The following is a 55,529-nucleotide window of genomic DNA, read 5'->3' on the forward strand; positions in this document are numbered from 1 at the left end:
CGCCGAAGGCACCGACAACGTCCTCTACCCGATGAAGGACGCCCTCAAGGCCCGCGCCACCGTCGGCGAGGTCTGCAACGCCCTGCGCGAGGTGTGGGGCACCTACGTCCCCACCGACGCCTTCTGAGCCGTCCCGTGTGACGAAACGCGAAGGCGGAGTGTCGTACCCACGTGCGACACTCCGTCCCATGCTGGGTGTCACCGATCTGCCGACCTATCTCGCCGGCCTCGTCCTGATCATTCTGCTGCCGGGGCCGAACTCGCTGTACGTGCTGTCCGTCGCCGCCCGGCGCGGCATACGGGCCGGGTACGTCGCCGCCTCCGGCGTGTGGTGCGGCGACACGGTGCTGATGACGCTGTCGGCGGCCGGTGTCGCCTCCCTGCTCCAGGCGAACGCGCTGCTCTTCGGCATCGTGAAGTTCGCCGGCGCCGGCTATCTGACGTGGCTGGCCGTCGGCATGCTGCGGGCCGCCTGGGCGATGTGGCGGACCCGGCGGGAGCGGGTCGCAGAGGAACTCGGCGGCGCCGCGCCGGCGCCCGCCTCGGAGCGGCCGTTCCGGCGTGCCTTCGTGATCAGCCTGCTGAACCCGAAGGCGATCCTGTTCTTCATCGCCTTCTTCGTCCAGTTCGTGGACCCGGCGTACCAGTACCCGGCGCTGTCGTTCGTGGTGCTCGGCTCGCTCGCGCAGGTGGCGAGCGTTCTGTACCTCACCCTGCTGATATTCACCGGCACCCACCTGGCCGCCGCCTTCCGCCGCCGCAAGCGGCTGTCCGCCACCGCCACGTCGGCGGCGGGGGCGCTGTTCCTCGGGTTCGCGGTGAAGCTGTCGCTCAGCAGCACGGCGTGACGGCCCGGTGGGCTTGACCCTGACACCGTGTGAGGCCGTGTCGTAGGAGGCGTCATGTTCACCATCGGAGACTTCGCCAGGCACGGCCGGGTGTCGGTCCGGATGCTGCGCCACTACGACGCGATCGGACTTCTGCGCCCCGCCCATGTCGACCCGTACAGCGGCTACCGCTTCTACGAAGCCGGTCAGCTCGCCCGGCTCAACCGCGTCATCGCGCTCAAGGACCTCGGCTTCACGCTCGACCAGGTGCGGTCGATCCTCGACGAGGAGGTCGGGGCCGAGGAGCTGCGCGGGATGCTGCGGCTGCGGCGGGCCGAGCTGGAATCGGCCATGAGTGAGGCGGCCGCGCGGCTGGCGCAGGTCGGGGCGAGGCTCCGAGCCATCGAGAGCGAGGGACACATGTCCGCGCAGGACGTCGTCGTCAAGAGCGTTCCGGCCACCCGGATCGCCGAGCTGACCGGCATCGCGGCGGGCTTCGGCCCGGGCGAGATCGGCCCCGTCATCGGCCCCCTGTACCAGGAGCTGTGCGCCCGGCTGGAGGCCGCCGGGGTCACCGGCTGCGGCCCCGGCATCGCCCACTACGAGGACGCCCCGGCGGGCGACGGCTCGATCGTCGTCCACGCGGGGATGATCGTCCCCGCCGGTGTCGCCGTGCCGGACGTGGACGTCGTCGACCTGCCCGCCCTGGAGCAGGCGGCGACCGTCGTCCACCGGGGCCCCATGGACGACCTGCTGCCCACCATCCAGACCCTGGCCGCCTGGATCGACACCAACGGCTACCGGTCGGCGGGCTACTCGCGCGAGCTGTACCTGGAGTGCCCGGAGGACCCGGCGCGGTGGGTGACGGAGATCCAGGAGCCGGTCGTCAGGACGCCCTGACGAGCGCGCGCCGCAGGCGGCGCACCCGGCGCGCCAGGCGGCGGACCAGGGCGTGGCGGGGGACCGGCAGGCCGCCCGGCAGGCCGAGCACGGTGAGCCGGCGGAGCTTGAAGTAGCGGCGGGAGCGGGCGTCCGGGTGGGCGGAGAGGTACCGCTCCGCCGCCGGGCGGAGGTCCGGGCGGACCTGCGGCTGCATGGCGAACCCCACGGCGTGCAGGAGGCCCGTCAGGTCGCCGGCGTCGTGGCACTCGCCGGTCTCCAGGTCCGGGAGCAGCGCGTCGGCGAGCGTCACCGGCACCCGGTTGCTGTTCTGGTACGGGGAGAGCCGGTCCAGCAGCGGCCCGGTGCCCAGGCGGGCGGCCGGGATGCCGTAGAACCGGGACGCCGTGAACAGCCCCGTGGAGAAGCAGGCCACCACCAGCGAGGGCCGCAGCCGCCGGAACAGCACCTCCGCGAGGACGGGCCGGCCGGCCACGGTCAGCTCGGCGCCCAGCCCGGCCGCCTCCCGCTCCAGGGTCCGCGACCAGGACGCGGGCGCCACCGGGTGCGGCTTGAAGACCACCCGGCGGTGCCCGCGTGCCACGGCACCGCGCACCATCCGTACGTGCAGCTCCTCCTCCTCGGCGGGGGAGAGGATGCCCAGCGCGGACAGGTACTGGCCGAGGACCAGGGCGGGGCCCTCCCCGTCCGCCCCGCACGGCTCGTCCTCCGCCAGCTCGTCCACCACCTTCGTGAACGCCTCCTCCGGGACCGCCTCCACCACCGCCCCGAACTCCGCCAGCAGCAGCGGCCGCAGCCCCGGCACCAGGTCCAGGTGCAGCAGCCGCCGCACCCGCTCGCCGACCAGCGGGTCCAGCCTGACGCGCGTCGGGCCGTAACTCATCAGCCCGTCGGCGTAGACGTCGATCGGGGCGTCCGGGAAGAGCTGGGCGAGGGTGAGCGCGGGCGGCACCTGGAGGGACTCGAGGACCAGCTCGACCGGCCCGTCCCCGCCCAGTCCCCACAGCAGCCGCAGGTACCGCTCCCACAGGGGCACGTCGTCCGGCCGGGGCGTCCAGTTGCCGGGGTGGAACGGCGCGATGGTGTCGTTCCACGACAGCACCGCGTCGAAGCGGCCGCGCAGCCGCTCGAACCCGGGCATCCGGTCCAGGGGGACGGCCGTCTCCGGGACGGCCGCGTTGTTCGCGACCAGCAGCAGCCGCCGCTCGGCGGGCGGGAAGCGGCCGCTGTCCAGGGCGGCGGCGAGGGTCGCGGCGCCGTAGAGGGTGGAGGCACAGAAGAGCTGCGTGGTCATGCGGTGGCCTCCAGAGGGGCGGAAACCGGGACCGGACGGCGGCGCAGCCTGCGCAGCCGGGCCGCCCGCTCGGAGTCCATGGTGTCGAGGGCCTCGTGCAGTATCCGCTGCGGCATGCGTTTCAGCGCCGCCGCGCTCCGGGCGCGCAATTTCCTCGCGACCGGCGCCTCGAACCGGTCCACCGATGCCAGGTGGTGCGCGATGATCGCGCAGTACGTGCGTACCGCTTTCGGCAGCAGCTTTTCCGCGTCCGGGTCGTCCGCCGTTTCCGAGAGAACCTGGTCGAAAGCGCGGATGAAATCGAGCTGTCGAATGTCGCCGATTTGTGTGAGGGAAGAGGACACCCCGCGCCGGTAGAAGATCCCGAGCGTACTGACGGCCGCGAAGGAATTTGCCTCGCGGTGCAGCCGCCATATCCACGGCCGGTCCTCCGCGGTGCGCAGGCCGTCGGTGAAACGCAGCAGCCCCCGGTCGGCCAGCCGCCGGTGGTACATCCCGGCCCAGGCGTACGGATAGTCCACCGAGGTGGACCGCTCGGCCGGCAGGATCGCGTCGCGCGGCCGCAGCACCTCCCCGCGCCGGCCCACCGGAACCCGGTGCACGGTACGGGACTTCGCCGTGCACCGGACGTGGTCCGTGCGGACGAAGTCGCAGTTCAGGCCCTCGATGGCGGCCAGTACCCGGGCGAGGTGGCCGGGCGCCAGCCAGTCGTCGCCGTCGAGGAAGGCCAGGTACTCGCCCCGGGCCGCGTCGATGCCGGTGTTGCGGGCGGTGGCCAGCCCGGCGTTGCGCGCGTGGGTGAGCAGCACCGCCCCCGGCAGTTCGCGCGCCGCACGTGCGAGGAGTTCGCTCGTCCCGTCCGTCGAACAGTCGTCGACGAGCAGGAATTCAAAGTCCTCGCGGGCGTTCGCACGCAGGCTTGTCAGGGTGTCCGGGGCGTATGTCTGCACGTTGTAGAACGGCACGACGACGGAGAGCTTGACCACTCGCGAGACGCTAGGCGGACCGGCCGTCATCCGTCCTGACCGGGAAAGGGATGCGCGGTGAACACTGCGCGGCGCGCCCCTTAACCGGATTGCCGCCAGACGCTGTTCACCGTTTGTTGCGGCCGAGTTGGGCCGGGCGGGCATGCGTCTTCCTAACGTCCTCGGCGTGCCATCACGCAACCGTGAAGCGGTGCGGGTCGCGGTACTCGCGGACTCCGACACCCGATGGAAATGGGGCGCCCTGACGGCGCGCCGCATCAGTCCGCCCGGCAGCCCGGTGACCGGCTTCGTGCTGCGCGGCCGGGCCACCCCGACCACGCGCCAGCTCGCCGAGGTCGGCGCGGACGTGGCCGCGCCCCGGGAGGTGACCGGGGCGGAGTTCCTCCACGCGGTGCTGCAGGACGCGTACGACGTGGTCGTCCTCGCGCTCGTCGGCGGCACCGTCCAGGCCCTGCTGCACGGGCTGGCCGGGATGGCGCCGCCGCGCCGCCCGGTCGTCGTCACCGGCTACGTCGGCGTCGTGTACGAGAAGCTCGCCGACGGGCTGCTGCTGCGGCACGGCGCCGATGTCGTCCTCGCCAACTCCCGGCACGACGCCCGGCGGTTCCGCGCGGTGTACGAGGGCGTCGGCGCCGACGCGTCGGCGGTGGTGGAGGCGGCGCTGCCGTTCCTGGGCGGGGCGCGGTACGCGCCGGCCCCGGACCGCGACACGGTCGTCTTCGCCGCCCAGCCGTCCGTGCCGGCGCCCCGGGCCGACCGCGCCTACCTGCTGCGCCGGCTGGTCGAGCACGCCCGGCTGCACCCGCACCGCGAGGTGCTGCTGAAGCTGCGCTCCAGGCCGGGCGAGCACACCACGCACGTGGAGGAGCACCCGTACCAGAAGCTGGCGCGCGGGCCGCTGCCGCCGAACCTCCGGCTGGTCCACGGCCACATGGGCGAGGTGCTCGACCGCACCGACCTGCTGGTCACCGTCTCCTCCACGGCCGCCCTGGAGGCCCTGCACCGGGGCGTACCGACGGCGGTCCTGACCGACCTGGGTGTCCGTGAGGCGCTCGGCAACCACCACTTCCTCGGGTCCGGACTGCTGACCTCCTGGGACCGGCTGGACGGCGGCCACCGCCCCCGCCCGGACGCCCGGTGGCTCGCCGACCAGGGCGTGGCGGCGGACGGCTCGTACGCCACCGCCTTCGACGCGGCCCGCGCCCGGGTGCTCGACCTGCTGGCCGCGCCCGCGCTGCCGCCGATCGCCCCGTACTACACGCCCGCGACCGCCCCGGGGTACCTCCCCGGCGTGCTGGGCCGCCACCGCCTGGACGCCGGCGAGCCGCCCGCCACGAGCCCGGTACGGCGCGTCCTGCGCGACGCGGCGCGCGGCGTCTACCGCCACGGGGTGCAGCGCGTGGCCCCGGTGATCCGCCGCCTGGGGGAGCTGTGACCGGCCGCACCGTCCTCGCCGTCGTCCCCGCCCGGGGCGGCTCCAAGGGCGTACCCGCCAAGAACCTCGCGCCCGTCGGCGGCGTGCCCCTGGTCGCCCGGGCCGTGCGCGCCTGCCTGGGCGCCCGGCACGTGACGGACGTGGTGGTGTCCACGGACGACCCCGCCATCGCCGGCACCGCCCGCGCGGCCGGCGCCGAGGCGGTGCACCGGCCGGCCGGCCTCTCCGGCGACACGGCGACCAGCGAGTCGGCCGTCCTGCACGCCATGGACGCCTTCGAGGCGCTGCACGCCCGGCCGGTGGACGCCGTCCTGCTCGTCCAGTGCACCAGCCCGTTCCTGACGGCCGCGGACGTCGACGGCGTGGCCGCCCAGGTCCTGGAGCACGGCGCCGACACGGCCCTGACGGTCGCCCCGTCCCACGGCTTCCTGTGGCGGCGGGAGGCGGACGGGCACGGGGTCAACCACGACAAGGCCCACCGCCCGCGGCGCCAGGAGCGCGAGCCCGAGTACCTGGAGACGGGCGCCGTGTACGGCATGGACGCGCGGGGCTTCCGTACCCACCGGCACCGCTTCTTCGGCCGCACCGCGCTCGTCGTCACCGACCCCGCCCGCACCCTGGAGATCGACGACCCGCACGACCTCGCCCGGGCCCGCGCCCTCGCGCCCCTGCTCGACGAGCCGGTCACGCCCACCGCCGCCGACGTGGACGCCGTCGTCCTGGACTTCGACGGCACCCAGACCGACGACCGGGTGCTGGTCGACTCCGAGGGACGCGAACTCGTCGCCGTCCACCGCGGCGACGGCCTCGGCGTCGCCGCCCTGCGCCGCGCCGGGCTCCGGCTGCTGATCCTGTCCACCGAGACCAACCCCGTCGTCGCCGCCCGCGCCCGCAAGCTCGCCGTCCCGGTCCTGCACGGCGTCGACCGCAAGGACCTGGCGCTCAAGCAGTGGTGCGACGACCACGCCATCGACCCCCAGCGGGTGCTCTTCGTCGGCAACGACGTCAACGACCTTCCCTGCTTCGGGCTCGTCGGCTGGCCCGTCGCCGTCGCCGACGCCCACGCACCCGTGCGGGCCGCCGCCCGCGCCGTCACCACCACCCCCGGTGGTGCCGGGGCGGTCCGCGAGATCGCGGCCTGGCTCCTCGGCCCCACCCTGCGACACACCCCCGCTACGTAAGGACGCACCATGGACCCCCGCCTCCGCACCCTCGGCACCAGGACCGCCGGCCCCGGCCGGCCCGTCTACATCACCGGCGAGATCGGCATCAACCACAACGGCGACCTGGACAAGGCCATCGCGCTCGTCGACGCCGCCGCCGACGCGGGCTGCGACGCCGTGAAGTTCCAGAAGCGCACCCCCGAGATCTGCACCCCGCGCGACCAGTGGGACGTCGAGCGCGACACGCCCTGGGGCCGGATGACGTACATCGCCTACCGCCACCGGGTGGAGTTCGGCGAGGACGAGTACCGCGCCATCGACGAGCACTGCCGCGAGCGCGGCATCGCCTGGTTCGCCTCCCCGTGGGACACCGAGGCCGTGGCGTTCCTGGAGAAGTTCGACCTCCCGGCCCACAAGGTCGCCTCCGCGTCCCTCACCGACGACGCACTGCTGCGCGCCCTGCGCGCCACCGGCCGCACGGTCGTCCTCTCCACCGGCATGTCGACCCCGAAGCAGATCCGGCACGCCGTGGAGGTCCTGGGCAGCGACAACATCCTGCTGTGCCACGCCACCTCCACGTACCCGGCCAGGGCCGAGGAGCTGAACCTGCGCGTGATCCAGTCCCTGATGCGGGACTACCCGAACATCCCCATCGGCTACAGCGGCCACGAGACCGGTCTCCAGACCACCCTGGCCGCTGTCGCGCTCGGCGCGTGCTTCGTCGAGCGCCACATCACCCTCGACCGCGCCATGTGGGGCTCCGACCAGGCCGCCTCCGTCGAACCGGGCGGCCTCGCACGCCTCGTGCGCGACATCCGCACCATCGAGACCGCGCTCGGCGACGGCGTCAAGAAGGTGTACGAGTCGGAGCTCGGCCCCATGAAGAAGCTCCGCCGCGTCCCGGCCACGGTATGACGTCCGCGCCCCCGGCCACGCCGTCGCACCTCGCCTTCGTCGAGAGCCCCGTCCAGCTCCTGAACGTCCTGGAGTGGGCCTGCCACGCCGGCCGGCCGGACCTCCTCGTCGTCGTCCTGTCGCCCACCGACCCGATGTCGCGGGGCCAGCTCCGCCGCATGGCCCGGCTCGCCCGCGACGAGGGGTACGCGGTCCGCTGGCAGGAGGCGCGCGGCGGCCGGGGCGCGCTGCCCAGGGCGCTGCGGGACCTGGCGCCCGCGCTGCTGCGCGCCGAGCGGGTGGTCGTCGGCGACCCGTTCTCCCGGTACGTGCAGCTCCTGCTGACGCTGTTCGGGCCGCGTGCCGTCACGGTCGTCGACGACGGCACGGCCACCATGGAGTTCGCCGCCCAGCTCACCCGGGGCGAGCGGCTGGTGCGCTGGCACCGGCGCGGCCGGGCGCGCGATGCGCGCGAGCTGGCCCTGGCGCCCGTCACGGCCCTGGCCCGGCGCCGGCTGGCCCCGGGGCGGGGCCGGGCGGTGGAGATCTTCACCGCCCTGCCGGTCGAGGCGCCCGAGGGCGCCACGGTGACCGCCAACCGCTTCGCGTGGACCCGCGCCCGGTTCGGCCCGCCCCGCCTGACCTGGGGGGCGGACCTGGTGGGCACCTCGCTGGTGGAGACGGGCGTGGTGGACCCCGACCGGTACACCGGGGCCGTCGCCGCGCTGGCCGCCGCCCACGGCGCCACGCGCTACTTCGCGCACCGCCGTGAGAGCGTGGAGAAGCTGCACCGGATAGCGGTGGAGACGGGTCTGGAGATCGTCCGGCCGGACCTGCCGCTGGAGCTGATCGCCCGGCGCGGCCCCATCGGGCGTACGGTGCTGAGCTTCCCGTCGACGGTCGTGCACACCCTTCCGGCGGCCCTGGCGGGCACGGGCGTCACGATCACGGTGTGCCGGATAGCGCCGGAGTGGCTGCGAGAGACCGCCTCGCCGCGCGCCCAGGGCTTCCTGGCGGGGGTGGCGGAGTCGGCACGGTCGGCGCACGGCCTGTCACTGACCGCAGCGTGAGCCTCCGCCTTCCGGAGCGGGGGCGTCCGCTCCCGGCGCCCCGATCACGAGTGCGAACACCCGATCGGAAGCCGACCGAGAAAGATCGACAAAAGGCCGAAAACGCGTGAGCTTACCCACTTGGCTCGGCCCTCAAGCCCGCTGTCCAGGGTTTCTTTCCCCTATCGGGCTGAAGTTTTATAGATCACACGTTAGTTGAGGGCGAAACGCGCCTACCCTGTCATGGGTGAACAAGGTGATGTCCCGCGACCCCGAAACAGACGTTCCCGGCGATACGCCCCTGCTCGGCGCGCTCCCCGAGAGCCTGCGCGCCGAGTTGATCGCGTTCCGCCGGGATGTGCACATGCACCCCGAGCTGGGCTTCCAGGAGTTCCGCACCACCGCGGCGATCAAGACGCGCCTCGAAGCGGCCGGGCTCAGCCCCCGGGTACTCCCGGGCGGCACGGGGCTGACGTGCGACATCGGTACGTGGGACGGCGTGCGCCCCATGCTGGCGATCCGCGCCGACATCGACGCGCTGCCCATCCCGGACACGAAGACGGACGTCCCGTACCGCTCCACCGTGCCGGACCGGGCCCACGCCTGCGGCCACGACGTGCACACCACCGTCGTCCTCGGAGCCGGTCTGGTCCTCGCCGACCTGGCCCGCCGGGGCCTGCTGCCGAACGCCGTGCGCCTGATCTTCCAGCCCGCCGAGGAGGTCATGCCGGGCGGCGCGATCACCGCCATCGACGCCGGCGTCCTGGACGGCGTCGGCCGGATCGTCGCCGTCCACTGCGACCCCCGCGTCGACGTGGGCCGCATCGGGCTGCGCACCGGGGCGATCACCTCCGCCTGCGACCGCCTGGAGGTCACCCTCGACGGGCCCGGCGGCCACACCGCGCGCCCGCACCTGACGACCGACATGGTCACCGCCGCCGCCCGGGTCGCCGTCGACGCGCCCGCGCTGCTGTCCCGGCGGATCGACGCCCGTTCCGGGCTGGTCCTGACGTGGGGCCGCATCGAGGCGGGGCACGCCCCCAACGTCATCCCGCAGCGCGCCGAGCTGGGCGGCACGGTCCGCTGCCTGGACCTGGACGCCTGGCGGCACGCCCCCGACCAGGTGTACGCGGCGATCGACGAGGTCGCCACGATGCACGGCGCCAAGTGCCAGATCGAGTACGTCAGGGGCGTCCCGCCGGTCGTCAACGACGCCGCGGTGGCGCAGTTGCTGCACGACGCGATGGAGTCCCGGCGCGGCGCGTACGCGATCGAGGACACCGAGCAGAGCCTCGGCGGCGAGGACTTCTCCTGGTACATGGAGCACGTCCCCGGCGCGATGGCCCGCCTGGGCGTCCGCCGCCCGGGTGATACGGCGCGGCTCGACCTCCACCGGGGCAACTTCGACGTGGACGAGCGGGCCATCGAGGTGGGCGTCGAACTGTTCACCGCAGCCGCCCTCCTCGACGGCGGCCTCTGACGCCTCAGGCGCCCGGTCCGGCCCGTCCGTTGGGGGTGGGCCGGACCAGCCATTTCCGGTCACCTGAAGGCAGTGCACCACTACGCCTCGTGGCGGTGGCGAAAACGACAAGCACTGTTCGCGTCGATCTGATAACGGCTACCGAACAGGCCTTTACCTGACATCTACGCGCGTTACGATCGCCGCGAAACCAGCGCCGAGAAGAGGCGCTTAGGTCAGGTCGAAGGAGCCTCCCTTGCGCCGGATCACCAGGATCGCAACCGTGGGCGTCGCGTCCGCGGCACTCGCACTCAGCGCCACCGCGTGTGGCGGAAAGTCGTCGGACAGCGCGTCCGACGGCGAAGCCAAGGCCGCCATCGCGTACGACATCGGTGGCCGCGGCGACCAGTCGTTCAACGACGCCGCGTACGCCGGCCTGGAGAAGGCCGAGAAGGAACTCGGCATCAAGGGCACCGAGGCCGAGCCCACCGAGGGTGAGGGCGACCCGGACAAGGTCCAGCGCCTGACCGAGCTGGCCCGCTCCGGCAACAACCCCGTCATCGGCGTCGGCTTCGCGTACGCGCCCGCCATCGCCGAGGTCGCGCCGAAGTTCCCGAAGACCACCTTCGGCCTGATCGACGACACCTCCAAGACCGGCAAGAACATCGCCAACCTGGTCTTCAACGAGGAGCAGGGCTCCTACCTGGCCGGCGTCGCCGCCGCCAAGGTGACCAAGTCCAACACGGTCGGCTTCATCGGCGGTGTCGAGACCCCGCTGATCAAGAAGTTCGAGGCGGGCTTCGTCCAGGGCGTGAAGGACACCAACAAGGGCGTCAACGTCAAGGTCCAGTACCTGACGCAGCCGCCGGACTTCGGTGGCTTCGCCAAGCCGGACCTGGGCAAGGCCGCCGCCGAGGGCCAGCTCGACGCGGGCGCCGACGTGATCTACGCCGCCGCCGGTCTGGCCGGCTCGGGCTCGATCGAGGCCGCCGCCAAGGCCAAGAAGTGGGCCATCGGCGTCGACTCCGACCAGTACAACCAGAAGGGCCTCGCGGCCTACAAGGAGTACATCCTCACCTCGGTGACCAAGGACGTCTCCGACTCCGTCTACAACCTGATCAAGTCGGTCAAGGACGGCAAGCCGCAGTCCGGTGAGGTCCGTTACGGCCTCGACAAGGACGGCGTGGGCCTGGCCACCTCCAACCCGGCCTACACCAAGCTGACCGACGTGACCGCCGCGGTGGAGAAGGCCAAGGCCGACATCATCGCCGGCAAGATCAAGGTCAAGACCGCTCCGTAACCGCGCGGCCGGGACCTGGTCCGCGGGTCCGGAGGGGTGGCGAAGGCCGCCCCTCCGGACCCGGACCATGTTTCCGCGGGTTTTTCCCCTTCGCTGTCGCTACGCGCGTAGACCCCCGTGTGGCGCGATAACTTCGGCACCTGCCCACCAGCCCTCCCGCTCCTCAAAGCTCCTTTCCCGCCAAGGAGAGTGCGTCATCAACGCGTCCAGTCCGTCAACGCCGCCGGCTGCCGCCGCCGTAGAACTGCGCGGCATCACCAAGCGCTTCCCCGGCGTCGTCGCCAACCACGACATCGACATCACCATCCGCAAGGGGACCGTCCACGCCCTCATCGGTGAGAACGGGGCCGGCAAGTCGACCCTGATGAAGATCCTCTACGGCATGCAGAAGCCGGACGAGGGCACCATCACCATCGACGGCAAGCAGGTCTCCTTCTCCAGCCCCGCCGACGCCATCGCCATCGGCATCGGCATGGTGCACCAGCACTTCATGCTGGCCGACAACCTCACGGTGCTGGAGAACGTCGTCCTCGGCAGCGAGAAGCTGTACGGCATCGGCGCCAAGGCCCGCAAGAAGATCATGGAGATCTCCGGCGCGTACGGGCTCAACATCCGCCCGGACGTGCTCGTCGAGCAGCTCGGCGTCGCCGACCGCCAGCGCGTGGAGATCCTCAAGGTCCTCTACCGGGGCGCCCGCACCCTCATCCTGGACGAGCCGACCGCCGTGCTCGTCCCGCAGGAGGTCGACGCGCTCTTCGCCAACCTGCGGGAGCTGAAGGCCGAGGGTCTGACCGTCATCTTCATCTCGCACAAGCTGGGCGAGGTGCTGTCCGTCGCCGACGACATCACCGTCATCCGGCGCGGCACGACCGTCGGCACCGCCGACCCGCGCACCGCGACCACCAAGCAGCTCGCCGAGCTGATGGTCGGCGCCGAGCTGCCGTCGCCGGAGACCCGCGAGTCGACCGTCACCGACGTCCCCATGCTCAAGGTCGAGGACCTGCGCCTGACGGAGACGGACCCCGACGGCATCGTCCGCGAGGTCCTGGCCGGCATCGGCTTCACCATCCACAAGGGCGAGGTCATGGGCATCGCCGGCGTGGAGGGCAACGGCCAGACCGAGCTGATCGAGGCCCTCATCGGGCTGCGCGACCCCGACGGCGGTGTCATCACCCTGGACGGCGCCGACATCTCGCACGCCCCGACGCGCAAGCGCCGCGAGGGCGGCATCGGCTACATCCCCGAGGACCGCCACCGCCACGGCCTGCTGCTGGAGTCCCCGCTGTGGGAGAACCGCATCCTCGGCCACGTCACCGAGGCGCCCAACAGCAAGCGCGGCATCCTCGACCTCAAGGCCGCCCGCAAGGACACCGAGCGGATCGTGCGCGAGTACGACGTCCGCACCCCCGGCATCGAGGTCACCGCGGCCTCCCTCTCCGGCGGCAACCAGCAGAAGCTGATCGTCGGCCGCGAGATGAGCCACAGCCCCAAGCTGCTGATCGCCGCCCACCCCACCCGCGGCGTGGACGTCGGCGCGCAGGCGCAGATCTGGGACCAGATCCGCGAGGCGCGCCGCGACGGCCTGGCGGTCCTGCTGATCTCCGCCGACCTGGACGAGCTCATCGGGCTCTCCGACACCCTGCGGGTGATGTACCGCGGCCGGCTGGTCGCGGACGCGGACCCCGCCACGATCACCCCGGAGGAGCTGGGTTCGGCCATGACCGGCGCCGCGACCGGCCACCTCGAGCACGACGAGAACGCGAACGGTGAGGGCCGATGAAGAAGTTCGACAAGGACCGGCTGATCCTGGGCCTCGCCGGCCCGGCGCTCGCCCTGGTCGTGGCCTTCCTGCTCACCTCCGTGGTGCTGCTGGTCTCGGACCGTGACCCGTTCGAGCCGTACCGGATCATGTTCCAGAGCCTGGAGTTCACCGACATCCAGGTCCTGATCCTCAACCAGACCGGCACGTACTACCTCGCCGCGCTGGCGGTCGCCATCGGCTTCCGGATGAACCTGTTCAACATCGGTGTGGACGGCCAGTACCGCCTCGCGGTGATGCTCGCCGCGGTCGTCGGTGCCGCGGTCGAGCTGCCCGGCCCGCTCCACATCCTGCTGATCGTGATCGTCGCGATGATGGTCGGCGCCCTGTGGGCCGGCATCGCGGGCGTCCTGAAGACCACCCGCGGCGTCAGCGAGGTCGTCTCCACGATCATGCTGAACGCCATCGCCACCAGCCTGATCGCCTGGCTGATCCTGCCCGCCAACCTCGGTGTGCAGCCGCCCGGCTCCAACGACCTGACCACCGGTGAGATCGCCGAGTCCGGCTGGATGCCCGGCCTGGACGTGGACGGCGGCACCATCTACGGCTTCACCTTCGTCGCCTTCGCGCTCGGTGTCGTCTACTGGTTCGTCCTCAACCGCACCCGCTTCGGCTTCGACCTGCGCGCCACCGGCGCCAGCGGCTCCGCCGCCCAGGCGAGCGGCGTGGACGCCAAGCGGATGGTCCTCACCGCCATGCTGATCTCGGGCGCGGTCGCCGGTCTCGCCGGCATGCCGATGCTCCTCGGCCAGACCCACACCTACAGCCTGAGCTTCCCCGTGGGTGTCGGCTTCACGGGCATCACCATCGCCCTGCTCGGCCGCAACAGCCCGGTCGGCATCTTCTTCGCCGCGCTGCTCATCGCGTTCCTGGACAAGGCGTCCGCGTCGCTCGACCAGTACGGCTTCGAGAAGGAGATCGCCACGATCATGCAGGGCCTGATCGTGATCTCCGTGGTCGTGGCCTACGAACTCGTCCGGCAGTACGGGCTGCGCCGTCAGCAGCAGAAGGTCGGCGAAGAGCTTGCCGCCCAGGCCCGAAAGAACAAGGAGGAAGTGGCGGCATGAGCGAGTCCACGAGCACTGTCACGGCCGCGGCCGCGGCGCCCAAGAAGGGCGGCGGACGCCGCCGGCTGTCCCTGCCCGTCGTGCTGCTGATCATCGCGGGCGGTCTGGCGCTGTTCTCGCTGGTGCGCGTCATCAGCGGCGCCGACGACCTCACCTCCGTGGGCCAGGTCTCCGGCGCACTCCAGCTCGCCGTGCCCATCGGCCTCGCGGGCCTCGGCGGCCTGTGGTCCGAGCGGGCCGGCGTGGTCAACATCGGCCTCGAGGGCATGATGATCCTCGGCACCTTCTTCGGTGCCTGGGCCGGCTACCAGTGGGGCCCGTGGACCGGCGTCCTGCTGGGCGTCGTCGGCGGCGCGCTCGGCGGGCTGCTGCACGCGCTGATGACCGTCACGTTCAACGTGAACCACATCGTGTCCGGTGTGGCGATCACCATCCTGGCCACCGGCGTCACCCGCTACCTGGCGAACTTCACCTTCGCCGAGGCCCCCGGCGGCTCCTCCAAGCAGTCGCCGCGCATCGACCGGGTCACCGACATCACCATCCCGGGGCTGTCGGACGGACTGGCCGACCTCCAGGCCAAGCACTGGTTCTTCATCTCCGACCTGGCCGGCGTGCTCGGCGGCCTGGTGACCAACCTGTCGCTGCTCACCGTCGTCGCGCTGCTGCTGATCCCCGGCACCTGGTGGGTCCTGTGGCGCACCGGCTTCGGCCTGCGGCTGCGCTCCTGCGGTGAGAACCCGGTCGCCGCCGAGTCCCTCGGCGTCAACGTCTACAAGTACAAGTACATCGCCGTGATCGTCTCCGGTGGCCTCGCGGGCCTCGGCGGCGCCTTCCTGGCCATCGTCTCCACCGGTATCTACCAGGAGGGCCAGACCGGCGGCCGCGGCTACATCGGTCTCGCCGCGATGATCTTCGGCAACTGGATGCCCGGCGGCATGGCCCTCGGCGCCGGACTGTTCGGCTTCACCGACAGCCTCAAGCTGCGCGGCGGTGCCGAGAACGTCCACGCCATGCTCCTGCTCCTGGCGATCCTGCTCGTCGGACTCGTCATCTGGCAGCTCTACAAGAAGAAGTACCTCAACGCGGCCATCGCCGCCGTCGTCTCCGCCGGGCTCTTCGTCTGGTACGCGGGCACCGACCGGCTGCCCAGCCAGTTCGTGGACGCCGCGCCGTACGTCACCACCCTGCTGGTGCTCGCCCTGTCCGCCCAGCGGCTTCGCATGCCCAAGGCGGACGGCATGCCGTACAAGAGGGGCCAGGGCAAGTGACCGACGACGCCTGGGAGGCGCTGCGCGAAGCCGCCCGGGAGGCCATGACCCACGCGTACGCCCCCTACTCGGGCTACGCGGTGGGCGCGGCGGCCCTCGTCGACGACGGGCGCACGGTCAGCGGGTGCAACGTGGAGAACGCCTCGTACGGCATCGGCCTGTGCGCCGAGTGCGGGCTGGTCTCCCAGCTCCAGGCCACGGGCGGCGGCCGGCTGACGCACTTCGTGTGCGTGGACGGCCGCGGCCAGGTGCTGGTGCCGTGCGGCCGCTGCCGGCAACTGCTGTACGAGTTCGGGGGCGACGAACTGCTGCTGGACACCCCGGCGGGCGTGCTCACGCTCGCCGAGATGCTGCCCCAGGCGTTCGGACCGCAGCACCTCATGTGAACGGGACGACCCTTCCGCGCTGTCCGCGGAGGGGTCGTCCTTCTCCTCCCCCTCCTCTCTATGCGCGTAGAGTCACGCGCACAGGACTGTCCCCTCCCGCTGGAAGGAACCCTTAAGGCCATGGACGCGATTTCCGTCATCCGCACCAAGCGGGACAAGGGCGAGCTGAGCCCCGAGCAGATCGACTGGGTCATCGACGCCTACACGCGCGGCGAGGTCGCCGACGAGCAGATGTCGGCGCTGGCGATGGCGATCCTGCTGAACGGCATGAACCGCACGGAGATCGCCCGGTGGACCGCCGCGATGATCGCGAGCGGCGAGCGCATGGACTTCTCCTCCCTGTCCCGCCCCACCGCCGACAAGCACTCCACCGGCGGCGTCGGCGACAAGATCACCCTGCCGCTCGCCCCGCTGGTCGCCGCGTGCGGCGCCGCCGTCCCGCAGCTCTCCGGCCGGGGCCTCGGCCACACCGGCGGCACCCTGGACAAGCTGGAGTCCATCCCCGGCTGGCGGGCCCTGCTGTCCAACGAGGAGATGCTGAACGTCCTCGACACCACCGGCGCGGTGATCTGCGCCGCGGGCGACGGCCTCGCCCCCGCCGACAAGAAGCTCTACGCGCTGCGCGACGTCACCGGCACGGTGGAGGCGATCCCGCTGATCGCGTCCTCGATCATGTCGAAGAAGATCGCCGAGGGCACCGGCTCGCTGGTCCTGGACGTCAAGGTCGGGTCCGGCGCGTTCATGAAGAACATCGCCGACGCCCGCGAGCTGGCCTCCACCATGGTGGGCCTGGGCACCGACCACGGCGTGAAGACCGTCGCGCTGCTCACCGACATGTCCACCCCGCTCGGCCTCACCGCGGGCAACGCCCTGGAGGTCCGCGAGTCCGTCGAGGTCCTCGCGGGCGGCGGCCCCGCCGACGTCGTGGAGCTGACCATCGCGCTCGCCCGCGAGATGCTCGACGCGGCCGGCATCAAGGACGCCGACCCGGCGAAGGCCCTCGCGGACGGCTCCGCGATGGACGTCTGGCGCCGCATGATCGCCGCCCAGGGCGGCGACCCGGACGCCACCCTCCCGGTCGCCCGCGAGCAGCACGTCGTCACCGCCCCCTCCTCGGGCGTCCTCACCCGCCTCGACGCGTACGGCGTCGGCGTCGCCGCCTGGCGCCTCGGCGCGGGCCGCGCCCGCAAGGAGGACCCGGTCCAGGCGGGCGCCGGCATCGAGCTGCACGCCAAGCCCGGCGACACCGTCACGGCGGGCCAGCCGCTGCTGACCCTGCACACGGACACGCCGGAGAAGGTCGACTACGCCCTGAAGTCCCTGGACGGCGCCTACGACGTCGCGCCGGCGGGCACGGCGTACGAGCCGACGCCGGTCGTGCTGGAGCGCATCGCCTGACACCCGCACGGCTGAACGGGACCGGTGGACCTCCACCGGTCCCGTTCGTGTTCGGCCGGAACTGCCCGCCCCCTTTACAGGCCGCGCCACGCCGCCCGGTCGTCGGGCAGGCCCAGGTGCCGGAAGGTGATCTTCCGATTGCCGTTCAGCGGGTCCCACAGCTCGTCGCGCTCGCCGACCGCCCGGGCCAGGGCGCACTGGTGCGGAGACGGGTCGGTGGGCCATCCGCCGGGGAAGGCGACCCGCAGGTACGGGCCCAGATCCGGGCAGGGGGCCAGCCGGAAGGCGAGCGGCAGGGCGGCCAGCGCCGCCGGGTACAGCCGTGCGGCGTCGGGCACCCGGGCGCACACGGCGGCGATCAGCGTCCACCGGGCGGGCTCGCCGCCGAACCGGGGGAGCGCGGACAGGGCGTCGAAGGCGCGCGGCGACCGCGCCAGGTCGACCAGCACGTCGAGCGCTTCGGGGTCCTCCGCGAGCGCGGGCGCGAGCGCGGCGGCGCCCCGTACCACCAGGTGCGGGTCCGCCAGCCAGGCGCGGGGCGCACCGCCCAGGTCGCCGAGGTCCAGCACGAGCGAGGCGCGTTCCTCGGCGCCGCCGGCCGCCCCGGCGAGCCGCTCCAGTCGCCCGCCGAGGTCCGCCGCCGACGGCACCGCCGCCGGGTGGCGCGCCAGGACGGTCGCCGCCGACCACGCCGCCGTACGCACCGCCGGTTCGGGATCGCCGAGAAGCCCCGCGACCGGGGCGAGCAGGTCCGGGAAGGCGTCGTAGCAGTCGAGCGCGGCACGCCTGAGCACCAGGTCGCCGGTACCGTCGTCCCACATGTCGACCTGGTCGTCCTCGTCCGCGGCGGCGTACGCCGCGACCCAGGCGTCGATCGCGGCCCGGGCCGCCGGGTCCTCCGGGTACGCCTCGGCCCGCAGCCCGTCGGCGTGGTCCCCGGGGTCCGTGGCCACCGCCACCGCCCGCAGGAACGCCAGCGCGCCCTCGCGCAGGGCCGGCCGGGTGAGCGCCGAGGCGACGACCCGGACGGCGGGCGCGGTCGCGGGCCAGACCGTCCCCTGGTGCAGGATCGCCGACCACAGGTGGCCGAAGGCGGCCGAGACCTCCGCCTCGTCCCCGCCGAGCAGGCCCCGCAGGTGGGCCGGGGTGTCCGTGGCGGTTCCGTAGGCGTGGAACAGCCCGTCCCACGCGACGCCCGCGATCTCCTCGTACGCGTCCCCGGTCATGCCGGCCGCTCCGTCAGCAGCGCCGGAAGCTCACGCATGTCGTCGAAGACCACCGTTCCCTCGCCCGTCAGACGCTCGGGCCGGGTCAGTCCGCCGCAGTAGCCGAAGGCGCGCATGCCGGCCGCGCGGGCGGCGGCGACGCCGTACGGGCTGTCCTCGACGACCGCGCACCGCGACGGCGGGACGCCCATCGTGGCGGCGGCGTGCAGGAACAGGTCGGGGGCGGGCTTGCCGCGCGGGACGTCGGCCGCGCTGAAGACGCGGCCCTCGAAGCGGGGGAGCAGCCCCGTGGTGGTGAGGTTCTGGCGGATGGAGGCGTGGCCGCCGTTGGAGGCCAGGCAGTACGGCACCGACAGCGCGTCCAGCGCCTCGGTGATCCCGTCCACCACCGTCAGCTCCGCGTCCAGCGCCGCCTGGTGGCGGTCCTGGAACGCGTCGAACCAGTCCGGCCGCAGCCGGCGGCCCAGCCGCTCCTCGATGACGGCGGTGTACGTCTCGGACGAGGAGCCCACGAAGAGGTCCACGATCTCCTCCTCGGTGAAGGAGGCCCCCAGCTCGGCACAGATCTCCGCGTCGACGCGCACGCATATCCGCTCGCTGTCCACGAGGACGCCGTCGCAGTCGAAGATCACCAGCTCGACAGGATCATCAGTCATAACGGCGCAGCGTACGGGCACCGATGAGTTCCGCCCGTGGCGCGGGTCTCCCTCCCGTGGACACCACGGAACCGAAGGTCTTCCGCGTCGTCGGCCTCGTCGAGCCGGCCGACGTGGCCCGCCTGTGCGAGGAGCTGACCGGACTGCTCGGCGGGAGCGGCGGCGACGGCGTCCGCGACGCCACCGGCGACGTCGTCTGTGACGTCGCCGCCGTCACCCGGCCGAACCTCACCACCGTCGACGCCCTCGCCCGGCTCCACCTGACCGCCCGGCGGCTCGGGCACCGGATGGCCCTGCGCGGGGCCGGGCCCGAGCTGCGGAGGCTGCTGGAGCTGGTCGGGCTCTCCGGGGCGCTCACGCCTGAAGCCGCTCCGGGAGATCGAACAGGGGGAACCAGCGCTTCACGTCCAGGAACGACGTGATGCCCGAGACCTTCCCGTCCACGATCTCGACGACCATGAGCGCCCACGGGCTGAAGCCGCCCTCGGGGTCCGGGTGGTAGTGGGCGAACGCGGGGGTGCCGTTGGCCACCACCGGCACCAGCCGCGAGCCCCGGCACACCTCGCCGACGCCCAGCATCCAGCCGGTGATGTCGTCGTGGCCCCGGAGCCACAGGTCGTAGGGCGGCATGGACAGCGTGGCGTCCTCGTGGAGCAGGGCGGTGAGCGCCGCCATGTCGTACCCCTCGAAGGCCGCCACGTACCGGTCGAGGAGCTTCTTCTGCTCCTCGTCCAGCGGGTCGGCCGTGTCCGTCCGCGCCGGCCCGGACTCGGCCAGTGTCGCCCGGGCCCGCTGCAGCGCGCTGTTGACCGACGCGACCGTGGTGCCGAGCAGCTCGGCCACCTCGCTCGCCTTCCACGCGAGCACCTCGCGCAGGATGAGCACCGCCCGCTGCTTGGGCGGCAGGTGCTGGAGAGCCGCCACGAACGCGAGCCGCACGGTCTCCTTGGCCACCGCCGCCTCCGCCGGGTCGGCGACCGACGGCAGCACCCGCCCGTCCGGCACCGGCTCCAGCCAGGTGACCTCCGGCCGCGAGTTGAGCTGCGCCCGCGCCACCGGGGTCGGCGCCGTCAGGTCCATCGGCCGCGCCCGCTTGTTGCCCGCGTTCAGCGCGTCCAGGCACACGTTCGTCGCGATCCGGTACAGCCAGGACCGCACCGAGGACCGGCCCTCGAACTTCTCGAAGCTCCGCCACGCCCGGACCATGGTGTCCTGGACGGCGTCCTCCGCCTCGAAGGCCGACCCCAGCATGCGGTAGCAGTACCCCGTCAGCTCCGTGCGGTACTGCTCCAGGCTCGCCACATCGCTCGCCGTATCCGTCATCGCGTCCACCCCGCTCGCGCTTCCCATCCCTCACGACGGAAGCTACCGCAGGGCACTGACAACGCGGGTCAGGTTCCCGGCTTGCGCCCGTAGACGTACACGTCGTCGCCGTTGCGCAGCATGTTCCAGTACGCCTTGGCGTCCGCCTCGCGCATGTTGACGCAGCCGCGCGAGCCGGGCGGGTTGTACATGGACTTGCCGACGGAGTGGAACGCCTGGCCGCCGTCGAAGAACTGCGCGTACGGCATGCGCACCTTGTACAGCGTCGACCAGTGGTTGATGTTGCGGTGGTAGATCTTCCGCGCGCCGGTGCGGGTCTCGTCGCCGTCCCGGCCGGTCCGGACCGGCACGGGCCCGTACGCCAGCTTGGCGCCGTCCTGGATCCAGGAGAGCTGCCTGGTCAGGTCCACGCACGCGATGCGCCCCTTGTTGGTGGGGCACTTCCCCGCCGCGTTGGGGTTCTTCCCGGCGGCCCGCTGCTGGAGGATCGTGTTCATCGTCCGCCAGGTGACCTCACCCGCGTACCCGATGGACGGGGTGATCCCGTGCCAGCGCTGGAACGTCTGGATCGCCTTGCAGTCGGCCGGCGACTGCTTCCCGTCCACCGGCCGGCCCATGAACTTCTCCACCTGCTTCTGGTACGGCCCGGTCGACGTCGTGCACGACGCCGCCTGTGCCGGTGCGGCGCCGAGCGCGACCGTCAGCGGCACGACCAGGCCCGTGATGCCGAGCGCGACCCCGGCTCTCCTGCGTATCCCACCCACGTACACCACTCCCCCTGGAGCCCCTGCTTCTGGTTATGCCCTTAGGACGCTCGGGGAAGCGGTGCGGTTGTACGTTTCCCGGGACTTCCGGTTTTCCACGCGCGCGGCGTGCGTCCCGTACAGGGTCAGCGACACGACCCCGAGGACGGCGACCAGGCCGAGCAGGACCGTGCCCGCCCACCCGCCGGCGTGGAAGGCGACCGCGCCGAGCGTGCCGCCCGCGCTGCTGCCGAGGTAGTACGCCGACTGGTACAGCGCGGACGCCTGCGCCCGTCCGGTCCTCGCCGTCCGGCTCACCGACGAGGAGGCGACCGCGTGACCGGCGAAGAACCCGGCGGTGATCAGGACCAGGCCGAGCAGCACCGGCGCCAGCCCGTCCGACAGGGACAGCAGCAGTCCGGCCGCCGTCGTGGTCACCGCCAGGTACAGCGCCCCGCGCCGGCCCATGCGGCCCACCAGCCTGCCCGCCGCGGCCGAGGACACCGTACCGACCAGGTAGATCAGGAAGATCGAACCGATCACGCCCTGCGGCAGCGAGAACGGCGCCTCGACGAGCCGGTAGCCGATCACGGTGTAGACCGCGCCGAAGACCGTCATGAACAGCGCGCCGATCGCGTACAGCCGCATCAGCAGCGGGTCCGACAGGTGCGTGCGGACCGCACCCGCCAGCGCCCGCGGGCCGAGCGAGCCGGGGGAGAAGTGCCGTGCCGCCGGGATCAGCAGGCGGAACACCACCGCGCACACCAGCGCCATCAGCCCCACCGCGGCGAGCGCCGCCCGCCAGCCCCAGAGCTGCGCCGCCCAGCCGGTGACGATCCGGCCGCTCATGCCGCCGATGCTGTTGCCCGCCACGAACAGGCCGATCGCCGCGATCAGCGCCTTGGGGCGCACCTCCTCCGCCAGGTACGCCATGGCCGACGCGGGCAGCCCCGCGAGCGCGGCGCCCTGCACGGCGCGCAGCGCGACCAGCCACGGAAGGCTCGGGGCGAACGGGACGAGCAGGCCGACGGCGACGGCGACCGCGAGGGAGGCGGTCATCAGCGTGCGGCGGCCGAACCGCTCGGACAGGGCGCTCAGCGGCAGGACGCACAGGGCGAGCGCACCGGTGGCGGCGGACACGGTCCAACTGGCGGCCGAGGCGCTCACGCCGAAGTCGGCGGAGACGGCCGGGAGCAGGGCCTGCGTCGAGTAGAGGAGGGCGAAGGCGGCGACTCCGGCGGCGAGGAGCGCGAAGCTCATCCGGCGGTAGCCGGGGCGGCCGGGGGAAAGGCGAGTGTCGGCGACCGCTTCGGTGGCGGCCGCCTTGGTACTGGCGGAAGGCATGTCTCGACCGTAGGCACCCCCGCTTCATGCGTCCAATGCATGGAACGGCTTTAATCGTTCCCATGGCGCATAACCACAGCTCACGCGGGTGGCTGTCACCGAACAGTAACGAAGAAGACATGGGGCTGCTGCTTGCGCCGCGGCTCGCGTACTTCGCGGCGGTCGCCCGCCACGAGCATGTGACGCGGGCCGCGCACGACCTGGGCGTGCCGCAGTCCACGCTCTCGCGGGCCATGGTCCGCCTCGAACAGGACCTGGGCGTCGCGCTGTTCGCCCGCAAGGGCCGCACGGTCTCGCTCACCCCGGCGGGGCGCACGTTCCTGGCCTCCGCCGAGCGGGCGCTGGCGGAGGTGGAGCGCTCCGCCGACGCGGTACGGGCGGACGCCGACCCCTCGGCGGGGCGCGTCGCCTTCGGGTTCCTGCACACGCTGGGCTCGGAGACCGTTCCCGGGCTCATCCGCGCCTTCCGGGTGGACCACCCCAAGGTGCGGTTCACGCTCGTCCAGAACTACGGGGAGGCCATGATCGAGCGCCTGCGCGCCGGCGACCTGGACCTGTGCCTGACCTCGCCCGTGCCGGACGCGCCCGACCTGGTGGCCCGCCGCCTGGACGAGCAGCGGCTGCGGCTCGTCGTCCCGGACGACCACCGGCTGGCCGTCCGCAAGCGCGTCCGCCTCGCGGAGGCCGCCGACGAAACGTTCGTCACCCTGGAGCCGGGCTACGGGCTGCGCCGCATCACCGACGCGCTGTGCGCCGAGGCGGGCTTCGCGCCCCGGATCGCCTTCGAGGGCGAGGAGGCCGAGACCCTGCGCGGCCTGGTCGCCGCGGGGCTCGGCGTGGCGCTGCTGCCGCCTCCGGCGGTGCCGCGCCCCGGCGTCGTCGAACTCACGGTCACCGCCCCGCGCGCCGCCCGCGAGATCGGCGTCGCCTGGCTCGACGGCCACCCCGACACCCCGCCGGTGGCGGCCTTCAAGCGGTTCCTGCTCTCCCGGCGCGGCCGCCTGCTGACCGAGCCGGAATAGAAGCCGCTAACGCCGCAGGGCGCGGCCGAAGCCCGATGCCAGCGGCATCCGCAGGCCCAGCGGCGGCGGGGCCGCCAGGGCGTCGGCGACCGGGCGGGAGAGCGGGTGGCCGAACAGCGCGCCCAGCACGAAGTCGGCGGCCAGGGCGAGCACTTCCGCGCGGTGCTCGCGCAGCGCGTGGCCGTCCGAGTGGACCTCGAAGCGGCAGGTGTCCCGGTTGGCCTTCTTGGCCCGCTCCGCCAGCCGGTACGACAGTTCCGGGTCCGTGCGCGTGTCGTTCGTGCCGTGCGCGATCAGCACCCGGCGGCCGGCGAGCTGTTTCACCGGTTCGGGTGCCGCCGCCACGTCGTCCTCCGGCAACCAGGGGGCGAGCGCCAGCACGCAGTTGACGGCCGTGTGGCCCGCGGCGCGCAGCGCGGCCCGGCCGCCCATGCCGTGCCCGGCGAGGCAGACCGGGACGTCGCCGTACCGCCGTACGACCTCCGAGGCGGCCCACCGGGCGTCCGCCGCGAGCCGCTCGTCGGCGCCGTTCCAGCCGCGCCCCCGGTACCGCACCACATGGGCGACCAGGCCGTCCGCCCGCCCGGCCCGCACCAGGTGGCGCGCCAGCGGCAGGGCGGCCGCGCGGGCGACCGGCGACGGGCCGCGCCCCGACTCGGGCTCGCCGTCCGGGAGGAGCAGCACCACGCCGCCCACCGCCGGGGCGGCCCTGCCGACGGGCCGGCCCAGTCTGGGCGCCCGCGCGCCGGAGGTGCCTACGAGTGCCTGGAGTGCCATGGCAGAACAGTCTCAGAAGCGGAGGTGTACGCGGTCCGTACGCGCGGTCACTGTTACGTATCGACGCGCCTTCTACGCGCGTAGGGGCTAGAGTTCGAAAATGACGAGCCAGACACCCGACATCCCGACCGCGGACCAGATCCGCCGCGCCCCCAAGGTGCTGCTCCACGACCACCTCGACGGCGGTCTGCGCCCGGGCACCATCCTCGATCTCGCCGAAGCCTCCGGATACACCGCGCTGCCCGAGCACGAGCCGGACAAGCTCGGCATCTGGTTCCGCGAGGCCGCCGACTCCGGCTCGCTGGAGCGCTACCTGGAGACCTTCGCGCACACCTGCGCCGTCATGCAGACCCGCGAGGCCCTCGTCCGCGTCGCCGCCGAGTGCGCCGAGGACCTGGCCGAGGACGGCGTCGTGTACGCGGAGGTGCGCTACGCCCCGGAACAGCACCTGGAGAAGGGCCTCACCCTCGAAGAGGTCGTCGAGGCCGTCAACGAGGGCTTCCGGCTGGGCGAGCGCCGCGCCCGCGACAACGGCCACCGCATCCGGGTGGGCGCCCTGCTCACCGCCATGCGGCACGCCGCCCGCGCGCTGGAGATCGCCGAACTCGCCAACCGCTACCGCGACAACGGCGTCGTCGGCTTCGACATCGCGGGCGCGGAGGCCGGTTACCCGCCCACCCGCCACCTCGACGCCTTCGAGTACCTGAAGCGGGAGAACAACCACTTCACCATCCACGCCGGTGAGGCGTTCGGCCTGCCGTCCATCTGGCAGGCCCTCCAGTGGTGCGGCGCCGACCGCCTCGGCCACGGGGTGCGCATCATCGACGACATCCAGGTCGCCGAGGACGGCACCGTCGCGCTCGGCCGCCTCGCCGCGTACGTGCGCGACAAGCGCATCCCGCTGGAGCTGTGCCCGACCTCCAACCTCCAGACCGGTGCCGCCGACTCGTACGCCGAGCACCCCATCGGGCTGCTGCGCCGCCTGCACTTCCGGGCCACGGTCAACACCGACAACCGGCTGATGTCGGGCACCAGCATGAGCCGTGAATTCGAGCTGCTGACCGAGACGTTCGGCTACACGCTCGACGACATGCAGTGGTTCACCGTCAATGCGATGAAATCAGCATTCATTCCTTTCGACGAACGGCTGGCGATGATCAATGACGTGATCAAGCCCGGGTACGCCGAGTTGAAGTCCGAATGGCTGTTCCGGCAGACCGCCGCGACCAGCGATTCCTCGCCGAAGACGCCCTGACGCCACCGGCCCGCGAACGGCCGGGAATTCCATGACCTGGCCGTTTCGGGTGTTTGCGGGGGTCACGGAACGATGACTAAGTTGCAGAGCCGCTCATCTTTCCCCGAGTTCCCCCAAGGACGAAATTCGATGAAGCAGTCTGCCGCCAAGACCCTCGGTGTCGCCGCTCTCGGCGCCGCGTTCGCCGCTGCCGCCGCCGGCACCGCATCCGCGGCCACCACGACGCCCACCAGCGCCGCGCTGGGCGCCGCCACCGCCACCGCGGTGCCGGTCCTCACCTCGGCCGTCGAGCAGGCTCCGAACAACGCCACCGAGCTGCTGGCCACCGGTCAGGAACTGACCGGCGCCGCCACCAAGAACGCCTCGCTCCAGGGCCTGCCCATCGACCCCGCCACCGCGACCGGCCTCCTCGGCGGCCTGCCCGTCGGCGGTGCCGTCCCCGGCCTCCCCGCCCTCCCCGGCCTCGGCGCCTGAGCCACCGCCCGGCGCGTACGCGAAGGGGGCGCCCACCGTGATGGTGGGCGCCCCCTTCCGTGTGCGCGGGCCGCGCTACCAGGCCGGCTTCGCGGCCTTCTCCGACGGCAGCAGCATCCACAGCGCCAGGTACAGCAGGAACTGCGGACCCGGCAGCAGGCACGAGGCCACGAAGATCACACGCATCGTCGTCGCGGAGGTGCCGAAGCGCCGTGCCAGCGCTGCGCACACTCCGCCGATCATCTTCCCGTCACGCGGGCGGACAAGTGCGGCCATGGTGGGCTCCTTCGCGATGAAGTCGTTGTGCTCCGTTGACTCCATCCTCGCCTCGAAGGCCCGGACAAAACGTCGGACTACGGGGCGATACCGACCCTGGGAATCCTCGGGGTCGCACCCTGAGAGACGTCGTCCCGCAAGGCCCCCACCCTCAAGGCACCCGCACCCCGGCCATGGCTCCCGCCCCCGGCGGACCCGCGCCCCCGGCCCCCGTCCGGCCCCTGCCGGCGCCGCAGCCGGCCCCGCCACGCCGGCACCACCGCCAGATGCGCCAGCGCCACGCCCGTGGTGTTCAGCAGCAGCGCGTCCACGTCCACGACCCGCCCCGGCACCGCCGTCTGCAACAGCTCGATACCCAGCGACACCAGCGCGCCCGCCAGGACCGTCCGGGCCAGCGACCCCCACGGGGAGACGGCCAGCCGGCCGCCCGCCATCGGCAGCAGCACACCCAGGGGCGCCAGCAGCAGCAGGCCCTCACCGATCCGTCGCGCGGCCTCCAGCGGGCCCATCGCCAGATCGGCCTTGATCCCGGCCAGTGGCTCCAGATTCGCCGCCGTCACCCACATGACGTCCCGGGGCCGGAGCGTCAGCCACGCCACCAGCACCAGATGAGCGATGAGGAGAATGAGCCCCGCCGAGCGGAGGCGGATGACGGCGCTGCCGTCCGAACCATGACGCTGCACGCCCCCCAAGACGCGCCGACCGGCGTGATCGGTTCCGCCTCGCCGCGCCCCGTCAGGACGCGGGCCGCGTCGGGGCCGCCGAGTCCGGGCGCTCCTTCAGCCCCGCCGGGCACGCGTAGCGCCGTACCGGGTAGGGGCCGGGGCCGCCCAGCAGCGACGTCCCGCCGTCGGCGGTCACCCCGTTCTCCGCGTACGTGCACACGATCTGCGACAGCGCCGCCGCCGGCAGGTCCTCCGGCTGGCGGCTGAGCCGCAGCGCCCCCTCCGGGTCGCCCTCACGTCCCGCCGACACGGCCAGCGGCGCCTGCACCGAGGTGGCGAAACCCGCCTCCCGCTCGCTCGCCGAAGGCTCGGCGAGGAGCTGGTTCAGCAGCGCCTGCGCCACCGCCGCCCGGGCGCCCCGCGGGTTCTTGTCGTCGGTCCGCGCGACCGTGCGCTCCACCGCCTCCAGCCCCGAGGCGCACTCCAGGTACACCCGCACCGGCACGCCCGTCACCCCGGCCTGGGACGCCATGTCGTCACCCGACACGCTGCACGGCAGCCGCGACGGCGCGGCGCCCGCGTCGACCGGCACCGACGTCGTACGGATACCGCAGCCGGAGGCGACGGCGGCGCACAGGGCGACCCCCACGAGCGCGACCGCGCCCCGCCGCTCACGCACCCTCATCACCGCCACCCTCCTGCTTCTCCTCCCGGCCGGGCCGGCCGTCCTCGCCCGTGGCCGACGCGTCCCGCGGCAGCCGCAGCACGAACACCGCCCCGTCACCGTCCGGCGAGTTGGCCGCCGTGATGTCACCGCCGTGGATCAGCGCGTTCTCCATCGCGATCGAGAGCCCGAGGCCACTGCCCTCGGACCGCGGCCGTGACGCGCTCGCCTTGTAGAACCGGTCGAAGACGTGCGGCAGCACCTCCTCGGGGATGCCCGGCCCGTGGTCCCGCACCTCGATGAACAGGTCGTCGTCCGCCGTGCGGACCGCGACCCGCACCGGCGAGCCGCCGTGCTTGAGCGCGTTGCCGATCAGGTTCGCCAGGATCACGTCGAGGCGGCGCGGATCGAGCCGTGCCATGAGCCCGCGCTCGGCGTCCAGTTCCACCGCGTCCAGCCAGGCACGCGCGTCGATGCACGCGGTGACCTGGTCGGCGACGTCCACGTCGTCCAGGACCAGCCGCGCCGTACCCGCGTCGAAGCGGGTGACCTCCATCAGGTTCTCGACCAGCGTGTTCAGCCGCCGCGTCTCACTGACCACCAGCGCCACGGCCGGGGCGATCATCGGGTCGAGCGCGTCCTCTTCCTCCTCCAGCACCTCCGTCACGGCGGTCAGCGCGGTCAGCGGCGTACGCAGCTCGTGCGACATGTCGGCCACGAAGCGGCGGCTCGACTCCTCCCGCGCGCTCATGTCCGCGACCTTCTTCTGGAGGCTCTCCGCCGCCCTGTTGAACGTCCGGGACAGCTCGGCCAGTTCGTCCGTGCCCGACACCCGCAGCCGGGTGTCGAGCTCGCCCTCGCCCAGCCGCCGCGCCGCCTCACCCAGCCGGTGCACCGGCTTCAGCACGGTCGTCGCCGCGGCCTGCGCCAGCAGCGCCGAACCGATCAGCGCCAGCGCCGTCGCGATCCCCAGCGACCACGCCAGCGAGTTCAGGTCCTGCCGCTCCGGCTCCAGCGACTTGAGCATGTAGCCGGTCGGCCCGCCCCCGATGATCCGCGTGCCGCCCACCAGGTACGGCGTGCCGTCCCGCGTCGTACGCTGCCAGAACAGGTGGTACGGGAACTCGTTGCCGTCCGCCACCTCCTGCCGCTCGTTCACCGCCAGCCGCAGCTCCTGCGGCACGTCGTCCAGCGTGAACCGGTCCGGGTCGGACACCCCCACGATCGGCTTGCCCTTGGCCCGCTCGCCCAGCAGCACCACGCCGTACCCGACCCCGCCGGACGACATCTCCTCCGCCGTCCGCCGCAGCTCCTCCTCCGTGGGCCGCAGCGGCAGCGTGGCGGCACGCCGCTGCATCTCCTGGCGGAAGTCGTTCAGCGCCGAGTCCTGCGTCCGCTGGAGCACCGCCTCGCGGTTGAGCCAGTACGCGATGCCGGACGCGGAGGCCGCGGCGGTGAGCGCGACGAGGGCGAAGACCACGACGAGGCGCAGCCGCAGACTTCCCCTTCTCACGCAGGCACGTCCAGCCGGTAGCCCACGCCGCGGACCGTGCGGATCAGCGTCGGGGACGACGGGACGTCCTCCACCTTCGCCCGCAGCCGCTGGACGCACGCGTCCACCAGACGCGAGTCGCCCAGGTAGTCGTGCTCCCACACCAGGCGCAGCAACTGCTGGCGCGACAGCGCCTGGCCCGGGCGGCGGGACAGCTCCAGCAGCAGCCGCAGCTCGGTCGGCGTGAGCTGGAGGTCCTCACCGTTCTTCGTCACGGTCATCGCCGACCGGTCGATCACCAGGGAGCCGAACGTCGCCGAGTCCGTCGACTCGCGCTCACCGCGCCGCAGCACCGCCCTGATCCGCGCGTCCAGCACCCGGCCCTGCACCGGCTTGACGACGTAGTCGTCCGCACCGGACTCCAGGCCGACGACCACGTCGATGTCGTCGCTGCGCGCGGTCAGCAGGATGATCGGCAACTGGTCCGTACGGCGGATGCGCCGGCACACCTCGAAACCGTCGATGCCGGGCAGCATCACATCCAGCACGATCAGATCCGGCCGCTGCTCGCGCAGCAGTTTCAGGCCGTCCTCACCCGTCGCCGCGGTGGCCACTTTGTGGCCCTGGCGGGAGAGCGAGAGTTCGAGGGCCGTGCGGATGGAATCGTCGTCCTCGATCAGCAACAGGAAAGGCACGGCGTCATTCTGTCCCATGGGGGCCGGACAGTTCGACCGGTGGGGGCTGTGACAGGTCTGTGACAGTCGGCGGACACCGCTATGAAGTCGCCCCGGCAAGCTCATTGCCACACGGACCGAAGCAGACTCCAACCGACGGGGGGCGCGAGATGAACGCACTGCACAGCACCACCTCAAGCGCAGTTGTCACGCGTCTCCACGACGTCACGCGGAGCTCGGAGAAGTCCGGCGCGGTGAACGGGCGGGGGTGCGTTCGCAGCGCCGGGCGTCAGCACAAGGCGCCCTACATGGTCGCCGTGACTGACGGGGCAACGGCGTACGGGGAGGAATCGGGGGAGCGGGGGAACCTCACGGAGGCGGAGTTCACCGCCTACGTGCGGGAGCGCCGCGCCTCCCTGTACGCCACCGCCTACCACCTCACCGGCGACCGGTTCGAGGCCGAGGACCTGCTCCAGAGCGCGCTGTTCTCGACGTACCGCGCCTGGGAGCGCATCAGCGACAAGGCGGCGGTCGGCGGCTACCTGCGCCGCACCATGACGAACCTGCACATCAGCGCCTGGCGGCGGCGGAAGATCGACGAGTACCCCACCGAGGAACTCCCCGAGTCCGCCGGCGACACGGACGCGATGCGCGGCACGGAACTGCGGGCGGTGCTGTGGCAGGCGCTCGCCCGGCTGCCCGAACTCCAGCGCACGATGCTCGTCCTGCGCTACTACGAGGGCCGCACCGACCCGGAGATCGCGGAGATCCTGGACATCAGTGTCGGCACGGTGAAGTCGAGCATCTGGCGCTCCCTGCGCCGGCTGCGCGAGGACGAGGTCCTCAGCTTCGGCCGTGACGAAGAGGAGTCCTTCGGCCAGCTCGTGGCCTGAAGGCAGGGGGAAACGGCCGCGGTCTCGGGGGAGACGGCGGCCGGCGACCGGGGGGACAAGGGGGAAGAGGGGGGCAACGGGGGTAACGGGGGTAACGGGGGACCGGCGCGGGGCCGGACAAGACGGGGGGGCTTGTCCGGCCCCGCGTGCTGTCCGGGGGGCGTTACGCCGGTTCCGGCGCCCTGGCCGGGGCGGGCGCGGCCGCCGGGGCGCGGTGGCGGCCGGCCGCGGCGGCGGCGAGGCGGCCCAGGGCCTCGGCCTTGTTGCAGGGGTGGGCGCCCAGGGCGGCCTGGCGGGAGACGATGGAGCGTTCGGCGCGCATCAGGCGCCAGCCCCGGCGCAGCAGGACCGGCACGGACTTGCGGCCCTCGCGCAGGTCCCGCACCAGCCGGCGGCGGAACGTGGTGGACGGCCGGCCGCGCAGGCACAGGGCGTCCGCCAGCACGTCCAGCTCCTGGCACCGGGCCACGATGTCGGCCGCGAAGATGCCCTCGGCGACGAACAGCGGGGTGCGCTCGATGTCGAGCACCTCCCGGTCCACGCGCGAGCTGGTGGCGATGTCGTACACGGGAACCGTCGTGCGCCCGGTGGCGCACAGCTCCACGATGGCGGCCACGGCCGCCTCCGCGTCCCAGGACAGCGGGGAGTCCCAGTCGACGTCCGTGCTGCCGGGGACGAGCGGCAGCGTCGGGTCGTGCCCCTCCTTGTAGAAGTCGTCGAGGCGCAGCACGGGAAGACCGGTGCGGGCCGCGAGGGAGGACTTGCCGGAGCCGGAGGGACCCGTGAGCAGCACGACACGGGTCGGGATCGGTTGGGAACTCACGGGACACCAGTCTGAACCATTGACCCGGTAGGGGGACCCCGTCAGGAGCCCGTTGGTATCGAGCATCACATCTCAAATACGGTGCGTACCCGACTCGTTACGCCAACCGCAGGAGCTTCCATGACTCGTCACACCTTGCTGAAGGCCGGCCTGACCGTGACCGCGCTCGGTGCCGCGCTCGGTGTCCCGGGGGGCGCGGCGCACGCGGTGGTGCAGCCGCCCCAGCTTCCGCAACTGCCGAAGACGGACCCCCAGGCCGCCCTCGGCGCGACGATGGGCGCCGTCCCGCACGTGACCGGCGTCGCCAAGAACCTGAAGGTCAACCCGCTCGCGCAGACGGGTGTGGACCCGCTCAACAACGGCCTCGGCACGCAGGTCAGCGACTTCCGGCCGGTCGACACGACGATGCTGACCGGTTCGGTGACCAGCGCCCCGAACCTGCCGGTCGCGGGGCCCCTGCTGGGTGGGGTCATCCCCGGCTGAGGCGCGGAGAGGAACGGCTCCGCCTCCCCCGGACGGAGGGGAGACGGAGCCGTTCGGTCCCGTGGGGTCGGTACCGGTCGGTACGGGTCAGTACGCGTCCGTACGTGTCAGTACGAGGACCCCGAGGCGCCCAGGGAGCCCGTCGGGTGCCAGACCGTCTTGGTCTCCAGGAACGCGGTCATGCGGTGCGTGCCCGGGGTGGCGGTGAAGTCCTCACCGTCCACAGCCTGTGGACGCAGGACGCGCTTGAGGTTGTCCGCGGCGGCCACCTCCAGCTCGCGGGCCAGCTCGGCGTCCGCGCCGGTCAGGTCGATGGCGTTGACGTCCTGGTGCGCGGCGAGCGGGGCGGCGATCTCGGCCGCCTTGCCCGACAGGACGTTGACCACTCCGCCCGGCAGGTCCGAGGTGGCCAGCACCTCGCCCAGGGACAGGGCGGGCAGCGGGGCCTTCTCGGAGGCGACGACCACCGCCGTGTTGCCGGTGGCGATCACCGGGGCGACGACGGAGACCAGGCCCAGGAAGGACGACTCGCGCGGGGCGACGATCGCGACGACGCCCGTCGGCTCCGGCGTGGACAGGTTGAAGAACGGGCCCGCGACCGGGTTCGCGCCGCCCACCACCTGGCCGATCTTGTCCGTCCAGCCCGCGTACCAGACCCAGCGGTCGACGGCCGCCTCGACGACCTCGGCCGCCTTGGACTTGGACAGGCCCTCGGCGTGCGCCACCTCGTGCACGAACTGGCTCTTGCGGCCCTCGAGCATCTCCGCGACGCGGTAGAGGATCTGGCCCCGGTTGTACGCCGTCGCGCCCGACCAGCCGCCGAACGCCTTGCGGGCGGCGACGACCGCGTCACGCGCGTCCTTGCGGGAGGAGAGCGGCGCGTTGGCCAGCCACTTGCCCTTGTGGTCCTGCACTTCGTACACCCGGCCGCTCTCGCTGCGGGGGAACTTGCCCCCGACGTACAGCTTGTAGGTCTTGAAGACAGACAGTCGCTCAGACATCGAGGTACGCCTCCAGGCCGTGGCGGCCGCCCTCGCGGCCGAAGCCCGACTCCTTGTAGCCGCCGAACGGCGAGGTCGGGTCGAACTTGTTGAACGTGTTGGCCCAGACGACGCCCGCGCGGAGCTTGTTCGCCACCGCGAGGATGCGGGAGCCCTTCTCCGTCCAGATGCCGGCGGACAGGCCGTACTGGCTGTTGTTGGCCTTGGCGACGGCCTCGTCGGGCGTACGGAACGTCAGCACCGACAGGACCGGGCCGAAGATCTCGTCGCGGGCGATGGTGTGCGCCTGGGTGACGCCCGTGAAGAGCGTCGGGGCGAACCAGAAGCCGGAGGCGGGGATCTCGCAGGCGGGGGACCAGCGCTCGGCGCCCTCCGCCTCGCCCGTCTCGGCCAGCGCCGTGATGCGGGCGAGCTGCTCGGCGGAGTTGATCGCGCCGATGTCGGTGTTCTTGTCCAGCGGGTCGCCCAGGCGCAGGGTCGACAGGCGGCGCTTGAGGGCGTCCAGCAGCTCGTCCTGGACCGACTCCTGGACCAGCAGGCGGGAGCCGGCGCAGCAGACCTGGCCCTGGTTGAAGAAGATGCCGGTGACGATGCCCTCGACGGCCTGGTCGATGGGGGCGTCGTCGAAGACGATGTTGGCGCCCTTGCCGCCCAGCTCCAGGGTGAGCTTCTTCCTCGTGCCCGCGACCTGGCGGGCGATGGCCTTGCCGACCGCCGTGGAGCCGGTGAAGGCGATCTTGTTGACGTCCGGGTGCTCGACGAGCGCGGCGCCGGTGTCCCCGTAGCCCGGGAGGATGTTCACGACACCCTTCGGCAGGCCCGCCTGGCGGCAGATGTCCGCGAAGAACAGGGCGGACAGCGGGGTCGTCTCGGCCGGCTTGAGGACGACCGTGTTGCCGGTGGCGAGCGCCGGGGCGATCTTCCACGCGAGCATCAGCAGCGGGAAGTTCCACGGGATGACCTGACCGGCCACACCGAGCGGGCGCGGGTTCGCGCCGAAGCCCGCGTGGTCGAGCTTGTCGGCCCAGCCCGCGTAGTAGAAGAAGTGCGCGGCGACCAGCGGGAGGTCCGCGTCGCGGGTCTCCCTGATCGGCTTGCCGTTGTCCAGCGTCTCCAGGACGGCCAGCTCGCGGCTGCGCTCCTGGATGATCCGGGCGATCCGGAAGAGGTACTTGGCGCGCTCGGAGCCGGGCAGCGCCGACCACTTCTCGAACGCCTTCCGGGCGGCCTTCACGGCCCGGTCCACGTCCTCGGCCCCGGCCTGGGCGACCTCGGAGAGGACCTCCTCGGAGGCGGGGGAGATGGTCTTGAAGACCCTGCCGTCCGCGGCGTCGGTGAACTCGCCGTCGATGAACAGGCCGTAGGACGGCGCGATGTCGACGACCGAGCGGGACTCGGGGGCGGGTGCGTACTCGAACTTGGTCATGGTGATCAGTCCACCGTCACGTAGTCGGGACCGGAGTAACGTCCGGTGGCCAGCTTCTGACGCTGCATGAGCAGGTCGTTGAGCAGGCTCGACGCGCCGAACCGGAACCAGTGGTTGTCCAGCCAGTCCTCGCCGACGGTCTCGTTGACCAGGACCAGGAACTTGAGGGCGTCCTTGGTGGTCCGGATGCCGCCCGCGGGCTTCACCCCGATCTGTACCCCGGTCTGGGCGCGGAAGTCGCGCACCGCCTCCAGCATGAGCAGCGTGTTCGCGGGGGTGGCGTTGACGCCGACCTTGCCGGTCGAGGTCTTGATGAAGTCCGCACCCGCGATCATGCCGAGCCAGGAGGCCCGGCGGATGTTGTCGTACGTGGAGAGCTCGCCGGTCTCGAAGATGACCTTCAGGCGGGCCTCGCCCGAGGCCTCCTTCACGGCGCGGATCTCCTCGTACACCTTCAGGTAGTCGCCCGCGAGGAACGCCCCGCGGTCGATCACCATGTCGATCTCGTCCGCCCCGGCGGCGACCGCGTCACGGGTGTCCGCGAGCTTGACGTCGAGGGCGGCGCGGCCGGCCGGGAAGGCGGTCGCGACGGAGGCGACCTTCACGTCGGTCCCCGCCAGGCCGGCCTTGGCGGTGGCCACCATGTCGGGGTAGACGCAGACCGCGGCCGTACGGGGGGTCGTGCGGTCGGTCGGGTCGGGGTTGACGGCCTTGGCGGCGAGCGCCCGGACCTTGCCCGGGGTGTCCGCGCCTTCGAGCGTCGTCAGGTCGATCATCGAGATGGCCAGGTCGATGGCGTACGCCTTGGCCGTGGTCTTGATCGAGCGGGTGCCGAGAGACGCGGCGCGCGCTTCCAGGCCGACGGCGTCGACGCCGGGCAGCCCGTGCAGGAAACGGCGCAGTGTGCTGTCGGACGCGGTCACGTCAGCGAATGCGGATACAGAGGGCATGGTCACCACTCGAGCATATCTACGCGCGTAGCGGCCTGTACAGCCCCGGAGCGAGGGGTTGTGGAAAACCCCTGGTGACCCGGGGGCGGTGACCTCTGTCACGTGCCTGTGACATGGAACGGACGCCTCCCCGATACAAGATCCATAACTTTGTTCACGCGGCACCCGCCGAGGCTCACCGGCCACGTCCGAACGAGCAGGCGGCGTGCGGCTCTCCCTTCTCACCTCCACTGTCCTCCCTTTCCTTCAACCGTCATGCGTGACCTGATCCCTTGACCCGAGCAGGCCACTTCCCTCCCCCCGGGCGGGCCGCCGCACACACCCCTTGCGGCGGCCCGCCACCGCCCCGCCCCCATGCCGCGCTCCGTGCCGGTCCGCGTGAAGGTCCCCGCCGAGGGGCCCGCGACGCGCGAGGACGGCACCGGGCCGGACGGCACCGCCCGGTACGCCGGTCTGGTCGGGTGGGCCCGAGGACCGTGAGGCAGAATCGGCCGCATGACGACCCCCCAGCAGCCCGAGTACGCCGACCGGTCCTACCGCTCGCCCCAGGGGATCGTGGGCGGTCTCCTGCTGCTCGGCTTCGCCGCCTGGATCGGTGGCGACGCCCTCGCCACCGGCGACGGCCGGGTGCCCTGGATCGCCGCCGCGGCGCTGCTGCTGGTGGTGCCGCTGATCGTCGCGTTCACCTTCCGGCCCGTGGTGTACGCGGGCGCCGACCGCCTGCGGGTGCGCAACCCGTTCCGGACCGTCGACCTGCCGTGGGCGGCGGTCGCGGACGTGCGCGCCGGGTACTCCAGCGAGGTCATCACCCAGGACGGCACCATCTACCAGCTCTGGTCGGTGCCCGTGTCGCTGCGCGAACGCAAGAAGGCCGCGCGCCGCCGGGACCGGGCGGGCGACGACACCCAGGAGGTCCGGGCGGCCGGGGCCGACCGGACCATCGCCGAGCTGCGCGAACTGGCCGAGCGCGGCGCGTCGCGGCCCACCGCGCAGGGCGCCCCCCGCGTCCGCTGGGCCTACGAGGTCATCGCCCCCGCGCTCGCGGGGCTGGTCCTGCTCGTGGTGCTCCTGGTCGTCTGAGACTCACGGCGGGCCCGGCCACACCAGCAGCATGTAGGCGCCCAGCCACGCCGACGACAGCGCCGCCGCGCCCAGCACCAGGGCCGCCACCGGCAGCCGCGCCCGGCCCACGGCCACCGCGAGCGGCAGCAGCAGCGGGAAGGCGGGCAGCAGGAAGCGGGCGCGCGGGAAGTACACCCCGCCACTGCCCAGCACCACCAGCAGCAGCACCCCGCTGAACACCAGCAGCGGCAGCGGCTGCCGGTCGGCCAGGCACAGCGCGTACAGCGCCACCGACGTCACCAGCACCACCGACACGGCCACCAGGAAGAGCTGGGGCGTCCGGTCGTACGCCAGCAGCTCGCGCAGCCAGCGCAACGTGCCCGCGCCGCCGTCCCAGGTGTTGCGCCACAGCCGCTGCACGGCGAAGTAACCGTCCCAGCGGCCCACCCGGGCGCCCACCCACCCCACGTACCCCAGCCAGCCCAGCGGGGCGGTGAGCGCGGCGGCGAACGGGCGCCACGCGCGCGTGCGGGCGGCCACCGCCAGCCCGGCCACCGCCACCGCGGCGGCCACGGCGATCCCGGTCGGGCGCGTCAGCCCGGCGAGCACCGCGAGGGACGCGGCCGTGCACCAGTGGCCGGTCAGCACGGCGTACAGCGCCCACGCGGCCAGCGCCGTGAACAGCGACTCGGTGTAGCCCATCCACTGCACGATCCCCACCGGCAGCGCGCCCCACAGGACGGTCAGCACCGTGCCGGCGCGCCGCCCGCACAGTCGGGCGCCCACCGCGAAGACCCCCCACGCGGCGGCCAGCGAGAAGGCCACCGCCAGGACCAGCGCCACCGAGGCGCGTGAGCCGGGCGTGACGCCCGCGACCGCCTTGACCAGCGCCGGGTACAGCGGGAAGAACGCCAGGTTGTTGGAGTCCATCGCCGTGCCGAGGGTGTCCTGGTAACCGCGGTCGGCGATGCGCAGGTACCAGCGCGAGTCCCACGAGGTGGCCAGCACCGGCCAGACGCCGTGACCCTTGAGGTGCGCCCAGCGCGCCAGCACCAGCAGCCCGAACAGCCGCACCGCCAGGTACCCGAGCAGCGCGGGCGCCGCGGACCGCAGCGCACGGGCGGTCCGCTCCCGCGGGCCCGCGCCCGCCGGGGACGGCGGCCGGCGTGACGCGGGGACGGTCGGGCGCGGGGTGATCACCGACGGCGGCACGGTGGCGCTCCAGGGGCTCGGCTGCGGTACCGGGGGTCACCCTGCTCGGTGACCCCCGGTCCGTACCGGAGCCGTGCGGCACCTGCCGTACGGGATTCACCCGTACGGCAGGTGCCGGTGGGTCAGATGCCCGCCGCCGCGGCCAGGTCGCGCTTGATCGCGGCCAGGATCTCGTCGCCCTTCGCCCGGGCGTCGGCCAGATCGTCGGCGTGGGCGACCGGGACGACGACCTCCAGGTAGCACTTCAGCTTGGGCTCGGTGCCGCTGGGACGGACGATGACGCGGGCCTTGAAGGCCCCGTCCAGGTAGTAGCGCAGCCCGTCCGTGGGCGGCAGCGTGTCGGTGCCCTTCGTCAGGTCCTCGGCGGACGTCACGGCCAGCCCCGCGAGGGCCGCGGGCGGCTGCTCGCGCAGGCGGCGCATGGCGTTCGCGATGACGCTCAGGTCCTCCACACGGACGGAGAGCTGGTCCGTGGCGTGCAGCCCGTGCGTGAGGGCGAGGTCGTCCAGCAGGTCGGAGAGGGTGCGGCCCTGCTCCTTCAGCTCCGAGGCCAGCTCGGCGACGAGCAGCGCCGCCGTGATGCCGTCCTTGTCGCGTACGCCGCCGGGGTCGACGCAGTAGCCGAGCGCCTCCTCGTAGCCGTACGCGATGCCCTCCACGCGCGCGATCCACTTGAAGCCGGTCAGCGTCTCCTCGTACGGCAGGCCGGCGGCCTCGGCGATCCGGCCCAGCAGGCTGGAGGAGACGATCGACTCGGCGAAGGTGCCGGTGGCGCCCTTGTGGACCAGGTGGGCGCCGAGCAGCGCGCCGACCTCGTCGCCGCGCAGCATCCGCCAGTCGTCCCGGTGCGGGACGGCGACGGCGCACCGGTCGGCGTCCGGGTCGTTGGCGATGACGATGTCGGGCCGGACCTCGCGCGCCGTGGCGAAGGCCAGGTCCATCGCGCCCGGCTCCTCCGGGTTGGGGAACGCCACGGTCGGGAAGGACGGGTCCGGTTCGGCCTGCTCCGCGACGAGCGTGGGCGCCGGGAAGCCGGCCCGCTCCCAGGCCGCGAGGACGACGTCCTTGCCGACGCCGTGCATGGCCGTGTAGACGACGTTCGCGGTGCGGGGGGACCCGGCGGTCAGCACGGCGTCCGTACGCGCCAGGTAGGCCTCCAGGACCTCGTCCCCGAGCGTCTCCCAGCCGTCCTCGGCGCGCGGCACGTCGTTCAGGCTCCGGATCGCGGCGATCTCGGCGGCGATCCCGGTGTCGGCGGGCGGCACGATCTGCGAGCCGTCGCCCAGGTAGACCTTGTAGCCGTTGTCGCGCGGCGGGTTGTGGCTGGCGGTCACCTCGACACCGGCGACCGCGCCCAGGTGCCTTATGGCGTACGCGAGGACGGGCGTGGGCAGCGGACGCGGCAGGACGGCCGCCCGCAGCCCGGCGCCGACCATGACGGCGGCGGTGTCCCGCGCGAAGTCGGCCGACTTGTAACGGGCGTCGAAGCCGATGACGACGAGGCCGCCGCTGTGGCCCTCGGCCTTGAGGTACGCGGCGAGTCCGGCGGCGGCCCGGATGACCACCGCGCGGTTCATCCGCATGGGCCCGGCGCCCAGCTCGCCGCGCAGTCCGGCCGTGCCGAACTGGAGCGTGCCGCCGAACCGGGCGGCCAGCTCGTCGAGGTCGCCCGCCTCGATGAGCTTGGCCAGCTCGTCGCGGGTCTCGGGGTCCGGGTCCTCGGCGAGCCACGCCTCCGCCTGCGCGATGAGGTTCTGCTGCACGGTGTCTGCCTCTCTGGTGTCGTACGACTGATTGCGCTTACCGGTACCCCGGCGGGGTGTCTCCGTCCCGGGTGGCCCCGTGCCGGGTGCGGCGTGTCGGCCGGCCCGCGTCCGGCGTCCGGCCCAGTTGGGCCCGTGCCCCTGCCCCCACCACCCGCAGTCGGCGTCCGGCCCGGCGTGGGGCCGTGCGGGGTCGCCCCCGCAGAGGTTGGCGGCCACAGGCGGGCTCCCTCTCCGGTGCCCGGGGCCGCCGGCCTCGAGGAGGTGAGCCCGGAGGGGCACCGCCCCCACCCACCGGGCGTGCCCGCCGGAACGGCACCGCCCACGTGGGCAGCGGAAACAGGCACCGCCCCAGGGGTCACCGCGGGAAGGGCACCGCCCCGTCCCGTTGTGCCCACCCGTCCCTCCCCCCAGGGCTTCGCCCTGGGGGGACCCCCAGCGGGACGACTGCCCCCAACGGGGGGCGCCGCCCCTGCGGGACGACCGCCCACAACGGGGAGCAGAGGCGGCTGCCTCCGCGCGCCGGCCGGGCCGGGCGACGGGGCCTGGCGGACGGGCCGGCTAGATCCGGTCGAGGACCCGGGTCAGGAGCTCACCCATGCGGGCGGCGGAGTCGCGGCCCGCCTGGAGGACCTCCTCGTGGTTCAGCGGCTCGCCGGAGAGGCCGGCGGCGAGGTTGGTGACCAGGGAGATGCCGAGGACCTCCGCGCCCGCCTCACGGGCCGCGATGGCCTCCAGGACGGTCGACATGCCGACCAGGTCGCCGCCGAGGACGCGGACCATGTTGATCTCGGCCGGGGTCTCGTAGTGCGGGCCGGGGAACTGCACGTAGACGCCCTCTTCGAGGGTCTCGTCGACCTCCTTGCACAGCGCGCGCAGGCGCGGCGAGTAGAGGTCGGTGAGGTCCACGAAGTTGGCGCCGACGATCGGCGAGGCGCCCGTCAGGTTCAGGTGGTCGCTGATCAGGACCGGCTGGCCGGGGCGCATGCCCTCGCGCAGGCCGCCGCAGCCGTTGGTCAGCACGACCGTCTTGCAGCCCGCGGCGACGGCGGTGCGCACCCCGTGGGCGACGGCGGCGACGCCGCGGCCCTCGTAGTAGTGCGTACGGCCGAGGAAGACCAGCGCGCGCTTGTCACCGATGGTGTACGAGCGGATCTTGCCGCCGTGGCCCTCGACGGCCGGCGGCGGGAAGCCCGGGAGCTCGGTGACCGGGAACTCGGCGTCGGGCGCGCCGAGCGCGTCGACGGCCGGGGCCCAGCCGGAGCCCATCACCAGGGCGACGTCGTGGGTTTCCGTGCCGGTCAGCTCGCGCAGGCGCGCGGCGGCGTCGGCGGCGGCGGCGTAGGGGTCGCCCTGGAGGTGGTCCGGGGTGGCAGTTGCGTTCACAGAGTCTCTCGCCTCGCGAAGTAACAGTCGCCCCGGACCGCTCACGAGGACCGGGGGTCCGGGGGCCGGCCCCGGAAGAAAGCAGTACGCACAAGAGCGTAGCCCGAGATTGCCTACGCGCGTAGATGACGATGCCCACGGAGCCGGGATCGTTGTCTTGTCGTTTCCGACGAACCCCGTTCAGCAGGGGCGCTTGCGCAGCTCCATCACGTAGTCGTGCGGCGCGCCCGCCGACTCGGCGGCGTCCGCGACCTCGCCCAGGTAGCGGGCGGACGGCAGGCCGCCCTCGTAGCCGTTGAGGACGTACACCCAGGCGGGTTCCTCGCCGTCCAGCGTGTGGACCCGCACCCGCATGCGGCGGTAGATGTCCAGGCCCACGCCCTCCCAGCGGTCCATGGAGTCCTCGTCCATCGGGGCGATGTCGTACAGCGCGACGAACACCTGGGACCGCGGGGCCTCCACGATCGTGGCGAGCGCGCCCTCCCAGCCCATCTGCTCGCCACCGAACGTCAGCCGCCAGCCGTTGAGCCAGCCCGTGCCGCGCAGCGGGGAGTGCGGAGCGCGGCGGGTCATCAGCCGCGCGTCGAGGTTGCCGGCGTACGCGGCGTAGAGCGACATGGGGTCGAGGGTACGGGAGGGCCGGGGGTGAGCGCTGTTTCCCGTTGGAGGGCCCCGGCGGGAAGCACCCGGAGCCGTGCGGGACAATGGGGTACGTACTTGCATCCCTGCCGTGACGAGAGCGCGAGGCGTAACCCCTGTGACCCGGATCGTGATCATCGGTGGCGGACCCGGCGGATACGAGGCGGCCCTGGTGGGCGCCCAGCTCGGCGCGGAGGTGACCGTCGTCGACACCGACGGCCTCGGCGGAGCGTCCGTCCTGACCGACTGCGTACCCTCCAAGACCCTGATCGCCACGGCCGAGGTGATGACGACCTTCGACTCCTCCCACGAGGAGCTCGGCATCATCGTCGCGGACGACACGCCGCACATCGAGCAGGCCGCCCGGATCGTCGGCGTCGACCTCGGCAAGGTCAACCGACGGGTGAAGCGGCTCGCCCTCGCCCAGTCCCACGACATCACCGCCTCCGTCACGCGTGCGGGCGCGCGCGTGCTGCGCGGCCGGGGCCGGCTCGACGGCCGCCAGGCGCTGGACGGCTCCCGCCAGGTCGTCGTCACCGCCGCCGACGGCACCGAGGAGACGCTCACCGCCGACGCCGTGCTGATCGCGACCGGCGGCCACCCCCGCGAGATCCCCGACGCCCTGCCGGACGGCGAGCGCATCCTCAACTGGACGCAGGTCTACGACCTCGACGAGCTCCCCGAGGAGCTCATCGTGGTCGGTTCGGGTGTCACCGGTGCCGAGTTCGCCGGCGCCTACCAGGCGCTGGGCTCCCGGGTCACCCTGGTGTCGAGCCGGGACCGCGTGCTGCCGGGCGAGGACCCGGACGCGGCGGCCGTGCTGGAGGACGTCTTCCGGCGCCGGGGCATGAACGTCATGGCGCGCTCCCGCGCCGCCTCCGCCAAGCGGGTGGGCGACCGGGTGGAGGTGACGCTCGCCGACGGGCGGGTCATCTCCGGCACGCACTGCCTGATGGCCGTCGGTGCCGTCCCGAACACCGCCGGGATGGGGCTGGAGGAGGCCGGCGTACGGCTCAAGGAGTCGGGCCACATCTGGACCGACAAGGTCTCCCGCACCTCCGCGCCGGGCGTGTACGCGGCCGGTGACGTGACCGGTGTCTTCGCGCTGGCCTCGGTGGCGGCGATGCAGGGCCGGATCGCCATGTACCACTTCCTGGGCGACGCGGTGACGCCGCTGAACCTCAAGACGGTCTCCGCGAACGTGTTCACCGACCCCGAGATCGCCACGGTCGGTTACACCCAGGCCGACGTGGACGCCGGCAAGATCGACGCCCGGGTGGTCAAGCTGCCGCTGCTGCGCAACCCGCGCGCCAAGATGCAGGGCATCCGGGACGGCTTCGTCAAGATCTTCTGCCGGCCGGGCACGGGGATCGTGGTGGGCGGCGTCGTGGTCGCCCCGCGCGCCTCCGAGCTGATCCACCCGATCTCGATCGCGGTCGACAACAACCTGACGGTCGAACAGATCGCAAACGCCTTCACCGTGTACCCGTCCCTGTCGGGCTCGATCGCCGAGGTGGCACGACAGTTGCACACCCGTAAGACGGCCGCCGAGCTCTAGGCCCCCGAGCGCCCCGCGCGGGCGAGGGACAACACCCGGCAAGCCCCGGCAAGTCGGGACATCGAGCGGTCAAGGAACGTTCTTGGACGGGCCCGCCTATACCACTTGGCGGGCCCGTCTGTTCGCAACTTCCCGTAATAGGCGCATACCGCTGCAAAGAAACGGTCGCTGGGGTTACTGTCAGTTTCGTGTTCGCTGCAGAACGTCGTCAGTTGATCCTTGAAATGGTGCGCGCCAATGGGGCGGTATCGCTCCGTGAGCTCGCCCGCGTCGTCCAGACCTCCGAAGTGACCGTACGGCGTGACGTGCGGGCGCTGGAGGCAGAAGGACTCCTCGACCGCCGGCACGGCGGTGCGGTGCTGCCGGGCGGTTTTACGCGAGAGTCCGGCTTCCCGCAGAAATCCCATCTCGCGACCGCCGAGAAGACGGCCATCGCCGACGTGGCCGCCGGTCTCGTCGAGGAGGGCGAGGCCATCGTGGTCGGGGCGGGAACGACCACCCAGGAGCTGGCCCGCCGGCTCGCCCGCGTACCCGGGCTGACCGTCGTCACCAATTCCCTGCTCGTCGCCCAGGCGCTGGCCCACGCCAACCGGGTGGAGGTCGTCATGACCGGCGGCACCCTGCGCGGCTCCAACTACGCGCTGGTGGGCAGCGGGGCCGAGCAGTCCCTCCAGGGGCTGAGGGTCTCGCGGGCGTTCCTGTCCGGCAGCGGGCTGACCGCCGAGCGGGGCCTGTCCACGTCCAACATGCTGTCGGCGAGCGTCGACCGGGCGCTGGTCCAGGCGGCGGCGGAGGTCGTCGTGCTGGCCGACCACACCAAGCTCGGCACGGACACCATGTTCCAGACCGTGCCGACGGACGTGATCACCCGGCTGGTCACCGACGAGCCGCCCGCGCACGACGACCGTGCGGCCACCGAGCTCCAGGCGCTGGCGGACCAGGGTGTCCAGGTCACCGTGGCCGGTCCCGCACCCGGCTCGTCCGGCGCGGACGGCGCCCCGCCCCCGGGCCGGCAGGCCCGCCGGGACGTCCCCCTGCCGGGCCAGCGCGGCCGCCACCCGGGCGGGCCGCAGCTCCGCAGCGCGTCCCTGTCGGCGGACGGCCCGCCACCGGAGCGCGGCGCACGCGTGGCCGACCTGCGCCGCCGCTGACGCGCGGGGCGGAAGGGGCGCGGGCGGCTCGGGCGCCGGGCGGGCGGGCGCCGGGTGGATCCAGCGCCCCGCGCCGGGGGTGCGTCGCGGGTCCCGCACCGGTGGTGCGTACCCGGGCCGGGCGTCGCCGCACCGGCAGTGCGTCACGCCTTCAGGCCGCGCAACGTGAGCATCAGGAGCCGGTCGGCCAGTTCCGGGTCGTCCGGCGACTGTTCGGCCGCCAGGGCGATCGCGTTGGTGAGCTGCATCAGGTCGCCGATCGACACGTCCGCCCGTACCGCGCCCGCCTCCTGGGCGCGCACCAGCAGGCGCTCGCCCGCCGCGCGCATCGGCGTGCTGCACTGCGACAGGGCCGAACTGGCGTCGTGCGAGGCCGACATGAGCGCCCGGGCCAGGCCCCGGTACTCACCGGCGTGCGTGACGATGGCGCGCAGCCACTCCACCAGCGCCGTACAGGGCTGTTCCGAGGCGGCCAGGTCGCGCGACCTGGCCAGCAGGGCGTGCAGCGCCTCCTGGAAGACGGCGTTCATCAGCGCGTGCCGGTTCGGGAAGTGCCGGTACAGGGTGCCGATCCCGACCCCCGCGCGGCGCGCGACGTCCTCCAGCGACGCGTCGGTGCCGTGCTCCGCGAAGGCGGCCCGCGCCTCGGCGAGCAGCCGCTCGTAGTTGCGGCGGGCGTCGGCGCGCATGGGGCGCGGCGCGCCCGGCGCCCTGTCCGCCGCCGTCCCGCTCGCCGCCGCACTCGTCACCATCGCGCCGTCCTCCCTCGTACCGCCGCCGCCCTACGCCTCCAGGATGCCATCGCGGACATGGCGAGGGGCCCGCCGGCCATGTGCCGACGGGCCCCTCGTGGTGCGCCGGAGCGCCTCAGTCCTTGATCTCGCAGATCGCGGCGCCGGACGTCACCGACGCGCCGACCTCCGCCGACAGGCCCTTGATCGTGCCCGCCCGGTGGGCGTTGAGCGGCTGCTCCATCTTCATCGCCTCGAGGACGACGATGAGGTCGCCCTCCTTGACCTCCTGGCCCTCCTCGACCGCGACCTTGACGATCGTGCCCTGCATCGGGGAGGCGAGGGTGTCGCCCGAGGCGGCGGAGCCGGCCTTCTTGGCGGCGCGGCGCTTGGGCTTGGCGCCCGCGGCCAGACCCGTGCGGGCCAGGCTCATGCCCAGCGAGGACGGCAGCGAGACCTCCAGGCGCTTGCCGCCGACCTCGACGACGACGGTCTCGCGGCCGGGCTCCTCCTCCGCCTCGGTGGCGGCGGGGGCGGCGAAGGCCGGGATGTCGTTGACGAACTCGGTCTCGATCCAGCGGGTGTGCACCCGGAACGGGTCGCTGGTGAAGGCCGGGTCCTGGACGACCGCGCGGTGGAACGGGATGGCGGTGGCCATGCCCTCCACCGTGAACTCCGCGAGGGCGCGGGCGGCCCGCTGGAGGGCCTGCTCACGGGTGGCGCCGGTGACGATCAGCTTGGCCAGCAGCGAGTCCCACGCCGGGCCGATGACGCTGCCGGACTCCACGCCCGCGTCCAGGCGGACGCCCGGACCCGACGGCGGGGTGAAGGTGGTGACGGTGCCGGGGGCGGGGAGGAAGTTGCGGCCCGGGTCCTCGCCGTTGATGCGGAACTCGAAGGAGTGGCCGCGCACGGCCGGGTCGCCGTAGCCGAGCTCCTCGCCGTCGGCGATGCGGAACATCTCGCGCACGAGGTCGATGCCGGTGACCTCCTCGGTGACCGGGTGTTCCACCTGGAGTCGGGTGTTGACCTCCAGGAAGGAGATCGTGCCGTCGAGGCCGACCAGGAACTCCACGGTGCCGGCGCCGACGTAGCCGGCCTCCTTCAGGATGGCCTTGGACGCCCGGTACAGCTCGGCGTTCTGCTCCTCGGTCAGGAACGGCGCGGGGGCCTCCTCGACCAGCTTCTGGTGGCGGCGCTGGAGCGAGCAGTCACGCGTCGAGACGACCACGACGTTGCCGTGCTTGTCGGCCAGGCACTGGGTCTCGACGTGGCGCGGCTTGTCGAGGTAGCGCTCGACGAAGCACTCGCCCCGGCCGAAGGCGGCGACGGCCTCACGGACGGCGGAGTCGTACAGCTCCGGCACCTCTTCGAGCGTGCGGGCGACCTTCAGGCCGCGACCGCCGCCGCCGAAGGCGGCCTTGATGGCGATCGGCAGGCCGTTCTCCTTGGCGAAGGCCACGACCTCGTCGGCGCCGGAGACCGGGTCCGGGGTGCCGGCGACCAGCGGCGCGCCGGCGCGCTGGGCGATGTGACGGGCGGCGACCTTGTCACCGAGGTCCCGGATGGCCTGCGGCGGCGGGCCGATCCAGGTCAGACCCGCGTCGATGACGGCCTGGGCGAACTCCGCGTTCTCGGAGAGGAATCCGTACCCGGGATGGACGGCGTCCGCGCCGGAGTCGGCGGCGGCCTGGAGCACCTTGGCGATGTCCAGATAGCTGGCCGCCGGGGTGTCACCGCCCAGGGCGAACGCCTCGTCGGCCGCACGGACGTGCAGGGCGTCCCGGTCCGGATCGGCGTAGACGGCTACGCTCGCGATCCCGGCATCCCGGCAGGCACGGGCGACACGGACAGCGATTTCGCCACGGTTGGCGATGAGCACCTTGCGCACGATGGCTCCCTCCTTGAAACAAGCTGAGTTTAGGGACAGCCGACACGGCCTTTCGACCCGTCCCCAATGGTGAGCTTGCCCACACGGAGCGTGATTCGAGGCGTAGTGGAGTCGTGAAATCCCTTGTCGCACCACGTTACGCAGGGCTTCTGAACGGAACAGTAACCCTGAGGTGTGGTCAAGGTCTCTGTCTTCACGGCCAGCGCCCCCTCCCGTTTCTTTGTGGAGTCCCTACGAATGGGCGAATGATTCTTTGCGGCGCTGTCAGAACCCTTGTCCGAACGTTTACCAGTCAGTAGCCTGCGCGCAGTCGTCCGTACTGCGAGTAACAGGCAGGGGAGAGCCCATGGTGGCCCGCAGACCGATAGCGCTGGCGGCCGGGATCGTGCTGGTCCTGGAGGCGGTGGGCCTCGTGCTGCTGCACATGGTGCTCGCCCGGGTGATGGGCGGTCAGCGGATGTCGCTGGACGGGCTGGACCCGGATCTGATGGTCACCGCCATCTGGATCATGGGCGGTGTCCTCGGCGCGTACGTGGCGCTGTGCGGGGTGCTGCTGGTGCTCCTCGGCGTACGGGACCGCCGCCTCGGGCGCGCCGCGCGGATCGTGCTCATCTCCTGTGCGATCACGCACGGGGTGCTGGGCGCGGTCGTCGTCGGCCTGGTGGGCTGGGCGGCGTTCGCGTACATGATGGTGGTGCTGGGGCTCGTCGTGGCGTCACTCGTGCTGTACGCGCCGGAGCACGGGGCGCGTGAGCCGGCGCCGCCCGTGGAGGGCGGCGTGGCCCCGGCGTGAGGGTCGGGACGGTCAGTCCCACAGGTCGGTGATGGCGACGCCCAGCTCCGCCAGCAGGCGGCGCAGCAGGGGCAGGGACAGGCCGATCACATTGCCCGGGTCGCCGTCGACGCCGTCGATGAAGGGCGCCGAGCGGCCGTCCAGGGTGAACGCGCCCGCCACGTGGAGGGGTTCGCCGCTGGCGACGTACCGCGCGATCTCCTCGTCCGTCGGGTCGCCGAAGCGGACCAGGGTGGAGGCGGTCGCGGAGGCGTACCGCTTGGCGGTCGTGTCGTAGACGCAGTGGCCGGTCTGGAGGATGCCCGCACGGCCGCGCATCGCCTTCCAGCGGGCGGTGGCCTCCTCGGCGTCGGCGGGCTTGCCCAGGGCCTGCTTGTCCAGCTCCAGCACCGAGTCGCAGCCGATGACGAGGGCGCCGCTCGCCTCCGGCTTGGCGGCCACGTGGGCGGCCTTGGCCTCGGCGAGGGCGAGCGCCAGTTCGGCCGGGGTCGGGGCGGTGAACCTGTCCTCGTCGACCCCGCTGACGATCACCTCGGGGGCGAGTCCGGCCTGGCGCAGCAGACCGAGGCGGGCGGGGGACGCGGAGGCCAGGACGAGGCGGCGGCGCCGATCAGCAGTCATGGGCGCCATCGTACGGAAAACGCCCCCGGCGGCGGGTCGGGCGCCGGGGTCAGTGCAGGCCCACCACGAACATCGCCAGCAGCATCGCCAGCGCCAGCAGGATGCCCGCGCGCCGCAGCATCGCCTGCATGTCGCGCATCTCCTCGGGGGGTTCGTTCTCGGGGTCGGACCACAGCATCCTTCGATCCTGCTGGCCCGGTCCGCGCGGCGCCTGAGTACGCGTACTCAGGCGCCGGGGTGCCCGGGGACTACTCAGGGGCGGACGAACACCCCCGCACGGGTGGCGGCCAGCGCCGCGGCCACCGCCCGGTCGCCGTCGGCGCCGGTGAGCGGCTCGTGGCTGACCGCGAAGCGGTAGTAGAGCGGGGCGGACACGGCGCGCAGGACCTCCAGGGGATCGGTGCCGGCCGGGGCCTCGCCGCGTTCGGCGGCGCGTTCGACGGTGGGCGCCCAGGCGCGCAGGCGGGTCTCGTAGAAGCCGCGCAGGGCGGTGGCGCACTCCTCGTCGCAGGCGGCCGCCGCGATGACCGCCCGGAAGACGGGGCCCATGCGGGGGTCGGTGAGCGTCGTGGTGACGAGGGCGGCGTTGGCGCGCAGGTCGCCCTCGAGGGACCCGGTGTCCGCGGCGGGGACGGACCGCTCGGCCATGTCGCGCAGCAGGTCGGCGACGAGGCCCACGGGGGAGGCCCAGCGCCGGTACACGGTGGTCTTGCCGACGCCCGCGCCGGCGGCGATCCGGTCCATGGCGAGCGCGTGGAAGCCGTCCGCGGCCAGGGCGTCCTCGGTGGCGCGGAGGACGGCGGCGCGGACCTTCGCGGTGCGGCCGCCGGGGCGTACGGTGCCGGGCGTGGTCTCCAAATGGGACTCCTGTTTCATTTAGTCGGGTCGTGGTGGTACGGTCCCGGGGTGCAGCTTAATGGAACTCGCTTCCCGTTAGGAGTCTCGGTCATGAACTGGACCGCCGCCTGGACCGCCTCGCCCCAGCTCCCCTCCGCCGGCTTCACCCCGAACTGGTCCCAGGAGGGCTTCTCCGGCCACACCCTGCGCCAGATCGTCCGTGTCACCGCCGCCGGGGACCGCGTGCGTGTCCGGCTCTCGAACGCGTACGGGACCTCACCCCTGCACATCGCCGGGGCCACCATCGCCCTCACCGACACGGGCGCGGCCCTCCGCCCCGGCTCGCTGCGCCACCTCACCTTCAAGGGCGCCCGCTCGCTGGTCGTCCCCGCCCGCGGGCAGGCCGAGAGCGACGCCGCCAAGCTTGCCGTGGAGCGCCTGGACCGGGTCACCGTCACCCTCCACCTGGCCGGCACCACCGGCCCGGCCACCTTCCACGCCCAGGGCTTCACCGACAGCCACCGCGCGGAGGGGGACCACCTCGACGACGTCACCGGCACGCCGTTCACCGGGACGACCGCGTCCTGGTACTACCTCAGCGGGGTGGACGTGAGCGGCGCCGACCCGGCACCCGGGGGCGTCGTCCTGTTCGGCGACTCCCTCACGGACGGCTTCGGCTCCACCCCGAACGCCGACCGCCGCTGGTCCGACGCCCTCGCCGAACGCGTCGACCGTCCCGTCCTGAACGCCGGCATCGGCGGCAACCTGCTGCTCAACGACTCGGCCTGGTACGGCGAGCGCGCCTCGGCCCGCTTCCACCGCGACGCCCTCGACCTGCCCGGCGTCACGACCGTCGTCCTCCTCCAGGGACTGAACGACATCGGCTACAGCGAGGCCCGCGACCAGCCGACCTACAAGCCCGCCCCGGTCCACTCGGCAGCCGGCCTGATCGCCGGGTACCGGCGGCTGATACGGGCCGCACGCGCGCGTGGCGTACGGATCGTCGGCGCGACCATCCTGCCGTTCAAGGGCACCACCCACTGGGGGCCCCGTGCCGCCGGGGTCGCCGCCGAGGTCAACGACTGGATGCGCGAGTCCGGCGAGTTCGACGCGGTCGTCGACCTGCACCGGCTCATGGGCGACCCGTCCGACCCGGACCGCCTGAACCCCGCGTACGCGTACGAAGACGGCCTCCACCCGGACGACGCGGGATACCGCGTCATGGCGGAGGCCGTCCTGCCCGTGCTTCAGGCCGGCCAGTAGGACCGCGCCCACGACCGGGGGCCCGGGTGCGGGTGGCGGGTGTGGGCGATGCGCGCCGGGTCCGACCAGCCCTCGGGCACGTGCGGCGCGCCGCCGGAGGCCGCCGAGGCGGTGGCGGCGGCGCGCGCCTGGACCACCGCCAGTGCGGCGGCCAGCTCCTCCGGGGTCGGGTTGCCCCGCAGAACCTTGATCATGGGGGCTCCTTAGAGGGGGATGTTGCCGTGCTTCTTCGGGGGCAGGTTCTCCCGCTTCGTACGGAGCTGACGCAGCCCCTTGACGATCTGCGCCCGCGTCTCGGACGGCATGACCACCGCGTCGATGTAACCGCGCTCGGCCGCCGTGTACGGGTTGAGCAGCGCGTCCTCGTACTCCTGGATCAGCCGCGCCCGCGTCGCCTCCACGTCGTCGGCCTCCGCGATGGTGCGGCGGTGCAGGATGTTGACCGCTCCCTGCGCGCCCATCACGGCGATCTGCGCGGTCGGCCACGCCAGGTTGAGGTCGGCGCCCAGGTGCTTGGAGCCCATGACGTCGTACGCGCCGCCGAACGCCTTGCGCGTGATCACCGTGATCAGCGGGACGGTCGCCTCGGCGTACGCGTAGATCAGCTTCGCGCCGCGCCGGATGATGCCCTCGTGCTCCTGCCCGACGCCCGGCAGGAAGCCCGGCACGTCGACGAAGGTGAGGACCGGGATGTTGAACGCGTCGCACGTCCGGACGAACCGGGCCGCCTTCTCGGAGGCGTCGATGTCCAGGCAGCCCGCGAACTGCATCGGCTGGTTGGCGACGATGCCGACCGGGTAGCCCTCGACCCGCCCGAAGCCGGTGATGATGTTCGGCGCGAACAGCGCCTGGGTCTCCAGGAACTCCCCGTCGTCCAGGACGTGCTCGATGACGGTGTGCATGTCGTACGGCTGGTTCGCCGAGTCCGGGATGAGGACGTCCAGCTCGCGGTCCTCGTCGGTGGGCGCCAGGTCCGCCTCCTCCGGGAAGGCGGGCGCCTCGGACAGGTTGTTCGACGGCAGGTACGACAGCAGCGACTTGACGTACTCGATGGCGTCCTTCTCGTCACCCGCCATGTGGTGCGCCACACCGGAGGTGGCGTTGTGCGTCCGGGCGCCGCCCAGCTCCTCGAAGCCCACGTCCTCGCCGGTCACCGTCTTGATGACGTCGGGGCCGGTGATGAACATGTGCGAGGTCTGGTCGACCATCACCGTGAAGTCGGTGATGGCGGGCGAGTAGACCGCGCCGCCGGCACACGGGCCGACGACCAGGCTGATCTGCGGGATCACACCCGAGGCATGGGTGTTGCGGCGGAAGATCTCGCCGTACATGCCGAGGGCCATGACGCCCTCCTGGATGCGGGCGCCGCCGGAGTCGTTGATGCCGATCACGGGGCAGCCGGTCTTCAGCGCGAAGTCCATCACCTTGATGATCTTCTGCCCGAAGACCTCGCCGAGGGCACCGCCGAAGACGGTGAAGTCCTGCGAGAACACCGCCACCGGGCGGCCGTCGACCGTGCCGTAGCCGGTGACGACGCCGTCCCCGTACGGGCGGTTCTTCTCCAGGCCGAAGCTGGTGGAGCGGTGCCGGGCGAACTCGTCCAGCTCGACGAAGGAGTCCTCGTCCAGCAGCAGCGCGATCCGCTCGCGGGCCGTCAACTTGCCCTTGGCGTGCTGTTTCTCGACGGCGCGCTCGGAGCCCGCGTGCGTCGCCTCGTCGATACGGCGCTGAAGATCCGCGAGTTTGCCCGCGGTCGTGTGAATGTCGATCTGGGGCTCTTGGGCCTTGGCCGGCTCGGACATCGGGATGCGGCTCCCTGCCTGGTCACGGGATCGTTGGCTACTGACCCGTAGCGTATCGGCGGCGATACCCTTCGGCAGTGCGGTGTTTACCACACCTACGCTGGCTTGCATGACGCCCTCACTTGGTCCAGGGAGCCCCTGGTCCGACCTCGAACGACCGCCCCTGAACGCCGCCGGCCTGCGCCGCGCCCTCCTCGTGCCCGGCGGACTGTGGACCTCCCTCGACCTCGTGCCCGCCACCGGGTCGACCAACTCCGACCTGGGCGCCCGGGCCGCCTCCCTCCCCGAGGGAGCCGTCCTGGTCGCCGAGGAGCAGACGGCCGGGCGCGGCCGGCTGGACCGCACCTGGTCCGCGCCCGCCCGCTCGGGGCTGTTCCTCTCCGTCCTGCTCAAGCCGGACGTCCCCGTCGCCCGCCTCGCCTGGCTGCCGCTGCTCACCGGCGTCGCCGCCGCCACCGGGCTCGCCCGGGCCGCCGGCGCCGACGTGGCGCTGAAGTGGCCGAACGACCTGATGGTGAAGGTGCGGGGCGAGGAGCGGAAGGCCGGCGGGATCCTCGCCGAGCGGGCCGGCGACGACGGCATCGTCGTCGGGCTGGGCCTCAACGTCACGCTCCGTGAGGAGGAGCTGCCGGTGCCCACGGCCGGCTCCCTCCGGCTCGCCGACGCGATCTCCACCGACCGCGACCCGTTGCTGCGCGCCCTGCTGCGCTCCCTGGAGCAGTGGTACCGCCGCTGGACGGCCGCCGGCGGCGACCCGTCGGCGTGCGGCCTGGACGAGGCGTACGCGGCCAACTGCTCCACCCTCGGCCGTACCGTCCGCGCCGAGCTGCCCGGCGACCGGACCCTCACCGGCGAGGCGGTCGCCATCGACGGCGACGGCCGCCTCGTGGTGGCGCCGCCCGGCGGACAGCCGGAGGCCGTGGGCGCGGGCGACGTCGTGCATCTGCGCCCGGTGGGCTGACGCGCTCGGCCGCGGGGACGTGAGCCAGGGCACACCTGCCGTATCGTTGACGACGATCCAGCTACAGATCGGCAGGACAGTGCGCAGGGAACGGGCAGGAGGCGGCCGGTGACCGTCGACGACGCGAACTCGGGCGGGTCCGGGTCCGGGCCGAGCGGGGCGGAGCCGAACGGGGCGTCGCAGACCGGGACGTCGCAGGGCGCGGCGGAGTACCCCACCCCCCACCATGTCGTCGACCATACGGCGGAGCCGACCGACGACCCCCTGGCCATCCGGCTGGAGCAACTGATCCTCGGCGCGGAGCGCCGCTACACCCCCTTCCAGGCGGCCCGCACGGCCGGTGTGTCCATGGACCTGGCCTCCCGGTTCTGGCGGGCCATGGGCTTCGCCGACATCGGGCAGGCCAAGGCGCTGACCGAGGCGGACGTGCTGGCGCTGCGCCGGCTGGCCGGTCTGGTGGAGGCGGGACTGCTGAGCGAGCCGATGGCCGTGCAGGTGGCCCGGTCCACCGGCCAGACCACCGCCCGGCTGGCCGAGTGGCAGATCGATTCGTTCCTGGAGGGGCTGACCGAGCCCCCCGAGCCGGGGATGACCCGCACGGAAGTGACGTATCCCCTGGTGGAGCTGTTGCTGCCGGAGCTCCAGGAGTTCCTGGTGTACGTGTGGCGGCGGCAGCTCGCGGCGGCGACCGGCCGGGTGGTGCAGGCCGCCGACGACGAGGAGATGGTGGACCGGCGCCTGGCGGTCGGCTTCGCGGACCTGGTGGGCTTCACCCGGCTCACCCGCCGCCTGGAGGAGGAGGAGCTGGGCGAGCTGGTCGAGGCGTTCGAGACCACCTCCGCCGACCTGGTCGCCGCGCACGGCGGACGGCTGATCAAGACGCTCGGTGACGAGGTGCTGTTCGCGGCCGACGACGCCGGTACGGCCGCCGAGATCGCGCTGCGGCTCATCGAGACGCTCACCCACGACGAGACGATGCCCGCGCTGCGCGTCGGCATCGCCTTCGGCACGGTCACGACCCGCATGGGCGACGTCTTCGGCACGACCGTGAACCTGGCCAGCCGGCTCACCTCGATAGCCCCCAAGGACGCCGTCCTGGTCGACGGCGCGCTCGCGGAGGAGCTGTCGCGCACGGGCGAGGCCCCCGTCTCGGAGGCGCAGGCCGCCGAGGAGGCGGCACGCGCCGAGAAGGAGGGCGAGGCGCCGGGCGCCGCCCTGTCGAAGTACCGCTTCGCGCTCCAGCCGATGTGGCAGCGGCCGGTGCGCGGGCTGGGCGTCATCGAGCCCTGGCTGCTGACGCGGCGGCAGCCTAGGATCACCGGATAACGTTCGCTAACGTTCGTTAACCGGGAGGGTGTGTCACGCATGTCCGAGCAGCGCTTCGGGGAATTCGTCGCCGTACGCCGTCATGACCACGTCGCCGAGCTGGTGCTCGACCGGCCCAAGGCCATGAACGCCGTCTCCAGCGAGATGGCCCGCTCCATCGGTGCCGCGTGCGCCGCGCTCGCCGCCGACGCCTCGGTGCGCGTGACCGTCCTGACCTCCTCCAACGACAAGGCGTTCTGCGTCGGCGCCGACCTCAAGGAGCGCAACTCCTTCACCGACGCCGAGCTGGTGCGCCAGCGGCCGGTCGCGCGCGGCGCGTACACCGGCGTGCTCGAGCTGCCGATGCCGACCGTCGCCGCCGTGCACGGCTTCGCCCTGGGCGGCGGCTTCGAGCTCGCGCTCGCCTGCGACCTGATCGTGGTGGACGCGACCGCCGTCGTCGGGCTGCCCGAGGTGTCGGTGGGCGTGATCCCCGGCGGCGGGGGTACGCAGCTCCTGCCGCGCCGCGTGGGGGCCGCCCGGGCGGCGGAGCTGGTGTTCACGGCACGGCGGGTGGCGGCGGCCGAGGCGGTGTCCCTGGGGCTCGCCGACCAGCTCGTCGACGACGCCCGGGAGGGCGCGCTCGAGCTGGCCGGCCGGATCGCGGCCAACTCGCCGGTCGGGCTGCGGGCCGCCAAGCGGGCCATGCGGCTGGGGCAGGGGCTGGACCTGCGGGCGGGCCTGGAGGTCGAGGACGCGGCCTGGCGGTCGGTGGCCTTCTCCGGTGACCGGGCCGAGGGCGTGGCGGCCTTCAACGAGAAGCGGAAGCCGGAGTGGCCCGGGGAGTGAAAAGTCGGCGATGCTCCCTAAGCTTGAGGAATGGGTGAGGATGTCCGGCTACGCGCTGTAGTGGCGCTCGCGCAGGCCATGGCGTCGGCGCACACTCCGCGCGAGACCTGGCGGGCGGCCGCGCTGGGCGCGCGCGACGCGCTCGGCGGGACGTTCGCCGCGCTCTCGATGTGGGAGCGGGACCTCGGCCGGCTCAAGGTGCTGGTGAACGCGGGACAGCGGGCCGCGGACGAGGAGGAGTTCCCGGACGCCGAGACCTATCCGGTCCACCAGTTCTCCGAGATCACCGAGTT

Annotated in this window: 56 protein-coding genes (1 of these 56 running past the window's edge); 28 read left to right on the plus strand and 28 right to left on the minus strand. The window is 72.8% G+C overall.

Annotated features, from left to right (window positions below):
- Positions 1–188 precede the first annotated feature (188 nt).
- A complete protein-coding gene (gene leuE, locus E2B92_RS19625) occupies positions 189–848 on the plus strand; it encodes a leucine efflux protein LeuE (protein ID WP_126886513.1) in 660 nt (219 codons plus the stop codon).
- Between the two features lie 54 nt (positions 849–902).
- Positions 903–1,727, plus strand: a complete 825-nt coding sequence (locus E2B92_RS19630) for a MerR family transcriptional regulator (protein WP_126886515.1) — start codon at positions 903–905, stop codon at positions 1,725–1,727.
- On the opposite strand, the gene E2B92_RS19635 is transcribed toward E2B92_RS19630, so the two are convergent.
- Positions 1,714–3,021, minus strand: a complete 1,308-nt coding sequence (locus E2B92_RS19635; RefSeq protein ID WP_126886517.1) for a polysialyltransferase family glycosyltransferase — start codon at positions 3,019–3,021, stop codon at positions 1,714–1,716. The two genes, E2B92_RS19630 and E2B92_RS19635, sit on opposite strands and share 14 nt — an antisense overlap.
- Complete coding sequence (locus E2B92_RS19640; RefSeq protein ID WP_126886519.1) at positions 3,018–4,007, minus strand: glycosyltransferase family 2 protein; 990 nt, start codon at positions 4,005–4,007, stop codon at positions 3,018–3,020. The genes E2B92_RS19635 and E2B92_RS19640 overlap by 4 nt, the downstream gene beginning before the upstream one ends.
- A 142-nt stretch (positions 4,008–4,149) precedes the next feature.
- Between E2B92_RS19640 and E2B92_RS19645 the strand changes: the two genes are divergently transcribed.
- The 11 genes from E2B92_RS19645 (at position 4,150) to E2B92_RS19695 (ending at position 17,245) form a co-directional block, all read left to right on the plus strand.
- Entirely contained in the window at positions 4,150–5,442 is a 1,293-nt protein-coding gene (locus E2B92_RS19645) for a DUF6716 putative glycosyltransferase (protein WP_126886520.1), read from the plus strand.
- On the plus strand, positions 5,439–6,623 hold the full coding sequence (locus tag E2B92_RS19650; RefSeq protein ID WP_126886522.1) for an acylneuraminate cytidylyltransferase: 1,185 nt from the start codon (positions 5,439–5,441) through the stop codon (positions 6,621–6,623). Before E2B92_RS19645 ends, E2B92_RS19650 begins: the two co-directional genes overlap by 4 nt.
- Positions 6,624–6,632: 9 nt before the next feature.
- Complete coding sequence (locus tag E2B92_RS19655; protein ID WP_126886524.1) at positions 6,633–7,520, plus strand: N-acetylneuraminate synthase family protein; 888 nt, start codon at positions 6,633–6,635, stop codon at positions 7,518–7,520.
- Complete coding sequence (locus E2B92_RS19660) at positions 7,517–8,569, plus strand: hypothetical protein (protein ID WP_126886526.1); 1,053 nt, start codon at positions 7,517–7,519, stop codon at positions 8,567–8,569. The genes E2B92_RS19655 and E2B92_RS19660 overlap by 4 nt, the downstream gene beginning before the upstream one ends.
- Before the next feature lie 238 nt (positions 8,570–8,807).
- The gene (locus tag E2B92_RS19665) at positions 8,808–10,028 is read left to right on the plus strand and encodes an amidohydrolase (RefSeq protein WP_126886560.1); all 1,221 of its coding nucleotides are present in this window, start codon (positions 8,808–8,810) and stop codon (positions 10,026–10,028) included.
- 235 nt (positions 10,029–10,263) lie between these two features.
- Positions 10,264–11,307, plus strand: coding sequence for a BMP family lipoprotein (locus E2B92_RS19670; protein ID WP_126886528.1), 1,044 nt, complete (start codon positions 10,264–10,266; stop codon positions 11,305–11,307).
- Between the two features lie 244 nt (positions 11,308–11,551).
- Positions 11,552–13,087, plus strand: a complete 1,536-nt coding sequence (locus tag E2B92_RS19675) for an ABC transporter ATP-binding protein (RefSeq protein WP_126886562.1) — start codon at positions 11,552–11,554, stop codon at positions 13,085–13,087.
- Positions 13,084–14,193: an ABC transporter permease gene (locus E2B92_RS19680; protein WP_126886530.1), complete on the plus strand. Its 1,110-nt coding sequence runs from the start codon at positions 13,084–13,086 to the stop codon at positions 14,191–14,193. The genes E2B92_RS19675 and E2B92_RS19680 overlap by 4 nt, the downstream gene beginning before the upstream one ends.
- On the plus strand, positions 14,190–15,461 hold the full coding sequence (locus tag E2B92_RS19685; RefSeq protein ID WP_126886533.1) for an ABC transporter permease: 1,272 nt from the start codon (positions 14,190–14,192) through the stop codon (positions 15,459–15,461). Before E2B92_RS19680 ends, E2B92_RS19685 begins: the two co-directional genes overlap by 4 nt.
- A complete protein-coding gene (locus E2B92_RS19690; protein ID WP_126886535.1) occupies positions 15,458–15,847 on the plus strand; it encodes a cytidine deaminase in 390 nt (129 codons plus the stop codon). Before E2B92_RS19685 ends, E2B92_RS19690 begins: the two co-directional genes overlap by 4 nt.
- Positions 15,848–15,967: 120 nt before the next feature.
- Positions 15,968–17,245: a thymidine phosphorylase gene (locus tag E2B92_RS19695; RefSeq protein ID WP_126886536.1), complete on the plus strand. Its 1,278-nt coding sequence runs from the start codon at positions 15,968–15,970 to the stop codon at positions 17,243–17,245.
- A gap of 74 nt (positions 17,246–17,319) precedes the next feature.
- On the opposite strand, the gene E2B92_RS19700 is transcribed toward E2B92_RS19695, so the two are convergent.
- Entirely contained in the window at positions 17,320–18,471 is a 1,152-nt protein-coding gene (locus E2B92_RS19700) for a hypothetical protein (protein ID WP_126886538.1), read from the minus strand.
- On the minus strand, positions 18,468–19,127 hold the full coding sequence (locus E2B92_RS19705; RefSeq protein WP_126886540.1) for an HAD family hydrolase: 660 nt from the start codon (positions 19,125–19,127) through the stop codon (positions 18,468–18,470). The genes E2B92_RS19700 and E2B92_RS19705 overlap by 4 nt, the downstream gene beginning before the upstream one ends.
- A gap of 56 nt (positions 19,128–19,183) precedes the next feature.
- Between E2B92_RS19705 and E2B92_RS19710 the strand changes: the two genes are divergently transcribed.
- On the plus strand, positions 19,184–19,549 hold the full coding sequence (locus E2B92_RS19710) for an STAS domain-containing protein (protein ID WP_235023890.1): 366 nt from the start codon (positions 19,184–19,186) through the stop codon (positions 19,547–19,549).
- Here the strand turns inward: E2B92_RS19710 and E2B92_RS19715 are convergent.
- The 3 genes from E2B92_RS19715 to E2B92_RS19725 all read right to left on the minus strand — a co-directional run bounded on the left by E2B92_RS19715 (position 19,482) and on the right by E2B92_RS19725 (position 22,537).
- On the minus strand, positions 19,482–20,450 hold the full coding sequence (locus E2B92_RS19715; RefSeq protein WP_126886544.1) for a sigma-70 family RNA polymerase sigma factor: 969 nt from the start codon (positions 20,448–20,450) through the stop codon (positions 19,482–19,484). The two genes, E2B92_RS19710 and E2B92_RS19715, sit on opposite strands and share 68 nt — an antisense overlap.
- 68 nt (positions 20,451–20,518) lie before the next feature.
- Positions 20,519–21,214 carry a L,D-transpeptidase family protein gene (locus tag E2B92_RS19720; RefSeq protein ID WP_126886546.1) on the minus strand — a complete coding sequence of 232 codons (696 nt, stop codon included), beginning with the start codon at positions 21,212–21,214 and terminating at the stop codon, positions 20,519–20,521.
- Between the two features lie 33 nt (positions 21,215–21,247).
- The gene (locus E2B92_RS19725; RefSeq protein ID WP_126886548.1) at positions 21,248–22,537 is read right to left on the minus strand and encodes an MFS transporter; all 1,290 of its coding nucleotides are present in this window, start codon (positions 22,535–22,537) and stop codon (positions 21,248–21,250) included.
- Between the two features lie 62 nt (positions 22,538–22,599).
- On the opposite strand from E2B92_RS19725, the gene E2B92_RS19730 reads away from it, so the two are divergent.
- Positions 22,600–23,559 (plus strand): LysR family transcriptional regulator, encoded by a 960-nt coding sequence (locus tag E2B92_RS19730; protein ID WP_126886550.1) that lies wholly within the window; start codon positions 22,600–22,602, stop codon positions 23,557–23,559.
- 6 nt (positions 23,560–23,565) lie between these two features.
- Here the strand turns inward: E2B92_RS19730 and E2B92_RS19735 are convergent, their stop codons facing one another.
- A complete protein-coding gene (locus E2B92_RS19735; protein ID WP_126886552.1) occupies positions 23,566–24,336 on the minus strand; it encodes an alpha/beta hydrolase in 771 nt (256 codons plus the stop codon).
- 100 nt (positions 24,337–24,436) lie between these two features.
- Between E2B92_RS19735 and E2B92_RS19740 the strand changes: the two genes are divergently transcribed.
- Positions 24,437–25,591 carry an adenosine deaminase gene (locus E2B92_RS19740; RefSeq protein WP_126886554.1) on the plus strand — a complete coding sequence of 385 codons (1,155 nt, stop codon included), beginning with the start codon at positions 24,437–24,439 and terminating at the stop codon, positions 25,589–25,591.
- A gap of 129 nt (positions 25,592–25,720) precedes the next feature.
- A complete protein-coding gene (locus E2B92_RS19745) occupies positions 25,721–26,065 on the plus strand; it encodes a hypothetical protein (protein ID WP_126886556.1) in 345 nt (114 codons plus the stop codon).
- 75 nt (positions 26,066–26,140) lie between these two features.
- Here E2B92_RS19745 and E2B92_RS19750 read toward each other — a convergent pair whose 3' ends face one another.
- The 5 genes from E2B92_RS19750 to afsQ1 all read right to left on the minus strand — a co-directional run bounded on the left by E2B92_RS19750 (position 26,141) and on the right by afsQ1 (position 29,857).
- Positions 26,141–26,341, minus strand: a complete 201-nt coding sequence (locus E2B92_RS19750) for a PspC domain-containing protein (RefSeq protein WP_126886558.1) — start codon at positions 26,339–26,341, stop codon at positions 26,141–26,143.
- 77 nt (positions 26,342–26,418) lie between these two features.
- Positions 26,419–27,024: a VanZ family protein gene (locus E2B92_RS19755; RefSeq protein WP_133087622.1), complete on the minus strand. Its 606-nt coding sequence runs from the start codon at positions 27,022–27,024 to the stop codon at positions 26,419–26,421.
- Between the two features lie 52 nt (positions 27,025–27,076).
- A complete protein-coding gene (locus E2B92_RS19760; protein WP_126888723.1) occupies positions 27,077–27,691 on the minus strand; it encodes a hypothetical protein in 615 nt (204 codons plus the stop codon).
- Positions 27,678–29,183, minus strand: coding sequence for a sensor histidine kinase (locus E2B92_RS19765; RefSeq protein ID WP_235023891.1), 1,506 nt, complete (start codon positions 29,181–29,183; stop codon positions 27,678–27,680). The genes E2B92_RS19760 and E2B92_RS19765 overlap by 14 nt, the downstream gene beginning before the upstream one ends.
- Entirely contained in the window at positions 29,180–29,857 is a 678-nt protein-coding gene (gene afsQ1 / locus E2B92_RS19770; protein WP_179166385.1) for a two-component system response regulator AfsQ1, read from the minus strand. Before afsQ1 ends, E2B92_RS19765 begins: the two co-directional genes overlap by 4 nt.
- Before the next feature lie 149 nt (positions 29,858–30,006).
- Here afsQ1 and E2B92_RS19775 point away from each other — a divergent pair, with 149 nt between their 5' ends.
- Positions 30,007–30,729 carry a SigE family RNA polymerase sigma factor gene (locus tag E2B92_RS19775; RefSeq protein WP_126888725.1) on the plus strand — a complete coding sequence of 241 codons (723 nt, stop codon included), beginning with the start codon at positions 30,007–30,009 and terminating at the stop codon, positions 30,727–30,729.
- A 163-nt stretch (positions 30,730–30,892) separates the two neighbouring features.
- Here E2B92_RS19775 and E2B92_RS19780 read toward each other — a convergent pair whose 3' ends face one another.
- Positions 30,893–31,618 (minus strand): uridine kinase family protein, encoded by a 726-nt coding sequence (locus E2B92_RS19780; RefSeq protein ID WP_126888726.1) that lies wholly within the window; start codon positions 31,616–31,618, stop codon positions 30,893–30,895.
- Between the two features lie 54 nt (positions 31,619–31,672).
- Here E2B92_RS19780 and E2B92_RS19785 point away from each other — a divergent pair, with 54 nt between their 5' ends.
- On the plus strand, positions 31,673–32,035 hold the full coding sequence (locus E2B92_RS19785; RefSeq protein WP_126888727.1) for a hypothetical protein: 363 nt from the start codon (positions 31,673–31,675) through the stop codon (positions 32,033–32,035).
- A gap of 107 nt (positions 32,036–32,142) precedes the next feature.
- Here E2B92_RS19785 and E2B92_RS19790 read toward each other — a convergent pair whose 3' ends face one another.
- From E2B92_RS19790 to deoC, 3 genes are read right to left on the minus strand one after another with little or no spacing between them, the layout of a single operon-like run.
- Positions 32,143–33,036: an aldehyde dehydrogenase family protein gene (locus E2B92_RS19790; RefSeq protein ID WP_126888728.1), complete on the minus strand. Its 894-nt coding sequence runs from the start codon at positions 33,034–33,036 to the stop codon at positions 32,143–32,145.
- The gene (locus tag E2B92_RS19795; RefSeq protein ID WP_126888729.1) at positions 33,029–34,462 is read right to left on the minus strand and encodes an aldehyde dehydrogenase family protein; all 1,434 of its coding nucleotides are present in this window, start codon (positions 34,460–34,462) and stop codon (positions 33,029–33,031) included. The genes E2B92_RS19790 and E2B92_RS19795 overlap by 8 nt, the downstream gene beginning before the upstream one ends.
- A gap of 5 nt (positions 34,463–34,467) precedes the next feature.
- Positions 34,468–35,412 carry a deoxyribose-phosphate aldolase gene (deoC, locus tag E2B92_RS19800; RefSeq protein WP_126888730.1) on the minus strand — a complete coding sequence of 315 codons (945 nt, stop codon included), beginning with the start codon at positions 35,410–35,412 and terminating at the stop codon, positions 34,468–34,470.
- A 495-nt stretch (positions 35,413–35,907) separates the two neighbouring features.
- Here deoC and E2B92_RS19805 point away from each other — a divergent pair, with 495 nt between their 5' ends.
- Positions 35,908–36,492 (plus strand): PH domain-containing protein, encoded by a 585-nt coding sequence (locus E2B92_RS19805; protein WP_126888731.1) that lies wholly within the window; start codon positions 35,908–35,910, stop codon positions 36,490–36,492.
- 3 nt (positions 36,493–36,495) lie between these two features.
- On the opposite strand, the gene E2B92_RS19810 is transcribed toward E2B92_RS19805, so the two are convergent.
- From E2B92_RS19810 to E2B92_RS19825, 4 genes are all read right to left on the minus strand, one after another.
- Complete coding sequence (locus E2B92_RS19810; RefSeq protein WP_133087623.1) at positions 36,496–37,686, minus strand: hypothetical protein; 1,191 nt, start codon at positions 37,684–37,686, stop codon at positions 36,496–36,498.
- A gap of 122 nt (positions 37,687–37,808) precedes the next feature.
- The gene (locus E2B92_RS19815) at positions 37,809–39,449 is read right to left on the minus strand and encodes a phospho-sugar mutase (RefSeq protein WP_126889523.1); all 1,641 of its coding nucleotides are present in this window, start codon (positions 39,447–39,449) and stop codon (positions 37,809–37,811) included.
- Between the two features lie 561 nt (positions 39,450–40,010).
- Entirely contained in the window at positions 40,011–40,835 is an 825-nt protein-coding gene (locus E2B92_RS19820) for a purine-nucleoside phosphorylase (RefSeq protein ID WP_126883467.1), read from the minus strand.
- Between the two features lie 180 nt (positions 40,836–41,015).
- The gene (locus tag E2B92_RS19825; RefSeq protein ID WP_126883468.1) at positions 41,016–41,453 is read right to left on the minus strand and encodes a gamma-glutamylcyclotransferase; all 438 of its coding nucleotides are present in this window, start codon (positions 41,451–41,453) and stop codon (positions 41,016–41,018) included.
- A 139-nt stretch (positions 41,454–41,592) separates the two neighbouring features.
- Between E2B92_RS19825 and E2B92_RS19830 the strand changes: the two genes are divergently transcribed.
- On the plus strand, positions 41,593–43,032 hold the full coding sequence (locus E2B92_RS19830) for an NAD(P)H-quinone dehydrogenase (RefSeq protein WP_126883469.1): 1,440 nt from the start codon (positions 41,593–41,595) through the stop codon (positions 43,030–43,032).
- 188 nt (positions 43,033–43,220) lie between these two features.
- A complete protein-coding gene (locus E2B92_RS19835; RefSeq protein WP_126883470.1) occupies positions 43,221–44,183 on the plus strand; it encodes a DeoR/GlpR family DNA-binding transcription regulator in 963 nt (320 codons plus the stop codon).
- A gap of 143 nt (positions 44,184–44,326) precedes the next feature.
- Here E2B92_RS19835 and E2B92_RS19840 read toward each other — a convergent pair whose 3' ends face one another.
- A complete protein-coding gene (locus tag E2B92_RS19840; RefSeq protein WP_126883516.1) occupies positions 44,327–44,872 on the minus strand; it encodes a TetR/AcrR family transcriptional regulator in 546 nt (181 codons plus the stop codon).
- A gap of 178 nt (positions 44,873–45,050) precedes the next feature.
- Positions 45,051–46,805 carry an acetyl/propionyl/methylcrotonyl-CoA carboxylase subunit alpha gene (locus E2B92_RS19845; RefSeq protein WP_126883471.1) on the minus strand — a complete coding sequence of 585 codons (1,755 nt, stop codon included), beginning with the start codon at positions 46,803–46,805 and terminating at the stop codon, positions 45,051–45,053.
- 346 nt (positions 46,806–47,151) lie between these two features.
- On the opposite strand from E2B92_RS19845, the gene E2B92_RS19850 reads away from it, so the two are divergent.
- Positions 47,152–47,598, plus strand: coding sequence for a hypothetical protein (locus tag E2B92_RS19850; protein ID WP_126883472.1), 447 nt, complete (start codon positions 47,152–47,154; stop codon positions 47,596–47,598).
- Between the two features lie 12 nt (positions 47,599–47,610).
- Here E2B92_RS19850 and E2B92_RS19855 read toward each other — a convergent pair whose 3' ends face one another.
- The 3 genes from E2B92_RS19855 to E2B92_RS19860 form a co-directional block, all read right to left on the minus strand.
- Entirely contained in the window at positions 47,611–48,219 is a 609-nt protein-coding gene (locus tag E2B92_RS19855; protein WP_126883473.1) for a Maf family protein, read from the minus strand.
- A gap of 49 nt (positions 48,220–48,268) precedes the next feature.
- Positions 48,269–48,397: a morphogenic membrane protein MmpB gene (gene mmpB, locus E2B92_RS33820; protein WP_260604300.1), complete on the minus strand. Its 129-nt coding sequence runs from the start codon at positions 48,395–48,397 to the stop codon at positions 48,269–48,271.
- Between the two features lie 74 nt (positions 48,398–48,471).
- Entirely contained in the window at positions 48,472–49,095 is a 624-nt protein-coding gene (locus tag E2B92_RS19860; RefSeq protein WP_126883474.1) for a TetR/AcrR family transcriptional regulator, read from the minus strand.
- Positions 49,096–49,167: 72 nt separating this feature from the next.
- Between E2B92_RS19860 and E2B92_RS19865 the strand changes: the two genes are divergently transcribed.
- Complete coding sequence (locus tag E2B92_RS19865; RefSeq protein WP_126883475.1) at positions 49,168–50,319, plus strand: SGNH/GDSL hydrolase family protein; 1,152 nt, start codon at positions 49,168–49,170, stop codon at positions 50,317–50,319.
- Here E2B92_RS19865 and E2B92_RS19870 read toward each other — a convergent pair.
- Together E2B92_RS19870 and E2B92_RS19875 are read right to left on the minus strand one after the other, a co-directional pair.
- Positions 50,304–50,513: an acyl-CoA carboxylase epsilon subunit gene (locus tag E2B92_RS19870; RefSeq protein ID WP_126883476.1), complete on the minus strand. Its 210-nt coding sequence runs from the start codon at positions 50,511–50,513 to the stop codon at positions 50,304–50,306. The genes E2B92_RS19865 and E2B92_RS19870 overlap by 16 nt on opposite strands.
- Positions 50,514–50,522: 9 nt before the next feature.
- Positions 50,523–52,121: an acyl-CoA carboxylase subunit beta gene (locus E2B92_RS19875; protein ID WP_126883477.1), complete on the minus strand. Its 1,599-nt coding sequence runs from the start codon at positions 52,119–52,121 to the stop codon at positions 50,523–50,525.
- Positions 52,122–52,230: 109 nt separating this feature from the next.
- Here E2B92_RS19875 and E2B92_RS19880 point away from each other — a divergent pair, with 109 nt between their 5' ends.
- From E2B92_RS19880 to E2B92_RS19895, 4 genes are all read left to right on the plus strand, one after another.
- On the plus strand, positions 52,231–53,082 hold the full coding sequence (locus E2B92_RS19880) for a biotin--[acetyl-CoA-carboxylase] ligase (RefSeq protein WP_126883478.1): 852 nt from the start codon (positions 52,231–52,233) through the stop codon (positions 53,080–53,082).
- A 108-nt stretch (positions 53,083–53,190) separates the two neighbouring features.
- Complete coding sequence (locus E2B92_RS19885) at positions 53,191–54,408, plus strand: adenylate/guanylate cyclase domain-containing protein (protein ID WP_126883479.1); 1,218 nt, start codon at positions 53,191–53,193, stop codon at positions 54,406–54,408.
- A 39-nt stretch (positions 54,409–54,447) separates the two neighbouring features.
- Entirely contained in the window at positions 54,448–55,236 is a 789-nt protein-coding gene (locus tag E2B92_RS19890; protein ID WP_126883480.1) for an enoyl-CoA hydratase/isomerase family protein, read from the plus strand.
- A 30-nt stretch (positions 55,237–55,266) separates the two neighbouring features.
- Positions 55,267–55,529, plus strand: partial view of a GGDEF domain-containing protein gene (locus E2B92_RS19895; protein ID WP_126883481.1) — the 5' end (the start) only. It continues 991 nt past the right edge of the window; 263 of the gene's 1,254 nt are visible here — the first part of the coding sequence; it begins with the start codon at positions 55,267–55,269; its stop codon lies beyond the right edge, outside the window.

The sequence above is a fragment of the Streptomyces sp. WAC05374 genome (genome assembly GCF_004353505.1).
Classification (GTDB): domain Bacteria; phylum Actinomycetota; class Actinomycetes; order Streptomycetales; family Streptomycetaceae; genus Streptomyces.

Coding starts and splice junctions, on each gene's coding strand:
- E2B92_RS19860 (WP_126883474.1), bottom strand. CDS start 49,095: ATGAAACAGGAGTCCCATTTGGAGACCACGCCCGGCACCGTACGCCCC.
- E2B92_RS19680 (WP_126886530.1), top strand. CDS start 13,084: ATGAAGAAGTTCGACAAGGACCGGCTGATCCTGGGCCTCGCCGGCCCG.
- E2B92_RS19740 (WP_126886554.1), top strand. CDS start 24,437: ATGACGAGCCAGACACCCGACATCCCGACCGCGGACCAGATCCGCCGC.
- E2B92_RS19775 (WP_126888725.1), top strand. CDS start 30,007: ATGAACGCACTGCACAGCACCACCTCAAGCGCAGTTGTCACGCGTCTC.
- E2B92_RS19745 (WP_126886556.1), top strand. CDS start 25,721: ATGAAGCAGTCTGCCGCCAAGACCCTCGGTGTCGCCGCTCTCGGCGCC.
- E2B92_RS19875 (WP_126883477.1), bottom strand. CDS start 52,121: ATGTCCGAGCCGGCCAAGGCCCAAGAGCCCCAGATCGACATTCACACG.
- E2B92_RS19840 (WP_126883516.1), bottom strand. CDS start 44,872: ATGCGCGCCGACGCCCGCCGCAACTACGAGCGGCTGCTCGCCGAGGCG.
- E2B92_RS19635 (WP_126886517.1), bottom strand. CDS start 3,021: ATGACCACGCAGCTCTTCTGTGCCTCCACCCTCTACGGCGCCGCGACC.
- E2B92_RS19855 (WP_126883473.1), bottom strand. CDS start 48,219: ATGACTGCTGATCGGCGCCGCCGCCTCGTCCTGGCCTCCGCGTCCCCC.
- E2B92_RS19695 (WP_126886536.1), top strand. CDS start 15,968: ATGGACGCGATTTCCGTCATCCGCACCAAGCGGGACAAGGGCGAGCTG.
- E2B92_RS19890 (WP_126883480.1), top strand. CDS start 54,448: ATGTCCGAGCAGCGCTTCGGGGAATTCGTCGCCGTACGCCGTCATGAC.
- E2B92_RS19850 (WP_126883472.1), top strand. CDS start 47,152: ATGGTGGCCCGCAGACCGATAGCGCTGGCGGCCGGGATCGTGCTGGTC.
- E2B92_RS19730 (WP_126886550.1), top strand. CDS start 22,600: ATGGCGCATAACCACAGCTCACGCGGGTGGCTGTCACCGAACAGTAAC.
- E2B92_RS19750 (WP_126886558.1), bottom strand. CDS start 26,341: ATGGCCGCACTTGTCCGCCCGCGTGACGGGAAGATGATCGGCGGAGTG.
- deoC (WP_126888730.1), bottom strand. CDS start 35,412: ATGCCCTCTGTATCCGCATTCGCTGACGTGACCGCGTCCGACAGCACA.
- E2B92_RS19715 (WP_126886544.1), bottom strand. CDS start 20,450: ATGACGGATACGGCGAGCGATGTGGCGAGCCTGGAGCAGTACCGCACG.
- E2B92_RS19725 (WP_126886548.1), bottom strand. CDS start 22,537: ATGCCTTCCGCCAGTACCAAGGCGGCCGCCACCGAAGCGGTCGCCGAC.
- E2B92_RS19645 (WP_126886520.1), top strand. CDS start 4,150: ATGCGTCTTCCTAACGTCCTCGGCGTGCCATCACGCAACCGTGAAGCG.
- E2B92_RS19735 (WP_126886552.1), bottom strand. CDS start 24,336: ATGGCACTCCAGGCACTCGTAGGCACCTCCGGCGCGCGGGCGCCCAGA.
- E2B92_RS19795 (WP_126888729.1), bottom strand. CDS start 34,462: ATGACCAAGTTCGAGTACGCACCCGCCCCCGAGTCCCGCTCGGTCGTC.
- E2B92_RS19630 (WP_126886515.1), top strand. CDS start 903: ATGTTCACCATCGGAGACTTCGCCAGGCACGGCCGGGTGTCGGTCCGG.
- mmpB (WP_260604300.1), bottom strand. CDS start 48,397: ATGCTGTGGTCCGACCCCGAGAACGAACCCCCCGAGGAGATGCGCGAC.
- E2B92_RS19805 (WP_126888731.1), top strand. CDS start 35,908: ATGACGACCCCCCAGCAGCCCGAGTACGCCGACCGGTCCTACCGCTCG.
- E2B92_RS19880 (WP_126883478.1), top strand. CDS start 52,231: ATGACGCCCTCACTTGGTCCAGGGAGCCCCTGGTCCGACCTCGAACGA.
- E2B92_RS19655 (WP_126886524.1), top strand. CDS start 6,633: ATGGACCCCCGCCTCCGCACCCTCGGCACCAGGACCGCCGGCCCCGGC.
- E2B92_RS19785 (WP_126888727.1), top strand. CDS start 31,673: ATGACTCGTCACACCTTGCTGAAGGCCGGCCTGACCGTGACCGCGCTC.
- E2B92_RS19705 (WP_126886540.1), bottom strand. CDS start 19,127: ATGACTGATGATCCTGTCGAGCTGGTGATCTTCGACTGCGACGGCGTC.
- E2B92_RS19685 (WP_126886533.1), top strand. CDS start 14,190: ATGAGCGAGTCCACGAGCACTGTCACGGCCGCGGCCGCGGCGCCCAAG.
- E2B92_RS19700 (WP_126886538.1), bottom strand. CDS start 18,471: ATGACCGGGGACGCGTACGAGGAGATCGCGGGCGTCGCGTGGGACGGG.
- E2B92_RS19870 (WP_126883476.1), bottom strand. CDS start 50,513: ATGATCAAGGTTCTGCGGGGCAACCCGACCCCGGAGGAGCTGGCCGCC.
- E2B92_RS19665 (WP_126886560.1), top strand. CDS start 8,808: ATGTCCCGCGACCCCGAAACAGACGTTCCCGGCGATACGCCCCTGCTC.
- E2B92_RS19780 (WP_126888726.1), bottom strand. CDS start 31,618: ATGCTCGATACCAACGGGCTCCTGACGGGGTCCCCCTACCGGGTCAAT.
- E2B92_RS19865 (WP_126883475.1), top strand. CDS start 49,168: ATGAACTGGACCGCCGCCTGGACCGCCTCGCCCCAGCTCCCCTCCGCC.
- E2B92_RS19790 (WP_126888728.1), bottom strand. CDS start 33,036: ATGTCTGAGCGACTGTCTGTCTTCAAGACCTACAAGCTGTACGTCGGG.
- leuE (WP_126886513.1), top strand. CDS start 189: ATGCTGGGTGTCACCGATCTGCCGACCTATCTCGCCGGCCTCGTCCTG.
- E2B92_RS19825 (WP_126883468.1), bottom strand. CDS start 41,453: ATGTCGCTCTACGCCGCGTACGCCGGCAACCTCGACGCGCGGCTGATG.
- E2B92_RS19660 (WP_126886526.1), top strand. CDS start 7,517: ATGACGTCCGCGCCCCCGGCCACGCCGTCGCACCTCGCCTTCGTCGAG.
- E2B92_RS19760 (WP_126888723.1), bottom strand. CDS start 27,691: ATGAGGGTGCGTGAGCGGCGGGGCGCGGTCGCGCTCGTGGGGGTCGCC.